Annotated in this window: 43 protein-coding genes (1 of these 43 cut by a window edge); 42 read left to right on the forward strand and 1 reads right to left on the reverse strand. The window is 48.7% G+C overall.

From position 1 onward, the window contains the following. The first annotated feature begins 232 nt into the window (after positions 1–232). From BLA28_RS11975 to BLA28_RS12065, 19 genes are all read left to right on the forward strand, one after another. The gene (locus tag BLA28_RS11975) at positions 233–1,714 is read left to right on the forward strand and encodes an LCP family protein (protein ID WP_069158931.1); all 1,482 of its coding nucleotides are present in this window, start codon (positions 233–235) and stop codon (positions 1,712–1,714) included. A gap of 392 nt (positions 1,715–2,106) precedes the next feature. After that, a complete protein-coding gene (gene bglB, locus BLA28_RS11980) occupies positions 2,107–3,201 on the forward strand; it encodes a beta-galactosidase BglB (protein WP_069158932.1) in 1,095 nt (364 codons plus the stop codon). 28 nt (positions 3,202–3,229) lie between these two features. Continuing rightward, complete coding sequence (locus tag BLA28_RS11985) at positions 3,230–4,114, forward strand: ABC transporter permease (protein ID WP_009250859.1); 885 nt, start codon at positions 3,230–3,232, stop codon at positions 4,112–4,114. Further along, a complete protein-coding gene (locus BLA28_RS11990; RefSeq protein ID WP_069158933.1) occupies positions 4,114–4,986 on the forward strand; it encodes a carbohydrate ABC transporter permease in 873 nt (290 codons plus the stop codon). Before BLA28_RS11985 ends, BLA28_RS11990 begins: the two co-directional genes overlap by 1 nt. A gap of 1 nt (position 4,987) precedes the next feature. Then, positions 4,988–7,420, forward strand: a complete 2,433-nt coding sequence (locus BLA28_RS11995) for a hypothetical protein (protein WP_069158934.1) — start codon at positions 4,988–4,990, stop codon at positions 7,418–7,420. Next, on the forward strand, positions 7,413–9,716 hold the full coding sequence (locus tag BLA28_RS12000) for a hypothetical protein (protein ID WP_069158935.1): 2,304 nt from the start codon (positions 7,413–7,415) through the stop codon (positions 9,714–9,716). Before BLA28_RS11995 ends, BLA28_RS12000 begins: the two co-directional genes overlap by 8 nt. Next, the gene (locus tag BLA28_RS12005) at positions 9,713–11,308 is read left to right on the forward strand and encodes an extracellular solute-binding protein (RefSeq protein ID WP_069158936.1); all 1,596 of its coding nucleotides are present in this window, start codon (positions 9,713–9,715) and stop codon (positions 11,306–11,308) included. Before BLA28_RS12000 ends, BLA28_RS12005 begins: the two co-directional genes overlap by 4 nt. A gap of 63 nt (positions 11,309–11,371) precedes the next feature. Further along, a complete protein-coding gene (locus BLA28_RS12010) occupies positions 11,372–12,304 on the forward strand; it encodes a CehA/McbA family metallohydrolase (RefSeq protein ID WP_167578486.1) in 933 nt (310 codons plus the stop codon). Positions 12,305–12,320: 16 nt separating this feature from the next. Continuing rightward, complete coding sequence (locus tag BLA28_RS12015; RefSeq protein ID WP_069153783.1) at positions 12,321–13,352, forward strand: LacI family DNA-binding transcriptional regulator; 1,032 nt, start codon at positions 12,321–12,323, stop codon at positions 13,350–13,352. 16 nt (positions 13,353–13,368) lie between these two features. Beyond that, positions 13,369–14,307 (forward strand): CehA/McbA family metallohydrolase, encoded by a 939-nt coding sequence (locus BLA28_RS12020; RefSeq protein ID WP_069158937.1) that lies wholly within the window; start codon positions 13,369–13,371, stop codon positions 14,305–14,307. An 11-nt stretch (positions 14,308–14,318) separates the two neighbouring features. After that, positions 14,319–16,814 (forward strand): hypothetical protein, encoded by a 2,496-nt coding sequence (locus BLA28_RS12025; protein WP_069158938.1) that lies wholly within the window; start codon positions 14,319–14,321, stop codon positions 16,812–16,814. Continuing rightward, the gene (locus BLA28_RS12030) at positions 16,804–18,192 is read left to right on the forward strand and encodes a hypothetical protein (protein WP_009250849.1); all 1,389 of its coding nucleotides are present in this window, start codon (positions 16,804–16,806) and stop codon (positions 18,190–18,192) included. Before BLA28_RS12025 ends, BLA28_RS12030 begins: the two co-directional genes overlap by 11 nt. Before the next feature lie 181 nt (positions 18,193–18,373). Continuing rightward, a complete protein-coding gene (locus tag BLA28_RS12035) occupies positions 18,374–19,450 on the forward strand; it encodes a LacI family DNA-binding transcriptional regulator (RefSeq protein ID WP_069153787.1) in 1,077 nt (358 codons plus the stop codon). Positions 19,451–19,608: 158 nt separating this feature from the next. After that, positions 19,609–19,971: a molecular chaperone Hsp90 gene (locus BLA28_RS12040; protein ID WP_069158939.1), complete on the forward strand. Its 363-nt coding sequence runs from the start codon at positions 19,609–19,611 to the stop codon at positions 19,969–19,971. Positions 19,972–20,032: 61 nt separating this feature from the next. Then, a complete protein-coding gene (locus tag BLA28_RS12045; RefSeq protein ID WP_069158940.1) occupies positions 20,033–21,814 on the forward strand; it encodes a glycoside hydrolase family 35 protein in 1,782 nt (593 codons plus the stop codon). 204 nt (positions 21,815–22,018) lie between these two features. Then, positions 22,019–23,785 (forward strand): ABC transporter ATP-binding protein, encoded by a 1,767-nt coding sequence (locus tag BLA28_RS12050; RefSeq protein WP_069158941.1) that lies wholly within the window; start codon positions 22,019–22,021, stop codon positions 23,783–23,785. A 513-nt stretch (positions 23,786–24,298) separates the two neighbouring features. Beyond that, positions 24,299–25,900 (forward strand): MBL fold metallo-hydrolase RNA specificity domain-containing protein, encoded by a 1,602-nt coding sequence (locus BLA28_RS12055; RefSeq protein WP_069158942.1) that lies wholly within the window; start codon positions 24,299–24,301, stop codon positions 25,898–25,900. A gap of 91 nt (positions 25,901–25,991) precedes the next feature. Beyond that, positions 25,992–26,840, forward strand: coding sequence for a thymidylate synthase (gene thyA, locus BLA28_RS12060; protein ID WP_069158943.1), 849 nt, complete (start codon positions 25,992–25,994; stop codon positions 26,838–26,840). A gap of 57 nt (positions 26,841–26,897) precedes the next feature. Continuing rightward, entirely contained in the window at positions 26,898–27,389 is a 492-nt protein-coding gene (locus tag BLA28_RS12065) for a dihydrofolate reductase (protein ID WP_044963317.1), read from the forward strand. 64 nt (positions 27,390–27,453) lie between these two features. Here the strand turns inward: BLA28_RS12065 and BLA28_RS12070 are convergent, their stop codons facing one another. Continuing rightward, complete coding sequence (locus BLA28_RS12070; RefSeq protein ID WP_069158944.1) at positions 27,454–28,011, reverse strand: hypothetical protein; 558 nt, start codon at positions 28,009–28,011, stop codon at positions 27,454–27,456. A gap of 322 nt (positions 28,012–28,333) precedes the next feature. Between BLA28_RS12070 and BLA28_RS12075 the strand changes: the two genes are divergently transcribed. From BLA28_RS12075 to BLA28_RS12200, 23 genes are all read left to right on the forward strand, one after another. Next, entirely contained in the window at positions 28,334–29,524 is a 1,191-nt protein-coding gene (locus BLA28_RS12075; RefSeq protein ID WP_069158945.1) for a coenzyme F420-0:L-glutamate ligase, read from the forward strand. Positions 29,525–29,786: 262 nt separating this feature from the next. After that, the gene (locus tag BLA28_RS12085; RefSeq protein ID WP_069158947.1) at positions 29,787–30,728 is read left to right on the forward strand and encodes a hypothetical protein; all 942 of its coding nucleotides are present in this window, start codon (positions 29,787–29,789) and stop codon (positions 30,726–30,728) included. A 332-nt stretch (positions 30,729–31,060) separates the two neighbouring features. Further along, a complete protein-coding gene (locus tag BLA28_RS12095) occupies positions 31,061–33,415 on the forward strand; it encodes a helix-turn-helix transcriptional regulator (RefSeq protein ID WP_044963321.1) in 2,355 nt (784 codons plus the stop codon). Between the two features lie 269 nt (positions 33,416–33,684). After that, complete coding sequence (locus tag BLA28_RS12105) at positions 33,685–34,662, forward strand: ABC transporter permease (RefSeq protein WP_009250827.1); 978 nt, start codon at positions 33,685–33,687, stop codon at positions 34,660–34,662. Positions 34,663–34,674: 12 nt separating this feature from the next. Beyond that, positions 34,675–35,580: a carbohydrate ABC transporter permease gene (locus tag BLA28_RS12110; protein WP_009250826.1), complete on the forward strand. Its 906-nt coding sequence runs from the start codon at positions 34,675–34,677 to the stop codon at positions 35,578–35,580. Between the two features lie 47 nt (positions 35,581–35,627). Beyond that, positions 35,628–37,247 (forward strand): extracellular solute-binding protein, encoded by a 1,620-nt coding sequence (locus tag BLA28_RS12115; RefSeq protein WP_016359880.1) that lies wholly within the window; start codon positions 35,628–35,630, stop codon positions 37,245–37,247. 74 nt (positions 37,248–37,321) lie between these two features. Continuing rightward, entirely contained in the window at positions 37,322–39,775 is a 2,454-nt protein-coding gene (locus BLA28_RS12120; protein WP_069158949.1) for a rhamnogalacturonan lyase, read from the forward strand. A gap of 99 nt (positions 39,776–39,874) precedes the next feature. Further along, a complete protein-coding gene (locus BLA28_RS12125) occupies positions 39,875–41,122 on the forward strand; it encodes an FG-GAP-like repeat-containing protein (protein WP_069158950.1) in 1,248 nt (415 codons plus the stop codon). Positions 41,123–41,175: 53 nt separating this feature from the next. Further along, positions 41,176–42,360: an oligogalacturonate lyase family protein gene (locus tag BLA28_RS12130; protein ID WP_069158951.1), complete on the forward strand. Its 1,185-nt coding sequence runs from the start codon at positions 41,176–41,178 to the stop codon at positions 42,358–42,360. A 68-nt stretch (positions 42,361–42,428) separates the two neighbouring features. Continuing rightward, entirely contained in the window at positions 42,429–43,211 is a 783-nt protein-coding gene (locus BLA28_RS12135) for an SDR family NAD(P)-dependent oxidoreductase (protein WP_069158952.1), read from the forward strand. Between the two features lie 166 nt (positions 43,212–43,377). Next, complete coding sequence (locus BLA28_RS12140) at positions 43,378–44,319, forward strand: magnesium transporter CorA family protein (RefSeq protein WP_009250820.1); 942 nt, start codon at positions 43,378–43,380, stop codon at positions 44,317–44,319. Positions 44,320–44,520: 201 nt separating this feature from the next. Continuing rightward, positions 44,521–45,330: a GNAT family N-acetyltransferase gene (locus BLA28_RS12145; RefSeq protein ID WP_169897240.1), complete on the forward strand. Its 810-nt coding sequence runs from the start codon at positions 44,521–44,523 to the stop codon at positions 45,328–45,330. Between the two features lie 107 nt (positions 45,331–45,437). Then, positions 45,438–45,776, forward strand: coding sequence for a PadR family transcriptional regulator (locus tag BLA28_RS12150; protein ID WP_009250818.1), 339 nt, complete (start codon positions 45,438–45,440; stop codon positions 45,774–45,776). Then, a complete protein-coding gene (locus BLA28_RS12155; protein ID WP_069158954.1) occupies positions 45,776–47,107 on the forward strand; it encodes an FtsW/RodA/SpoVE family cell cycle protein in 1,332 nt (443 codons plus the stop codon). The genes BLA28_RS12150 and BLA28_RS12155 overlap by 1 nt, the downstream gene beginning before the upstream one ends. A 53-nt stretch (positions 47,108–47,160) precedes the next feature. Beyond that, a complete protein-coding gene (locus tag BLA28_RS12160) occupies positions 47,161–47,625 on the forward strand; it encodes a GNAT family N-acetyltransferase (protein WP_069158955.1) in 465 nt (154 codons plus the stop codon). A 62-nt stretch (positions 47,626–47,687) separates the two neighbouring features. Beyond that, positions 47,688–48,548, forward strand: coding sequence for an AraC family transcriptional regulator (locus tag BLA28_RS12165; protein ID WP_044963338.1), 861 nt, complete (start codon positions 47,688–47,690; stop codon positions 48,546–48,548). Positions 48,549–48,677: 129 nt separating this feature from the next. Continuing rightward, complete coding sequence (locus BLA28_RS12170) at positions 48,678–49,703, forward strand: branched-chain amino acid aminotransferase (RefSeq protein WP_069158956.1); 1,026 nt, start codon at positions 48,678–48,680, stop codon at positions 49,701–49,703. 144 nt (positions 49,704–49,847) lie between these two features. After that, a complete protein-coding gene (locus BLA28_RS12175; protein WP_069158957.1) occupies positions 49,848–50,648 on the forward strand; it encodes a PHP-associated domain-containing protein in 801 nt (266 codons plus the stop codon). Next, the gene (locus BLA28_RS12180) at positions 50,645–51,781 is read left to right on the forward strand and encodes an exonuclease SbcCD subunit D (protein ID WP_069158958.1); all 1,137 of its coding nucleotides are present in this window, start codon (positions 50,645–50,647) and stop codon (positions 51,779–51,781) included. Before BLA28_RS12175 ends, BLA28_RS12180 begins: the two co-directional genes overlap by 4 nt. Beyond that, the gene (locus tag BLA28_RS12185; RefSeq protein ID WP_069158959.1) at positions 51,778–54,378 is read left to right on the forward strand and encodes an AAA family ATPase; all 2,601 of its coding nucleotides are present in this window, start codon (positions 51,778–51,780) and stop codon (positions 54,376–54,378) included. The genes BLA28_RS12180 and BLA28_RS12185 overlap by 4 nt, the downstream gene beginning before the upstream one ends. A gap of 423 nt (positions 54,379–54,801) precedes the next feature. Beyond that, positions 54,802–56,211 carry an NAD(P)/FAD-dependent oxidoreductase gene (locus tag BLA28_RS12190; protein WP_069159148.1) on the forward strand — a complete coding sequence of 470 codons (1,410 nt, stop codon included), beginning with the start codon at positions 54,802–54,804 and terminating at the stop codon, positions 56,209–56,211. Next, positions 56,208–57,266, forward strand: a complete 1,059-nt coding sequence (locus BLA28_RS12195) for a peptidylprolyl isomerase (protein ID WP_242877708.1) — start codon at positions 56,208–56,210, stop codon at positions 57,264–57,266. The genes BLA28_RS12190 and BLA28_RS12195 overlap by 4 nt, the downstream gene beginning before the upstream one ends. A 304-nt stretch (positions 57,267–57,570) precedes the next feature. Then, on the forward strand, positions 57,571–57,671 hold the 5' portion of the coding sequence (locus BLA28_RS12200) for a hypothetical protein (protein WP_009250807.1). 73 nt of this gene lie beyond the right edge of the window; the window shows 101 of its 174 coding nt (coding positions 1–101); the start codon lies at positions 57,571–57,573; the stop codon falls past the right edge of the window.

Genomic DNA, 57,671 nt, shown 5'->3' on the forward strand with positions numbered 1-57,671 from the left:
CCATGGCAGATAAAGGTCCTGTGAACCCCCATACCGGCGCGCGGAGGGCATGGCTGGGGCAGACGGGCTCCATAAACACGCCGCAGGGACTTACCGGTTCATTGTTTTTCAACAGGGAAGGTTTACGAAGAGGGGATTTTATTTTTTTATAAGAATGTGTTATACTAATCCCCATATAAGCTGGAGATGGGCCGTAGGTTGATATATTACCTGGTATGGAAGGAGGCTTTCTATGAGCAGGGAAAACGGGAATGAAATGGAGCAGATTCAGAAAAATCTGGAGCGGTTCCTGGACAGAGAAGTGGAGAAGTACGAAAAAGGGGAAGCCGGTTATCGGGGTGATGTGGATATGGATGAGGCGGAATACGAGGAGGAGTCTTTGTATGAGGACGAGGCTGAGTATGATGAGGAATCGGAGTACGGGGACGAAGAGGAATATGACGGGGAGCCGGAATATGAGGACGAAGAGGAATATGACGAGGAGCCGGAATATGACGACGAGGGGGAGTATGACGGGGAACCGGAATATGAGGATGAGCGGGAAGATGAGGAACCGGAATACGACGAGGAGCTGTATGATGAGGAAGAGGAGCCTTTGTATGAAGAGGAACGGTACGGCGGGAGGCGTCCGGGGCATCGCAGGTATGATGAGCCTGAGCGTGCTGTGAGGAAAGATAAGGGCAGAGAAAAACCAAAGAAGGAAAAACGGAAGCGGGAGGAGGATAAACACGCCGTAATGAGCAGGGATAAGAAGAAAAATGGAAAGAAGAAATCCCGGGGGAAAAAGGTTTTAACGGTTCTGGCGGTGCTTCTGGTACTTTTTGGAGTAGTTTGGTATCTGGCAATCGGAAGTATTTACGGGAAAATGAGATACAGCAGGGTGGAAACGCTTGCCGGGGAGCCTTTGAAGGAAAATGGTGTGGTTAATATTCTGCTGATTGGAAGTGATTCCCGGACGGAGGGGGATGACGGGCGATCAGATGCCATGATTCTTCTTTCTGTCAGCAGTAAGACCAGGACGATCCATATGACTTCCCTGCTGCGGGATATGTATGTGGATATTCCTGGGCGGGACGGCAACAGGCTGAATGCGGCTTATTCCTTTGGAGGGCCGGAGCTTTTGCTGGAAACGGTAAAGCAGAATCTGGGAATTGAGGTAAACAGGTATGCGGTGGTAAATTTCCAGGCTTTTGCAAATCTTGTGGATGCGGTGAACGGAGTGGATCTGGAGCTGACAAATGAAGAAGTGAAATGGGTGAATGCTTATTTGAACGAGTATAACGAGCTTCGGGGAATGCCCATGGAGACGGACTATCTGGATACCTCTTTAAGCGGGATGATACATCTGAACGGGGCGCAGTCTCTGGCATACAGCAGAAACCGTTTTATTGGAACGGATTTCGGCCGGACGGAGAGGCAGAGAAAGGTGCTTTCCGCCGTGATGAAAAAGCTTCCGGCGGCTTTGGTAACTAATCCGAACGGATTGATCAATGGCCTGTTTCCCAATCTGACTACGAATCTGACTCAGACGGAATGTCTGCGGCTGAGCCTGATGGGGGGAAAGCTGCTGACCTATGATATCGTTCAGGAGAGTATTCCTCTGGAAGGGACGTATTCCAGTGTCACAATCAGAGGGATGGATGTCCTTCAGGTGGATTTTGACAGGAACAGGGCTTATCTGCAGGAACAGCTTTATGGTAAAAAGACACAGTAAAAAAATGCAGTAAAAAAGAGGATAACAGGTTATCTGGCTGCAGTAAAAAGATGGCGGATTCCCGGATATGGGGCCGCTGTCTTTTTTTGTAAGGCTGTTTTGGGGGCTGAAAAACTGAGGCAGGATTGTTTGCCGGAATATGAATGAAATCAGGAAATCACAGGTAGACTTTATTCATAAATGTAAAATCCTATAGATTTATTTTACATTTGTGGAGTGATGTAAGCAGAATATTTGTATAATATTTACATCATGTTTATTATCTGCAAAAACTAAAATAAAATATTGACAATTTAACACGTGTATGCTATCTTTGTATTAACAACAAAACACAACGATTAAATCTCTTTTTTTTGAAAGAAAATTTAACACGTGTAAAACAGGAGGAAAAAATGACACAGCAACAATATTTCGAGGTAATTGAAAAAGTCGAAAAAAACCTTAATGATTTTCTTTATTCATCTGACGACCGGTATCGTAAACATTTAGTGGATTCACTCGGCTGGACGCCGGTGCAGGCCAAACGTTTTTCCTGCTGGGACTGGACTCACGGAGTAGGGCTTTATGGAATATATAAGCTGTATCAGTACACGAATGATGAAAAACATCTGGATTACATAGAAGCATGGCTGAAGGACAGAATGGAAATCGGCCTGCCGGAGAAGAATGTAAATACGGTAGCTCCGCTGCTTACAATGGCCTGTGTATATGAGCACCGCCCTAATCAAGAGTATGAAGCGATAATGCGTGAGTGGGCGGAATGGATTATGCATGATATGAAGAGGACGAAGGAGGAAGGTCTTCAGCACTGTCATGCGGAGCTGGAAAACAACCAGGAACTCTGGGATGATACCCTGCTGATGACGGTGCTGTTTCTGGCAAAGGCAGGAAAGGTTTTTGGGCGGCAGGATTATACGGAGGAGGCGATTTACCAGTTCCTGATCCATGTAAAGTATCTGACGAACACAAAGACCGGCCTGTGGTATCATGGCTGGACATTTGAGGAAAGAAACAATTTTGCCGGAGCCCTTTGGGGAAGAGGAAATTGCTGGGTGACTATCTTTATTCCGGAATTCCTGGAGATAGTGGAGCTGCCGCCTTCCATAAGAAAGTACGCTATCTATGTGCTGCAGGGGCAGGTAAAGGCGTTGGAACAGTATCAGGCGTCATCCGGAATGTGGCATACGCTGATTGACGATGACACTTCTTATTTGGAATCATCCTGTACAGCCGGTTTTTGCTACGGAATATTGAAAGGCATCAGAAAAGGCTATATTGACAGGGAATATGAAGAATGCGGCAGGAAGGCTCTGGAAGCGGTGCTGGAGAAAATCAGCCCGGAGGGAGAGCTGATGGAGGTTTCTTATGGAACAAATGTAGGCAGGACATTGGAACATTATAAGGAAATCCCCATGTCTAAGATGCATTATGGACAGGCGCTGGCCATGCTTGTACTGATTGAGGGGCTGGAAGAACATGCGGAGTAAGACCGGTCATGTGGAATAGGAGGAAAAGTTGAAAGGTAAAAAAATTAGTCTCTATATTATGTTGTTTATCCCCATTATTTATTTTATCGTTTTTCATTATCTTCCATTGGGGGGAATTGTCGTTGCCTTTAAACAGTACAATATTTTCCAGGGGATATGGGACAGCCCATGGGTGGGGCTGGCTCACTTTAAGGAAGTGTTTGCATCCGGCGAGTTCCGGACGGCCCTGAAAAATACCATAGTTTTAAATCTGGGTGAGTTGTTTATCACTTTCCCGTTCCCGATTGTCCTGGCCGTGCTTTTGAATGAAATGAGCAACCAGAGGATGAAAAAACTGACACAGACCGTTCTTTATCTTCCCCACTTCCTGTCTATGGTTGTAATTGCCGGTATTGTATACCAGGTATTCGGAACCAGCGGAATAGTCAATAATGTACTTTCTTCTTTTCATATAGGGCCTGTTAACTTCGTGGGGGATTCTTCGAAGTGGCGTGCGATTTACTGGGGGACCGGCATCTGGATGGGAGCCGGATATGGAATGATTGTTTATCTGGCCGCCATGGCGGGAATCAACGTCGAGCTTTACGATGCGGCTTATATGGACGGGGCCGGACGGTGGAAACGTATCTGGCATGTGACGCTTCCACAGATCAGGCCGACGGTTGTCACCATGACCATAATGAATGTGGGAAAAATCCTGTCCATCAGTTTTGAACGCCCGTACCTGATGGGAAATGTGCTTGTCCAGGATGTTTCTTCCGTTATCAGCACCTACGTGTATTCCGTGGGTCTGCAGGCGGGAAGATATGATTTTGCAACCGCGGTCGGATTGTTCCAGTCGATTGTCGCGGTATGTATGGTGGTGGCGGCCAATCAGGTTGCCAAGAGACTCGGAGAGGAGGGAATCATGTAATGAATTCAGTTTATGATAAAAAATGGAGCCCGTATCAGATAGTAATAACGATTGCCTGTATTCTTATGATTATTGTGACATTGCTCCCCGTATTGAATATCGTGGCGATTTCCCTCAGCGGCAAAAATGCGATTGCGAAGGGGCTTGTGGGTGTCTGGCCAAAGGAATTTACCCTGGAAGCTTATAAAATGGTATTTCAGAACAACAACATTGTACATTCTTTATTTTATTCCGTTTTCCTGACACTTGGCTCCGCATTACTGTCCACCTTTATGACGATATTGGCGGCGTATCCTCTTTCCAAATCTGATTTAAAGGGGAGACACGTATTCCTGGTCCTGATTACGATTACCATGTATGTGGGCGCGGGCATTGTGCCGAATTACCTGCTTGTAAAAGAACTGCATCTGATGAATACGGTCTGGGCTCTGGTCCTGCCCGGAATGATCAGTCCGTTCAACCTGATAATCCTGCGCACGTTCTTTTCAGGGATTAATAAGGCACTGTATGAAGCGGCCTATATGGACGGGTGCGGAGAATGGGGATGTCTGTTCCGGATCACGATTCCGCTGTCCCTGCCTTCTATTTTCACCATCATGCTGTTTTATGCGATTTCCAGATGGAACGGCATTACCGACGTATTGTACTACATCAACAAGACGGAGCTGTATACCTTACAGTATCAGCTTAAGCTCCTGCTGGATACGTTGTCGATTACATATAACCCGGAGGAAATGGCGACAGTGCTTGTGGCGCCGGAGAATGTCAAGTCCTCAACCATTGTGTTTGCCATGGTTCCCATGCTGATTGTATATCCCTTTGTGCAGAAGTATTTCACCAAGGGCGTTATGATTGGAGGCGTTAAAGAATAAGGTGGCAGGAAGAAAAGCAGAGGCAGCGGCGATGCAGAGTAAAGGTTTGAATTATACCGTTAAAAAAGGGGAATATGTTTCAAACTGGCTTACCAGTGATGTGATAGAAATCCCTTTCGAGGCCGGAATGGTGCCGACCGTATTTGAAAACTATCACCCGGGCGCCAGTGTGAAAAGGGCGGATGGGAAAGAACGCACTTCACCGGCGAAGGATGAATTTTTGGAACGGGGCGATTTTAAAAAGAGCGGCTATCCGGAAGACATAGCTATGGACAGGCTGTATTACCCCTTTCAGACGAAAAAAGTGGATTTTTCCGATTTCTGGAGCTTCCCCCATGACATTCGTTTTTATGCGAGAGTATATGTGAACTGCAGGACGGACTGTACATGGCGGGTGGAGTTGTCCACCTGCGGCGGGATGAAGGTATGGGTTCAGGGCAGAGAGGAAGCTTCTTTTTTTCCATATGAATCCAATATAGAAGCCAGGCAGGAAACAGAGCTTTTTCTGCGGGCGGGAACGAACGAAATCGTGGTTGGGTGCAGCAATTACGGAGAACGAAATATCATTTTTAACTTTGGAATCAAGAACCTGTCGGAAGAAGAACTGGAATTTTCCCTTCCCGTGTCTGCGGATATCCGTGCCGTACAGTCTGTACATAGAAGTCTTGCCTCCATGTATCTGGATCGGCTGACTTATGAAGAGGGCAGGATTACGATTTGTACGGATTATCCTTTTGAGAAGGACACGGTGATTGAGGTGAAGGCCGGAGACGTGAAAAAGAGAAAGGAGGTGAAGGCCGGGAGCGGTGAAGTGATATGGGGAGATACAGATGAGCTTCCTATTGGTTACTATGAATTTACAGTCTGCAGCGAGGTGGAAGGGGTTTCCCTGAGCACTGCTCTTGGGGCGGAAGTATTTCCGAAACGCCTGGAGTACCGTTTTACACCGGACACTGTGGAGGAACGTAAAAAAGCGGCGCTGGATTTTATTATCAGCAGCACGCCGAAGAGCTTTGAGCAGTATATTGCGCATCTGGCCCGCGGACAGAATCTGTATGAGGAGTACAGGAGCTGCTGTGAAGAGTATGTGGAATTTGTCCGCAGAAGAGGTGACTGTTCGGACTTCCGGGTTGTGAAGCTTTTGTGGGTGCTGATTAAGTTCGGCCATCTGCTTACGGAAGAGCAGAGGGCATACTTCAGGGAGGTATGCATCGGTTTCCGATATTGGTTTGACGAGCCGGGAAATGACGCCATGTGGTTTTTCAGTGAAAACCATGCGCTGTGTTTCCATACGGCGCAGATGCTGGCGGGAGAGCTGTATCCGGAGGAGGTTTTTACCAACAGCGGTTTTACGGGACGGGAGCAGAGCGCGAGAGCCAAGAGGCTTATCGTGGAGTGGCTGCAAAAGCTTTTGGATTTCGGATACAACGAGTGGAATTCTCCCTGTTATATTCCGGTGGATATGTTAAGCTACGTTTCCCTGCTCGTACTTTGCAGGGATGAAGAGGTGAAAGAGCTTGCCGGGCGGGCATTGGACTATACGTATGAAATATTTGCTGAAAACAGTTTTCACGGGCTTTTGGCAGGTGCCTGCGGCAGGATATACACAAAAGAGCTTCTTGCCAATAAGAATCTGGAAACAAACCCGCTTATGTGGCTTGCCTGGGGGGAAGGCTGTCTGAACGGCCGTGTGGATCCTCTTATTTTCCTGGCGCTTTCCGATTATCAGCCGCCGGAAAAGCTGGGAGAGGCGGCATGCTGGAATAAGGAAAAGCCTTTTACCGTACAGAGGCTGCAGGGTACCATGGAGGTACCGACAACTATATATAAGACAAAGAACTATAGTATCGCTTCCTGTGTGACGCCGAGAACGGGAGGGCCGGGATCGCAGGAGCTGCTGATGAACGTATTTTTGAAGGATTACCGTTCCCGTATCTGGATCAATCATCCGGGAGAACGGAAGATATTCGGAATCCGCAGGCCGGGATATTTTAACGGCAACGGTCTCACCCCTTTGGTGAGCCAGCAGAAAAATGTGGTGGTGCTGAGCTATCAGTTCTGTGATAAGCTGCTGGATTACGCAGAAGCGGATTTTACGCATATGTTCTGTGATATGAGTGTCTGCGACGAGACAGAAGTGAGGGAACACTGGGCGTTCCTGCGAAGAGGTGATGCCTATCTGGCGGTATATGCGCAGAACGGGCTGTCTGTGAACCGGAAGCCTCCGCTGACGGAGAAGGAGCTGCTTTCTCCGGGAATCAATACCAATTGGCTTGTGAAAGCGGCTTCCCGTTCGGAGGCTGGGGATTTTAAGAGTTTTATTGCGTGGCATATGGCACATACTCCTGTAAAGGAGAAGGGAAAACTGGTATTCCGGGATATGACTTACGGACAGATGGAGTTTGAAACGATGAAGGAGACTTTTTATGCCTGATATTTTTACTTATGAGATTCATAAAGGGGATCTGATAAGCAGATGGATGCTCAGTCCGTTGAAAGAAGAGCATTATCGAAGCAGACCGGAGCCCTATCCTTCTTCCTATGGTGTGAATATGCCCTGGAGAGAGGCTGTTTCCCCGGTCAGGGTTCAGTATGTGGAGGAGAGGCCGTTTGAAAGGGAAGAGGAGGAGTTCCTGCCATGCAGCGAGGTTTATTTCCCGTTTGAAACCGAAAAGGTGGAACGGAGCGCTTTTTGGAAGCTTCCGACGAAGGTGACATTCGGAGCGCAGCTTGAACTGGAGACGGCAGCAGGGGGATTATATCCGTTCCGCCTTATGACCTGCGGAGGCGCAAAAGTCTTTGTAAACGGGGAGAAGCAGGCAGAGTTTTATTCTTACCTGCGTAATGAGGAAAAGGTAGCAGAATGTTCTGTCACTCTGAAACAGGGGAAAAATACACTGTATATTCTGACAAATGAGCTGGCGGAGCGGGATACGAGTCTTTCCTTTAAACTGAGATATATGGGTGAGGAAGTCCTGAAGGCGTACCTGCCCTGCGCGGCGGATCCGGAGGCTCTGGACAGGACCCGGAAGCTGCTTTCAGGAATATATCTGAAAAGGTTTAACTATCAGGATACGGATATCGAACTTGATTTTACGGAGCCTGCAGGGGATGAGCTGACCGTTTCCGTGGAAATGGTATTTTATGACTCACATGCGGATCCGGTGAGCAAAGAGAAAACGGTGACGATACATCCGGGAGAGAAAGCAATCCCCATTGGAGATCTTGTTTCCAAAAGGGTGGGCATGGTGGCAGTAACAGTCCGTACATGCGTGGGAGATGTAAAGCTGAACCGTGTCCTGAATTTTGAATACTATGACGAAACAGTGATGCCGGACAGCGGTATCGGAACGGCGGCAGAACGGAAACAGGCCGCCATCAGGTTCATGGCGGAGAACGGGCTGGACAATTTGGCGAAGGCGCTGGCTCTCAGGATAATGGGGGGACAGGAGGCGCTGGTTAAAAGGATATGGGAAAAGGAGCTGTCTTGTATCAGGCAGAGGGAGGACTGTGCGGATTTCAGGCTTCCGGCGCTTTTCCATGCATACCATTCCCCTCTTTTTACAGGGGAAGAAAAAGAAAGCATCAAACAGGTATTGTTGGATTTCCGGTACTGGACGGACGAACCGGGCAATGATGTCATGTGGTTTTTCAGTGAAAACCACGCGCTTTTGTTCCATACCGCGGAATACCTTGCGGGTGGGCTGTTTGAGCAGGAAATTTTTACAAACAGCGGGATGACCGGTGCAATGCATAAAAGAAAGGCGGAGCGTCTTCTAAAGATCTGGTTCCGCAATTTCCTGAGCTATGGCTTTAATGAGTGGAATTCGCCGGTGTACATTCCCATCGATATGACAGGATTTTTCGCCTTGTATGACCTGGCTTCGGACGAGGAGATAAGGAAACTGGCCAAAAAAGCGCTGGATAAGGCATTTTCAATATTGGGGATCAATTCCTTTAAAGGAATCGTCGCAGCGAGCTACGGCAGAATTTATTTCAAGAATCTGATTGGACGCAGGACCAGTGAATCCACCGCGCTGAACTTTATAGCGAACGGCGAAGGGTATCTGGGACAGCATACACTTGCCACGCTGATGTTTGCCCTCTCCTCATATGAGCCGCCGGCGGAAGTCATGGAGTCTTATCATGTACCGGCAGAAGGAAGGATAACAGAGAGTGCGGAAGGTGAGGAAAAGGTACATCTTTACAGTTACAGAACGCCGGATTATGTTATGGGCAGCGTACTGGATTATCATCCGGGAGAACCCGGTTCACAGGAACATGTCCTGCAGGTGATGATTAAGGACTGTGATACGCAGATCTGGATCAATCATCCGGGAGAAGCGGTGTATTTCGGAGAAGGACGGCCCGGTTATTTTGCAGGGAACGGCACACTCCCGCTGATAAGGCAGGATAAAAACCTCGCTGTGGCTGAGTTTCATCTGCTGGATCAGGAAGTGCAGTACACCCATGCGTTCTGTCCGCTGGAGCAATTCAGCGAATGGCGCCTGGAAGGCCGCTGGCTTTTTTTGAAAAAAGATAATTTCTGTGCGGCGGTTTATGCAGACAACGGGATTTGGATTACCGATAAAGGTCCGTTGAAAAATTACGAGTTGGTTTCCCCTGGTAAGGATAATGTATGGAAGATCCTTGTGGAAGAGGAATCGGTTTACGGCAGTTTTGAAAAATTTATTCATAAACTACACCAAAATGGAGGTAAAGAGAGATGAGAAAAAGTTTTACTAAGGCATGCGCGCTTGTCATGGCGGCGGCAATGGCAGTGACGGGCTGCGGCAACGCGTCAAAAACGGAGCCTTCGGCAGCAGCGCCGGAGAACACAGCGGGAGAATCAACAGCCGCAGCAACAGAAGCACAGAATGTGAAGCCGGAAGATATCGTAGACATAAACGTAATGGTTTATGACAGAGGATCTGAATTTTCCTCGGGGAATTCCCTGACGGACAATGAACTGACACGCTGGATTAATGAAGCGATGGAACCCCAGGGAGTTCATGTGAATTTCGTTCCTGTCCCGCGTTCCGGCGCCGATGATCAGGTGAACCTGATGCTGACTGCTGGTACTGCGCCTGATATCATCAGGACATATGACAGACAGCGTGTTGCCACTTACGGAAGCCAGGGAGGACTGGTAGATCTGGGGCCTTATCTGGAGCGTATGGATCCGAAGTATGTATCTGAGAATCAGGAAGCGATCGAATTCGCCCAGTTTGACGGAAAGCAGTATGCCCTTCCCGGCGTATACTCCTATCATGGCAAAGGACATGATACTTACATCCGTCAGGATCTTGTGGAGAAGATGGGGATGGAGATGCCCACCGACAGAGAAGAACTGATAGAAGTACTCTATGCAATGAAGGAAAACTACCCTGATATCACACCTTATGCATTTGCAGGTAAGATTACGGACGGAAACTATACAAACTTCCTGCTTTCTTATGTAAGCCGTGAAAATGAAAGAGACAACTATATCTATGAGCCTACCTTTACAACCATTTTGAAGCCGGGCCATAAAGACGGTCTCAGACAGCTGAACCAGTTCGTATTGGATGGAATCATACCTGCTGATTTTGCTGTAGATGTGGATTCCACAAAGTATAAACAGGATATTGCCAACGGTAAGGTTGGATTTGTATTAGACGGAGGCTCAGACTGCATCAAAGCATATGCTACCGCAGAGGATCCGGATTACCATATGGTTGAATTTGATGTCCTGAAAAATGCGGATGGTTCCTATGAAGTGCCTTCCCAGGATGCTTTGTCCCACTATGTATATGTACCCAAGACCGCTGAAAAGAAGATTGACGCAGTAGTGAAATATCTGTCATGGCTGTCCAATGAAGAGAATGCGATGAATGTGGCATATGGTATTGTTGGTTTAGGCAGTGATATGGTAGACGGCGTTCCTGTGAGAAAAACTTCTGAGGAAATGACAAAGCTGGGCCTGAACCCGAGCCCTGGCGATTCCAACTTCTTAATTGCCAACTTTGATTTTGAGAAAGACAGGCTGGTAGAAAACTTCATGAGCGGCAATCCCGGTGTACCGCAGGAGGTTGTAGAGGAGAAAATAAAAGTCCAGTACAGCAACTATTATGATAAGTGTCTGATACCTTCCGCACTGGAAACGGATCAGTATGTGCCGCTGCTGCAGTCCCTGATTGTAGAATTCGTATTTAAGGTAATGTCCGCACCGGAAGGCAAGTTTGATGAAGTATATGATAAAGAATATCAGACACTTGTTGATAATCATTTACAGGATGTTTTGGACGAAAGAGCAGCCTGGTATGACGCAAATATGAAATAATCCTTATACAAATTTATGCGGCGTTTGCCGCGTGCGCGTGAAAGCGTGCGGATGGGAGCAGAAATGAAGTTTACTAATTTTATAGAAGACGGCATATGGCTCAAAGGCAACCTTCATACACATACGACCAACTCCGACGGCGAACTGCCGCCGGAGCGGGTTGTCCGCGCCTACAGAGAGAGGGGCTATCAGTTTCTCTGCCTGTCTGACCACAATATTTTCACAGCTTATCCTCAGTTCAATGAAAAGGATAAATTCGTGATGATACCCGGATTTGAGTTAAGCATCCATAATGACAAGTCACCGGAGAAGGTGATGCATGTGAATGTGATGAGCAGGAACAGCACCTATGATTTTGAACAGGATGAGGAATTCGATATCCCGGATCCGGAAGATGGGCTGGCATTCTTAAGAAACCATGCAAAGAACAACATCCTTATGCTGAACCACCCTTACTGGTCGGCGTTGGAATGGGACGAAATCATTGATCTTCCGGGAATTACCTGTATGGAGGTATATAACCATGCCAGCGAGTGGCTGGATCTTCTTGGGGATGATGCGAGAGAGTGGGATGCCCTTCTGAAAAAAGGCAGAAGACTCTGGGGACTGGCAACGGATGACAGCCATAACGGCTATGTCCACCGCGACGGCTGGCCGTTCCATCTGATTGAAAATGATTCCTTCGGCGGATTTATTGTGGTAAAAGCCAAATCCTTTACGCAGGAAGGCATAATAGAGGCCATTGATACAGGCAGCTTCTATGCCAGCATGGGGCCTGAAATTCATGATTTTTATGTGGAGGATGGGGAAGCGGTTGTGAAATGCTCTCCCTGTGAGCGTATCTGCCTCAGCGGAAACAGAGGCAAGGTCATGCGTGCACTGGGTGTGGACCTGATGGAAGGACGGATTCCTTTAAAGGGTAATGAAACCTTTGTGCGTGTTCAGTGTGTAGACAAGTACGGACATATTGCATATTCCAATCCCATTTTCTTATGAGATGGGGGGAACGCTTATGACAATGGAAGAAATGGCCCGTATCATCGGTATATCACGGATTACCTTATCCAAGGTGATGAATAACAAGGACGGTGTTTCTGAGGAGACAAGGCAAAGGGTAAAGGAATATATTGAGAGATATAATTTTGAACCGAACAGCCAGGCGAGAAGCCTGGTGGGGAAGAAGGAACAGATTATCGGCTTCTTTACCACATACTCCGAAGAGGCCGGAGGAAACACCCACGTCACTTCCCATTTTGCGACAGAGCTTGTAAACCTTGTGGTAAATGCGGCGCAGAAACGGGGATATAAGACGCTGGTGGATATCACGCCGAAGGAAGACGATTTTTCCGAGGTTGAAAAGTATTTGAATTCAGGGCTGATCCGGGGGGCGATTCTTTTCGGTTATGCGAGCGGAAGCCCGAACCTGGAATATCTGTCAAGGAAAGGGGTTCCCCTGGTACTCATCAATCAGGAGGTGACTCTGGATCTGCCTAATATTTCCCTTGTCAATATGGATGATGAAACCTGGGGATATCAGGCAATCGAATGTCTTGTGAAGCTGAACCACAGGCGGCTGTTATACCTTACCTGTTCGAGGAGGAGACTTCCTATTAAAAGAAGGGCTCATGGAGTGAAACGGGCGCTTGAGGCATACAAGGATCAGATTCTTTCGTTTCAGGAATGCAACGGGGAATTCAATGAAGACTTATCTTACGAAATAGTAAAAAAGATTTACACGCAGGAAGGGGAAAAACCTACCGGTATCTTTGCTGCAAATGACCAGATGGCGATCGGCGCGATCAATGCGCTGAAGGATTTGGGGATCAGGGTGCCGGAAGAGGTTTCGGTAATCGGGTTTGATGATATTTCGATTTCCAAATACCTGACGCCCGCACTGACAACGATTCACTGTGATTTCAAGGAAATCGCAGACAGGAGCGTGGAGGCTTTGATCGACAGTATTGAAGGAAAGGTGGAAAAATCCCACCAGGAGCTTCCATTAGAGTTTGTTAAGAGAGAAAGCCTGGCTTTCCATAAAGAATAAAAGAGGATGCGCAATTATGAAAAAGACAATATTTTTACAGGATGAGAATGCAGTCTGGTTAAAGGGGAACATTCACAGCCATACCGTTTTTTCGGACGGCAGCTGGACGCCGGAGCAGATGAAGGATCAGTATAAGAAACACGGCTATGATTTCCTGGCGGTTACCGATCATGATACCTATACGGATACCCGCAGCCTGACGGACGATACCTTTACCATGATCCAGGGCTTTGAATTATGGGGAAACGCGTCAAATGACAAGGATATCCATGTCAATTTCCTCTGGGCGGATGAGGTGGAAGGGATCGCACCCGGACAGAAAATGACGCTTCCCGAACGGACCGGAAAGGTTTCCCTCGGTTTGTGTTATGAACTGCGTGAAAAAGGCTGCTATGTCATGCTGAATCATCCTCACTGGTCTTTGCTTACCAGCCCGGAGATTGAAAATGAGAACCCCTATCATGCGGTTGAAATTATGAATTATGCAACCGAATGGCTGGAAAACATGGGAGACGGAAGCGTTTTCTGGACAGAGATGCTTCTGCGCGGCTGCAGGCTGTGGAACGGGGGCAGTGATGATAATCATAACGGCCATTGTCCCATTGACGGCGATGTGGATTCCATGTACTGTGATTCCTTCGGCGGCTTTACCGTGGTGAAGGCGGCGGACAGATCTCCCCGGGCGATCATTGAGGCTATGAAGGCAGGAAGCTTTTATACTTCAACCGGGCCTTCTATTTATGATTTTTATGTGGAAGACGGGTATGTCCATGTAAAATGTTCTCCCTGTATACGAATTTATATCAATGGGGAAACAAGGCAGTATCAGCGTAAGATGGGAAGGCATGTTACCGAATTCGTGACAAAGCTGAAAGGTACCGAGAAACTGATTCGGGCAGAATGTATGGATGCAGCAGGCCGTTCTGCTTATTCGAATCCTATTTTTCTGGATTAGGCGGATAAATTATGAAATTTTTGGAATATAAGCTGTTTTCGGGCGGGTTTATCAACCGTTTTCTCACTGCCGGAGTATTTACAAAGGAAAACCCGTTCCGGAAAACGGTTCTTCAGGGTAAGGTGAATGAATGGCTGATAAAAGGTTATTCCATTCATGATAATCCCTGCCGTATGGAGGTTTTCAGGGACCGTATTGGGAATATCCCGCCCTATATGGATATCTGCGGCATGCTGCCGGGGGACGAGCTTGAGGTTTTCGGACAGAAAAAGGAGCTGAAGGTATATTTCCCCTTTGGGAATGCCGGCATTGCCGATTCCGGTTTTTATGAGAATCCCGCATACCTGAGAAGCTATGGCTATACCCTTTTAGAGGTGCCTGAGGAAGAGGATGCGGAGTTTGAGATTTCCACCTGCGGCGCCGTGACGGTCTGGCTGAATGAGGAACTGGTGACGGATTTTGTCCCGTTTCAGAGAAACAGCGAACAGCATACGACTGTTTCCGCGGCGCTGCGGAAGGGTACGAATAAACTGGTGGTCTGCCTGGAGGATCTGGCGGAGCGGGATACGGATTACCATTACCAGATCCGGTACCTGGGCGCACAGGATATAATGATCCGGGTTCCGGTAAAGGAGGAAACCGATACCGAAACAATCAGGAGGGCGGAGCAGGCTCTTTCCGACATGTATTTTGACAAAGAAGCGTATATGAGCGAAGCGGTATACCTGAATCTGGAAGCGTTTACATCTGTTCCGGTAAAGATGCTTCTCACCCCGGATCGGGGCTTCGGACAGAGGCAGTATATCATACAGCCGGGACAGAAGGGGATGACGCTGTTCCACGCCGATGAGGTGCCTTCCAATTTCTATTTTTTCAGGCTGGAAATTATGGTATCCGGACTTGTGATGAGCAAGGTAATCGGCACCTATTCGTTCAATATACGGTTCATGAAATATCAGGAAGACAGCTATGAAGAGCGCAAGCAGAGGATCAGGAAGATCATCCGGGATTCGGATGAAATGAGTGATTACCGTGCGATTATCTGTATGGATGAAGGGGAGACTCCGGATAACCTGGAAAAGATTCTGTCCTATCATCTGGGTTGGGTGAATGAAAAAAGGGACTGTTCGGATTTCCGCCTTATCATCCTGGTATATATGTATGTGAGGTTTTCCGGCCGTTTTTCTGAAAAGCTGCGGAAGGATGTGGAGGACGCCATGGCGGGATATCGTTACTGGGCTGATGAGCCCGGCGATGATGTGATGTGGTTTTTCAGTGAAAATCATGCGCTTATGTTCCACATATGCCAGTATTTTGCGGGAAAATCCATGCCGGAACGCATGTTTACATGCAGCGGACTGACAGGGGCACAGGCCGCCCGGAAAGCGGAGGGGCTGCTGGATGCCTGGTTCGAAAGCTTTTTTACGGAATTTGCGACGGAGTGGAATTCCAGTACCTATCTGCCCATTGATGTCATGGGGCTTGCCTACCTGTATGATTTGACTGAAAAAGGCTCCTCCCTTCACGAGAAGGCGAAGAAAGCGCTGGATATGCTGGCATTTTCCCTGGCGGTAAACGAGCATAAGGGCAATATCATGACCAGCTTTGGCAGAACCTATGAGAGAGAGCTTAAGGGGAGCTACAGCACGGGAATGCCGTCCCTACTTTATCTGTTCTACAATGCGGGCCATATGAACGACCATTTCCGGGCATTGGTGCCTGTTGTTGTGGGAGATTATGAACCGCCGGAGGAATATAAGCAATTTGTCAATCTGAGCGGAGAGGAAGAACTGATCCATCAGAATACCCAGGGAATCGGCGGATTCGTTAACCTGTATCTGTATAAGAACTCCAGGGCCCTTCTTTCCACGGCTGTGGGCTTCAGGCCTTATGGCCCGGGGTATCAGGAAAATATTGTCCAGGCAGATCTTGACGGAACGGCACAGGTATTTATCAATCATCCCGGCGAGACTGAAATTTATGGAAACGGCCGTCCCGGCTTCTGGGCGGGCAATGGATGCCTGCCGCTTGCGGTCCAATACAGGAATATCAGTATTCTGGAATATCATATCGGCAGCGGGAGCCGGCTGGATTATACACATGCCTATATACCGTTAAGTGAATTTGAAAGCTTTAAACTGAGCGGACGATCCGCCGCGCTGGAAAAGGACGGCGGCTTTATCGGAGTCAGGGCCTTAAACGGACTTCACAGGCAGACGGTGGGACATTGCCGAAACCGGGAATTCATCAGTCCGGGGCGCGATAATGTCTGGGTACTGAAGGTGGGAGCCTGCGGCGAATACCGGAATGTGGATGAGCTTCTGGATGATATGGAACGAATGGAAATCAGCATGGGCGAAGACGGGAAGGTAACGGTAACAGACGGTACAAGCCGTTATGAAATAGAAAACAATAAGCTGTATGTGAACGGGGAAAGCGTTCATCATTATCCGCTGGATGTGGCAGGGCATCTGGTAATAACAGGAGGAAAAGAAAGTGGAAATTAAGTGTTTGAAGGAGTTTGATCTGGGTATGGAACTGGGACAGGTGCGCTCTGTCCCGGTATCCCTGGGAAAGGATATGCCGGAAGCGGTATTGTTTGTATATTCCAGCCAGGGGAACCTGGATCCCTGGCCGGAGCTGTTTAATTATCCCAAGGACACCCTGAAAATGGCGCTGTATACCCTGGACGGAGTCAGGATGTGGAAGAGGGACCTGGGGAACGGCGTGATCCCCGGCGTATGGTATGCCCCGTTCATTTCTTTTGATCTGGATCAGGATGGTGTGGATGAAATCTGGTTTGTCAATAATCTGAACCCGAATATCCCGTTCAGCTTAAATGCCAGGGTACTTGAGAGAATCGACCCTCTGACCGGAGAGACCACCGGACAGTGGACATGGCCGGATAATACCATTGACGATACTATGTCACATTCCTATCGTTTCTTCATAACCGGAGGCTATGTACACGACAAGCCCGTTCTGGTTACCGCACAGGGAACCTACAGAGACATGTATCTGCAGGGCTATGGCGAGGGGATGGAAAAGCGCTGGGATATCAAGATCCCCTATGACGACGGCGGCGCGCGTTCCAGCCACCTGTGTCCTGTCCTGGATTTCAATGATGACGGAGTGGACGAACTGTTCTGGGGGGAGCGCCTGATCAGCCTGGAGGACGGACATGAGGTATTCTGCGGGGATAAGGGAAAATATCTGGGACATTCCGATATTGTGGTTCCCTTTGAAGATATCAAAACCGGAAAGAAGTATATTTACACCTGCCGTGAGGACTATGAGCAGGAAGGCGAACCGAGAGTTGTTACCTATAACGAAAAAGGGGAAAGAGAATGGACGGCTGTGGACAGCATCGGCCATATGCATAACGGCTGGATTGCCAATATCGGCCCGGATTACCGGAAGGTGGCGATGGCAATGCGCATTACCCGCCGTGTAATTGACAACGCCATTGTGGACACGGAGCCGGAAGATTTTTATTTTGATGCCGTGACGGGCGAACCCCTGGAATCACCCCTTCCTTTTAAGGGAGATGAATTCATGCCGGTAGATTTTGACGGAGACGGCTATCATGAATTTTATGGGGCAGGAGGCGCCAAAAAAGGCTGCGTTGTGGATCGCGAAGGCAAGGTACAGGGCTTTATCGGCGGTGACGGAGTGGTAAGAAGCGGCAAGATCATGCAGTGGCCGGGTGAACTGTTGATGGTATACTACCAGGATGAGGGAAAGGTCCGCATCTGGGGCGATGCCGATGCCGTGGAAAGCGAATACTGCAAAAAGAGATTTGCACACAGCTATCACTGGAGAATGCAGCATTTCATGGGAACCGGATACAACCATGGCAGCAGCCATATTACCTGCGGAATGTAGGAAAATTAGTAATACATAAAAGGAGCGGCGTCAGGATTTTTTGTCCTGGCGCCCTTTTTCTGTAACAGGTAACGGAGCCGTTACGGAATAATAACCGTTCATGCAAAAATCAATGAAAAAACAATTGACTTTCTCAGCCGTCATGGTCAAAATAATAGTATACCGTACATAGCAGAGGGAAATGACTTCGTATGCAAATACTATTTATCTGCAGAAAGGAAAGCAGCTTATGACAATGGAGGAAATGGCCCGTATTATCGGGGTTTCTCGCATTACCTTATCAAAGGTGATGAATGACAAGGAAGGCGTTTCGGAAAAGACAAGAGAACGGGTAAAAGAATACATAAAGAAGTATAATTTTGAACCAAACAGCCAGGCGCGGAGCCTGGTAGGGAAAAAGGAGCCGATTATCGGTTTTTTTACCACCTACTCCGAGGAATCCAGCGGAAGTACACATATTACATCCCATTTTGCTACGGAACTGGTTAATCTTGTGGTCAATGCGGCGCAGAAACGGGATTATAAGACCCTGGTGGATATAACCGGCGGGGATGATGATTTTTCCGATATTGAGAGATATCTCAGTTCAGGCCTGGTTCGCGGGGCTATTCTCCTGGGCTATGCCACCGGGAACAAAAAGCTGGAAAGATTATCTCAGAAAGGGATTCCCCTCGTACTGATTAATCAGGAAGAGGAAACCGATCTGCCGAATATCATGACCGTTAATATGAACGATGAAGTGTGGGCCTTTGAGGCCATCGAGAGACTGGTGAAGCTGCAGCATAAAAGAATTCTCTATATCGGCTGTTCGCGGAACCGGCTTCCGGCCATGCGCCGTGCCCATGGCGTACACCGGGCCTGTGACATGTATAAGGATCAGATTCTTTCTTATCAGGAGCGCAACGGAGATTTTAATGAGGATCTGGCTTATGATATCACCAAGGAGATCTTCTCGGCAGGGGGAGAGACTCCCACCGGGATTTTTGCAGCCAATGATCTGATGGCTATCGGGGCAGTCAACGCTTTGAAGGATATGGGAATCAGGATACCGGAGGAGGTTTCTGTCATAGGGTTTGACGATATTACTTTTTCAAGATACCTGACACCTTCCTTATCAACGGTTCACTGTGATTTCAGGATGATTGCGGAAAAAAGCGTGAAAACGCTGATTGACAGTATAGAAGGGAAAAAAGTACAGCGCCATCAGGAGCTTGATCTGGAATTCATTGAGAGGGAAAGCCTGGGCAGATGCAGATGAGCCCTGTATATGCATGTCGTACATACGGCACAAAGCAGGGGGCTGTAAATGCGCCCAGGGGAATGAAAATATTCGGAATTATGGCAGGAAAAATTGTAACGCCCGGATAAATGTGGTAAAATATGGATATTAAAAAATAGAAAGGGGTAAATTTAGTTATGGGTAAAGAAGTGTTAGAGTATGTAATTGAAAAAACAAACGATCTGATAAATGCAGCTTCATGCAGCAGCGAGGCGAAGGAGGCTGCGCAGGCATGGCTGGATGCGGTCGGAACATCAGAGGAAGCGGAGGAAACCAGGAAATATCTGGCGGAACTGGAAGCGGATATCATACCGATTGACGGTTTGATTGCATTTGCGGAATCGGAACACGGAGCCGAAGTCTTCGGAGCGGAATCAGCTAAAGATGTTGCGGCCCACGCAAGGGAGATCAAGGCGGCCGGAGCGGTATATTGTGACTGTCCGGCCTGTGCGGCGGCGGAAGCGATTCTGGAGAAGAAGGACATGCTGCTTGCTGAGTAAGGGATGGCATTTGTGTGCCGCCGATAATGGAAAGACTACACGATTGAAACAGGAATCTATTATGACGACAAAAACAGGAACCTTTGAGATCAGGGACAAATTTTATTTGAACGGGGAACCGTTCCAAATCATTTCAGGAGGGATCCACTATTTCCGGATCCTTCCTGAATACTGGGAGGACCGGCTGCAGAAGCTCAAAGAGCTGGGCTGCAATACAGTGGAAACGTACATTCCCTGGAACATGCATGAGCCGGTAAAAGGAAAATTTGATTTTTATGGGGAACACGTTCATGGAATGCTGGACGTGGTTTCCTTTGTCAGGACGGCACAAAGGCTGGGGCTGTGGGTAATACTGCGCCCTTCGCCTTATATTTGTGCGGAATGGGATTTCGGAGGCCTGCCTTTCTGGCTTCTGGCCGGGGAAGAAATGGATCTGAGGACCAGCGACGAGCGGTATCTGCGCCATGTAAGGGACTATTATGACCGCCTGATGCCTCTGCTGGCGCCGCTTCAGATCGATCAGGGCGGACCGGTGCTCATGCTCCAGGTGGAAAATGAATACGGTTCTTTCGGTAATGATAAGAAATATCTGGAAAGTCTCAGGGACATGATGCGTGAGAGAGGAATCACTGTGCCGCTTTTCGCTTCGGACGGCCCGGATCACAACATGCTTTCCAATACAAAAACAGAAGGTATCTTTCCAACAGCCAATTTCGGATCCGGAGCCTCAAAAGCATTTTCCATTCTGGAGGAATATACGGATGGCGGCCCATGCATGTGCACGGAATTTTGGATAGGATGGTTCGATGCCTGGCACGATGCGGCTCACCATGAGGGCAATACGGAAACTGCCGTGAAGGAACTGGAAAACATACTTGAAATGGGCAATGTAAACATTTATATGTTTGAAGGCGGCACCAATTTTGGTTTTATGAACGGATCAAATTACAGCGATCATCTGACGGCAGACGTCACCTCTTATGATTACGACGCACTGCTTACGGAAGACGGGCAGATTACGGACAAATACAGACGTTTCCAGAAAGTGATATCCCAATTCAGTAAAGAAGAAACGCTTATCCGTGAGAAAGAACCTTCCTCCGAAAGGGTCGCTTATGGTTCCTGTACCGTTGCCCAGAAGGTGGATTTATTCCATGCGCTGGATTGTCTGTCTGAACCAGTAAAAACGGTCAGCCCCAAATCAATGGAGCAGCTGGGGCAGGGCTATGGCTATATGCTGTATTCTTCCGTGCTTCATACGGAGAGGGAGCTGCGGAGTCTGCGGCTTTACAAAGCGGCGGATCGTGCGATTGCTTTTGCGGATGGGAAGCGGGTTCTCACCGCGATGGACAGGGAACTGCTGGAACGCCATGAGATAGAACCGCCGGCCGCCGGAAATATCAGGCTGGATATTCTTATGGAAAATATGGGAAGAGTAAATTATGGCCCCATGATAAACTGGCAGCGTAAGGGTGTTGACGGCTGTGTGATGATAAATGACCGGTTTGCCAAACATGGCTGGCTGCAGTACAGCCTTCCTTTGGATAATCTGGATAAGCTTGATTATACAAGAGGATATGAAAAGGGAATGCCCGCCTTTTACCGGTTTGTATTTACTGTGAAAAAAATCGGAGATACTTTTCTGTACTGCGAAGGCTGGGGAAAAGGCTGTGCTTTTGTTAATGGTTTTCATCTGGGAAGATTCTGGGAAGTTGGCCCGCAGAAGCGGCTGTATCTGCCGGGAGTGCTTCTGAAAGAAGGGGAGAACGAGATTATTCTGTTTGAAACAGAAGGAAAATGTAGGGAAAGTATTTCCCTTCAGGCGGAGCCGGATCTGGGTTGAAGACCCCTATGAAAATGTGTAAAAAAATAAGAAAGGCATGGCCTGGACAGCCATGTTTTTTTTATGGAAATAATACAGAATTTGTGATACACTAAAAAACGGCACATGGCGCTGTAAGCAGTCAAATACCCCGCCGTAAGCATCGGGACATTTGAACCTCGCGCTGTGGAATGAATAAACATAAAGGATATAAACATAAACGATATGAAAACAAGTACACTGCTTAAAAGATTTGTCCCCTATTACCGGAACTACATAGGAATCATGATAATGGATCTGTTCTGCGCCGCCCTCACAACGGTCTGCGAACTGGTACTGCCGCTGATACTGCGCTACATTACCAACATAGGCATGAATGATCTGGCATCCCTGACCATACGAACCATCGTCATAATCGGCGGCGTATACTTTGCGCTCCGCATCATAGACGGAATGGCAAGCTTTTACATGGCCTATACCGGCCATGTAATGGGAGCCTCCATAGAGACAGACATGCGGGAGGATGCCTTCGCACACCTGCAGAAACTGTCCGATAACTATTTCAACAACACCAAAGTCGGACAGATTATGTCACGCATTACCAGCGATTTATTTGATGTCACAGAATTTGCCCACCACTGCCCCGAAGAATTCTTCATTGCATTCTTAAAAGCCGTGGTATCCTTTGTCATCCTTGCAGGAATCAACCCCTTACTGACTGTCATCATTTTTGTACTCATTCCCGTAATGGCTGTATCCTGCTCCTATTTCAACCTCCAGGTGAGAAAAGCCTTCAAACGCCAGAGAAACCACATCGGCGAACTGAATGCCAGAATCGAAGACAGCCTTCTGGGCAACAAAGTAGTCAGAGCCTTCGCCAACGAAGACGTGGAACTCGGAAAATTCAATAAGGACAATCAGGAATTCCTGAAAATAAAACGTGAAACCTACAAATATATGGCCGCCTTCCAGAACACCATCCGCATCTTCGACGGCCTCATGTACGTGGTAGTGATTGTAGCAGGCGGCATATTCATGATAAAAGGCCTGATTTCCCCCGCGGATCTCGTGGCATATACCATGTACGTAACCACCCTCCTGGCAACCATCCGCCGCATTATCGAATTCGCCGAACAATTCCAGCGCGGAATGACAGGAATCGAACGCTTCACCGAACTCATGGACGCAAACATAGATATCTTTGACGAAGAAGGAGCCGTGCCCCTTCACAACGTAGAAGGAAAAATCACCTTTAAACACGTATCCTTTGAATATCCGGATGACCACACCCCCGTTCTTGCGGATATCGACCTCACCATTAAACCCGGAGAAAAAGTAGCCCTGGTTGGTCCCTCCGGAGGCGGAAAGACAACACTCTGCAACCTGCTCCCCCGTTTTTACGATCCCACCGAGGGTGAAATCCTCCTCGACGACCAGAACATCAAAAAAGTAACGCTCCAAAGCCTGAGAAGCAACGTAGGCGTAGTCCAGCAGGACGTTTACCTCTTCTCCGGCAGTGTCTACGAAAATATTGCATACGGCAAACCCGGCGCATCCAAAGAAGAAGTCATCAAAGCCGCCAAACTGGCAGGCGCCCATGATTTTATCCAGGAACTCAAAGACGGCTACGAAACCTACGTAGGAGAACGAGGAGTCAAACTGTCAGGCGGACAAAAACAAAGAATCAGCATCGCCCGCGTCTTCCTCAAATCCCCCAAAGTCCTCCTCCTTGACGAAGCCACCGCCGCCCTGGACAACGAAAGCGAACACCTGGTATCAGAATCCCTAGATAAACTGGCCGCCGGCAGAACCACCCTCACAATAGCCCACCGCCTGACCACAATCCACGGCGCCGACCGCATCCTTGTCCTCTCCGGAAGCCGCATCGTAGAAGAAGGAAACCACGAAACCCTAATGAAAAAGAAGGGAATCTACTACCAACTCTACACCTCAGCCAACATAGTAGATCACCCTATTGCAGATCAACCATAAACATCCCTCCTACATTCTGCCAAAGAACTACCCGGCCCAAACAGTCTCTCCCTCGCGCCCTGCTATCTGCCCTGAGGAGCCCGGCTGTGTGTCTTGTGTCTCTTCAGGGACATCTCAAAAAAAGGGAGCTGTTTCTTACCGTTTTGCTTCTCTAATCCACTGCCCGCCCTTAGCGGCGCTGTCTGACGACCAGCGGGAGGAGTTTAAGCCGCGTTGGCAGCGGATTAGAGAAGCAAAATGGTTAGAAACAGCCCCTTTTTTTGTCTGACACTGAAGAGACACAAGACACACAGCCGGGCTCCTCAGGGCAGATAGCAGGGCGTGAGGGAGAGACTGTTTGGGCCCCCACTCCACCACCAGAAATAAAATTGCCCGGGACTGCATATCATGTTATACTAAAGATCAGCAGGCCGGTGATAAAAAAGGCCTGACAGGACACACCTCTGTCGGGCCTTTTCCGGCGTCCGGTTTTCAAACAGGCTAACGTGCCGAAGGCACAGAACAGGAGTATGCATGAAATTAATGTTTATCGGAGCAGACCATGAAGTGACCGGCAGCTGCCATTATCTGGAGGCTGCAGGAAAGCACATACTGGTTGACAGAGGTATGGAACAGGGTATCAATCCCTTTGAAAATGCAGAACTTCCGGTACAGGAAGCGATGATTGATTATGTGTTTCTGACACATGCCCATGTGGATCATTCGGGCATGCTTCCCCAGCTGTTCGCCAGGGGATTCCGGGGGAAGATATATGCTACAAGGGCAACCGCAGAGCTTTGCGACATCATGCTGCGTGACTGCGCGCATATCCAGCAGCAGGAAGCGGAGTGGAAAAACCGTAAGGCCAGGAGACATTCCGGTACGGAAAAGCATGAGCCGCCCTATACGATGGAGGATGCGCAGGGAACAATCGGCCTTTTAGTACCCTGTGAGTATGGGGAGCTTATAGAGGTCTGCGATGGAATACAGATCCGTTTTACGGATATCGGGCACCTTCTGGGTTCCTCCAGCATTGAAGTGTGGGCGGAGGAAAAGGGCTTTAAGCGGAAACTGTGTTTTTCGGGAGATATCGGAAATAAGCATCAGCCGTTGATAAGGGATCCCCAGCCGACGGCGCAGGCAGATTATGTTATTATGGAATCCACCTACGGCGACAGGCTGCACAGCACGGAACGGCCGGATTATATCGCCGGTCTTGCGGAGGTGATCCAGGAGACCTTTGACAAAGGCGGGAATGTGGTAATCCCTTCTTTTGCGGTGGGCAGAACCCAGGAAATTCTTTATTTTCTGCGTAAAATAAAGGAAGACGGCCTGGTGGTAAATCATGGAAGATTCCCGGTTTATGTGGATAGCCCTCTGGCAGTGGAGGCTACGGGAATCTTTGAGAAGAATATTTATGAATGCTTTGATGCGGAAGCTCTGGAACTGGTGCACAGGGGCATCAATCCCATATCCTTTCCCGGACTGCATCTGTCCATTACGAGTGATGAATCCAAGGCAATCAACTTTGATGATACGCCGAAGGTTATCATTTCCGCTTCCGGTATGTGTGATGCGGGGCGTATTAAACACCATCTGAAGCATAATCTGTGGCGGGAAGAATGTACGATTCTGTTTGTGGGCTATCAGTCGGTGGGCACATTGGGCAGGACGATACTGGAAGGAGCCTCGGAGGTGAAGCTTTTCGGGGAAACTGTGGATGTGCGGGCCCGGATCATGGCGTTCCAGGGGCTGAGCGGACACGCGGATAAGAATGGGCTGATTGAATGGCTGAAGGGCTTTCAGGAAAAGCCCCGCAAGGTTTTTATTGTACACGGGGAAGATACGGTCTGCACCTCCTTTGCGGAATGCCTGAAATATGAGCATGGTTATGATACCTATGCACCCTTCAGCGGCACCCGGTTTGACCTGATTAACAATGTCTTTGAATTGGAAGCGGCGCCGAAGGCAAAGGAAAAGAAGGCGAAGGCGGCCGTGGTTAACAGTGTTTATGCCCGTCTGGAGGCAGCGGGACAGAGACTGCTGGCAATTATCCGCAACGGAAAAGGTATGGCCAATAAGGATATGGGCAAGTTTGCGGATCAGATAAACGCTTTGTGTGATAAGTGGCAGTAGGGAACGGTCTGTGACAGTAAGAAACAGTCGGTGACAGTAATAAACTGTCGGTGACAGTTCCTGAGAAAAAGAACAGGAGAGAAAAAGCAATATGAGTTTGGCTGATATGACATTTATTCAGATGTGTAAGGATATTTTGGAAAATGGAACGAGTACGGAAGGGGAGAAGGTGCGCCCGAAATGGCCGGACGGAACCCCTGCCTATACGGTAAAGAAATTCGGTGTGGTTAACAGATATGATCTTTCCAAAGAGTTTCCCCTGTTAACCCTGCGCCGTACGGCCCTGAAATCCGCTACGGACGAGATTCTCTGGATATGGCAGCAAAAATCCAATAATATCCATGACCTGCACAGCCATATATGGGATGAATGGGCGGACGAGGACGGTTCCATAGGAAAAGCCTATGGCTATCAGCTGGGAGTCAAGCATCAGTATAAAGAAGGCATGATGGATCAGGTGGACAGAGTTATCTACGATCTGAAAAATAATCCCTTCAGCAGGCGGATTATGACGAATATTTATGTTCATCAGGATCTGCATGAAATGAACCTGTATCCCTGTGCCTACAGCATGACCTTTAATGTGACCCAGAAAAAGGGAGAAGAGAAGCTGACACTGAATGCGGTGCTCAATCAGCGTTCCCAGGACGTGCTGGCGGCGAATAACTGGAATGTGGTACAGTATTCGGTTCTGGTTCATATGCTGGCCCAGGTGTGCGATATGCAGGTGGGCGAACTGGTGCATGTGATTGCGGATGCCCATATTTATGACAGGCATATTCCCATCATTCAGGAGCTGATTGCAAGACAGCCGTATCCGGCGCCCAAATTCAGCCTGAATCCGGAGGTGAAGGATTTCTATCAGTTTACCAGAAATGATGTTTCGGTGGAGGATTACATTACCGGAGAACAGATAAAGGATATTCCCATTGCTATCTGACGGAAGAAGGATACCTTTAGAAGAGATGGAAATGAGGATATGGAGAGGAGCGGTATTATGAATATTATTGTTGCTGTGGATGAAAACTGGGCTATCGGATGCAGGGGGGACCTGCTTGTACGGATACCGGCGGACCATAAAATGTTCCGGAATGAGACTTTGGGAAAGGTAGTGGTACTGGGAAGGAAGACTATGGATACCTTTCCCGGCGGACTGCCTCTTCAGGGCAGGACAAACATTGTCCTCACAAGGAATCCGGAGTACCAGGTGAAGGATGCAGTGGCAGTGCATTCCGTGGAAGAGCTTCTTGAGGAAGTAAAAAAGTATGATTCCCGGGATGTCTATGTTATCGGAGGGGACAGCGTTTACCGTCTGCTGCTTCCTTACTGCGATACGGCCCATGTGACCAAAATAGACAGGGCCTACGAGGCGGATGCGTATTTCCCCAACCTTGATGAAGACGGGGAATGGGAAATAACGGCCGACAGCGAGGAGCAGACCTATTTTGATACCACCTATCATTTTGTTAAATATGAAAGAAAAAGATAAGAATATAGCAGGCCTGCGCATTTACTGCGCAGGCCGTAAGAAAAAGTATGATTGTCCCCATCTTTTACTCATCAATTTCAATAATCACTTTCTCTGCGATGAACTCATTCCCATCAAAACAGCCCAGTGCCTCCAGAACGGTTCCTTCCTGAATCTCTGAAAAAGCGGCTTCCTCTTGTACTATATCTGCACCGCCGCCCTTGATTGTCCAGCGTTCAAACATTGTCGAATCCGTATACCGGACAGTTACCAGCTCTTTTTCAGGGCTTTCAGACTCCGGCATCACAACAATACCTCCATGTCCAATTGAAGATTCTTCCAACAGCGTGCGGCTGATTACAAATGAATTCTGCGAAGTGCTTTTTACTGTTCCGCCTATAAAAATCATTTCCTGGCTTCCCGTCTCCTTATTTTCTGTTTCCTCATTCGCTATATCCTCCTCTTTTTCAGATACATCGCCATCCTGATCTTGCAGAGGTGAATACCCGGACTCAGCTTCGGTTGTCTGTTCCGTCGGTAAAATGGCAGGGCTGCCGCTCTCTGCCTCCGGTTTGCTGCCGCATCCTGCGGCTGCCATGGTTAATGACAGTACCACTGCTGCCAACATGTATTTTTTGTTCATTTCCAATTACCTCTCTTTACTGTTTTTCCCCCCGAAGGACTGCCTCCTGCAGGCCTGTCCTGGCGTAGTAGTAATTATACGAAAGCAGTCTCTAATCTATCTCTAAGAAGGGCGGCATAACTGCGTCGGGTATCGGCGGCAGCCGTAAAAGTATATTAAATATCCAAATTATCCAAAAAGGAAAATTAACGCTTCCCTAACCGCTTTCTTTATATTATAATATTTTTGTGCGTCTGCACAAAGAGTACAGGCCGGGACGAGGCAGGTGGAATGCCCCTTCCGGACAAGAGAAAAAAGTGGAAACAGCAAAAGAGGGATATGTATGGAAAGAAAAGTAGGTACCGTATCAAGAGGAATCCGTTGTCCTATCATCCGCGAAGGAGATAATCTGGCTGACATTGTGGTGGCAAGTGTGCTGGAGGCGGCGGAAAGTGAAGGCTTTGAACTGAGAGACCGGGATGTGATTTCCGTAACGGAATCCATTGTTGCAAGAGCGCAGGGAAATTATGCGCCTGTTGCCGCAATCGCTGAGGACGTGAAAGAAAAGCTGGGCGGAGAAACGGTTGGCGTGATATTCCCCATTCTTTCCAGAAACCGTTTTGCCATCTGCCTGCGCGGTATAGCCATGGGGGCGAAGAAGGTGGTTCTGATGCTGAGCTATCCCAGCGATGAAGTGGGAAATGAACTGGTTTCCCTGGATCAGCTGGACGAAGCGGGAGTGAATCCTTACAGTGATGTACTGACACTGGAAAAATACAGGGAGCTGTTCGGAGAGAATAAGCATCCTTTTACCGGAGTGGATTATGTGGCTTATTACAGTGAAATAATCCGGGGGTCCGGAGCTGACGTGGAAGTGATTTTTGCAAACAATCCGAGAGAAATCCTGAAATATACAAAGAATGTGCTCACCTGTGATATCCACAGCAGAGCCCGCACCAAGAGGATACTGAAGGAGAGCGGGGCACAGACCGTATGTGGTCTGGACGATATTCTTAATGCACCGGTAAACGGAAGCGGCTGCAACGAGAAATATGGCCTGCTGGGTTCCAATAAATCCACGGAGGACACGATTAAGCTGTTCCCCAGGGACTGTACGGATCTGGTATTGGATATCCAGGCTAAGGTTCTGCAGAAAACAGGAAAGCACGTGGAAGTCATGGTTTATGGTGACGGTGCTTTCAAGGATCCGGTTGGAAAGATTTGGGAGCTGGCCGACCCCTGTGTCGCTGTGGCGAATACGGAAGGGCTGGAAGGAACTCCTAACGAAGTGAAGCTGAAGTATCTGGCGGACAATGATTTCAGGGATTTGTCCGGCGAAGCGTTGAAGGAAGCGATATCCTCCAGGATTAAAGGAAAGAAGGACAACCTGGTGGGAGACATGGCATCCCAGGGAACGACACCCAGAAGGCTTACCGATTTGATCGGATCCCTGTGTGATCTGACCAGCGGTTCAGGAGACAAGGGTACTCCTGTTATTCTGGTGCAGGGTTATTTTGATAACTTTACGGATTAATACATAAGGAACTGAAGATTATCTAAGGTTTCATCCGCTTTTTTAGCAGGGCGGAATAAAAAGAAAGGCGCTGACTTGCGGTTTGAAGTCAGCGCTTTTTATGCTGATGAAGATTTCATATTTCTGTTCCGGCCGTGCCGTGTATATCCGCAGGGCATGAACAGCAGCGATTTTATCGGAATAATTTACTGTTTATGTATGGCAGAATGGCCGGAATTTTATTATACTGGTAATAATGGAAGGCTATTGTGGGGAGGGTAAAATGCGGAAATCTAAAAGTACAGCGGTTTTTTGGTTATGTGCGGTTCTGATCGGATCCGTTTTCATTACCGGATGCAGTTCTGAATCTACGAATAACAGAAAAGCGGTTACGCTGAAGTGGAATCAGGAAACGGAAGAGACAGAAAGTGCGGTTGAAAGCACGGAAGAAGAAGACAACAGCGCATTTAATTGGGAAATCCTTCAGAAAATGAAAGAACTAAATGAGAACGGAGAATATCTGGACGCCGTAAAGGCAGCGCAGGATATGGACAAAATGTCAGATTACTCGCCCGAAATAGCGGCATTAAGAAACCAGATTATAAGGGAGAACAGGGAGTACTTTGAAACACAGATAGATCCCGCTTTTGAAAACGGTGATTATTATTTGATAGGAGCCTTGTCAAATTTATTTTTATTTGATAAAGAAAAAAAAATAGAATATGATTTCGTGAAAAAACTACAGGGAGAGTACGTATTATCGGCAGAACCCGATGGCGTAATCTGTGTGATTATCAGCGGGTATGAAATTCAGATAAATGGCAGGAAAAGCAAGTTTTCTTATAAAAGAATAAAACCCTTTGAGCAAATCGACTATTATGAAAACAGGCTGTTTCTGGAAGATGGGACAAAAGTGGAAGAAGTGAACGTCGGAGTAATCGCTGTCACTTATAAAAATAAAATGTGCATTAAATACACAATTGCCGGAGAAAAGGAAAATACGGACAAAACAGAGAAAGAGAGTGAAGTGGAAAAAGAAAAAGAATATTCGGAAAACGAACCCTGTATCGGTATGACCAAGGGAGAAGTTTTAAACTCAGATTGGGGAATGCCGACAGAGATAAATAAAACCACTTATGAATGGGGTGTATCCGAACAATGGGTCTATCCTGATAACAAATACATTTATATTGAAGAAGATGTGGTCGTCGCCATTACGGAGTAGAATGTTACAGATCACCTTCCTTCCGCGCCGGCCGTCTTCTCCATGCCGCGTGCCAGGCCTGCCTCATCGGCCTATCCGAACGGGTCTCTGCGCTGTAAGGTTCCTTACAGGACACGCTTTCGCTCGGATAATCACGCAGCGGTACTAAGGCTGTAAAGGACACAGCCTTAGTACCGGCGTGCTTATAACGGTCCTTACAGGAATCCTTACAGCGCAGAGACCCGTTCGGATAGGCCGATGAGGCAGGCCTGGCACGCGGCATGGAGAAGACGGCCGGCGCGGAAGGAAGGTGATCTGTCCTCAGCATATATAAAAGAAAGGAAAGGATGTATATGAAAATCTCTTTCAGAGAACGCCGTAGCAGCAAATATCAGAACCGGATATTCGTCCTTTTATTGCTGATGGCGGCGGTACCATTGCTGATAGCGGGGGCGATATCCTATAAGATATATATGGATGAGGTGACGAAGCAGACGGATCTGTCCATGGAAGCAATAGAAACCCAGATTTATAATGATGTGGAGGTAGTCCTTTCCTCTATTCGTCAGTATTATCTGGAAAATTCCTCATCAGATGAAATAGGGTGGCTGATTCAGACGGACAGCATCCCCTACAGGGAATACAGCAATCTGTTCGATGCGCAGAAGCTTTTGAAGGGGCCCACGTATATTGATGATTATGTGGGGAAATATGCTTTTATTAATCTGGAAAAAGGGTGGATACTTACCAATAACGGTATGTACCGCCTGGATTCGGTAAGAAATAAAACCCAGATGGAGGAATTCCTGGATGAGATCCGGGATAATTATTCAAGCCTGTTCTGGAGCAATAACATCGAGAAGCCGTCTCCTTACAGCAATGGGGTTTATCAGAGCAATACTCTGGACTTATCAGGATTTTTCCTGGTGATGAAGCTGCCGGGAAGTATCCAGCGTATGGATCAGGCGGTGCTTGTGGGGCTGAATCTGACAAAGCTGCAGCAGCAGCTGGATAAAAATCTGGCTGGATATGAGTTATGTGTGCTCAATTATGACGGGACGCCTCTTTTTGCTTCGGATGAAGGCCTGCAGGCTTATTGTTCCGCTAACCTGGAACAGCTGCAGAACGGAAACGATATCCGGAGTATACAGCTGGATAAAAATGTGGATTACCGTATCCGGGTGAGGGAGGCCTCACCGAACGGCCTGATTTATGTCCTGGGCTATGATTTGGGAAATGTGAGGGAAGGGGCAGGAAGGATATTATCGGTGTCCCTCATCATAACCGGAATACTGGTGGTGCTTTTTCTTATCAGCCGGATCTTCACGGCTATTTTATACAGACCTGTAAAGAACCTGAAGGATTATGTCTCCCAGGTGACGGGGAGCGGAGAGCAGGAGCAGGATGAATTCACGGCGATCCGGGAAAACGTGGTTCATCTGGTGGATACCAGGGAAAGCCTGCAGCTGATGGTCCGGCAGCAGGAAAAAATGCTTGTGGAGCAGTTTATGCTGCGGGCGATCCGGGGAGGCCTGACGCCGGAAGCGATGAACAGCCTGCAGGAACAGTTCCGTCTTCCGAAAGCGAAAGGATACCGCCTGCTGACCGTTATGTGTATGCTGGAGGGCGAAACAAATGAGGAAAGCGAGCTGGAAACAGAGGCTTTGAGCATGACGGCGGCCAGGAAAATACCGGAAAGGATAAGTGAACTGCTGATATGTTCTCCTTTCAGTATGAACGGGCAGATATTTCTGGTTATCGGGGCGGATACCGACGAGGAGCTTCAGGAGCGGACGAAGGAGATACATAGCAGCCTGACTGCTTTTTTTGAAAAGGAATTTGGCTGTTCTGTTATTTCCGGGGTCAGCCAGCCCTTCCCGAGGCTGAAATATCTGAGGACTGCTTATAACGAATGTATGGAGACCTTGAGAAATACGGGAAGGCTGCATGCGGCACACAGCGATATCACCTTTTATGAAGATATCACCCGGAATGACGGTATTATAGGCGGATATGATTTTGTGATTGAAAATTCCATGATGAAAGCGGTTAATGACGGAAATGGGGAAGAAGCCGCCCAGCTGGTGGATAAATTTGTAAACAGCCTGTATAACAGGGAAATCGCCAGCCATGACAGAAGCTTTTTCCTCCACAGGCTGGTGGTATCCGTGCTGTCGGTGCTGTCTGATGCGGGGCTTTCCGCCAATCAGATATTTAAGGAGCGTTCGGAGGATGTTTTTTCCAAGCTGAATGACTTTTTTGAACGGGATAAGTTAAAGTCTTATCTGAACCGGTGTATCATACAGCCGGCCGTGGAAGCGCTCAGGCAGTACCGTTATAATGCTTCGTCGGATATCCTGCGCAGTATTATGGAAATAGTGAGGGAGAAAAGGGGAGATATCACGCTTACGGAATGTGCGGAGCGGCTGAATTATCATCCAAGCTATATTTGGAAGGTACTGAAGGCTGAACGGAATATGACCTTTACGGATTTAGTCAATCTGGAAAAGCTGGATGCGGCGAAGGAGCTGCTGCTCAATTCCGATTGTTCCATTTCAGAAATCGCGGAGCAGCTTAACTATGCGAACACGCAGAATTTCATCCGGTTTTTCAGCAAGTATGAAAATACCACGCCCGGCCGTTACCGGAAGGAGCATAAGAAGGAGGACAGCGCCTCCGAAAGTGATAATAAGCAGGATCCGGAATAATCATTTTCTGTCTGACGGGCGGAAAGAAATGGATTATTTCGGAAAAAACCGCGTAAAGATAATGATTATTGACAGGATAAGGAGCACGGAATATCCCGGAAAAAGGGAGTTCCGGCTCTTTTTTTGTGCTCCGGGAAAAGGGAAGATATTCCTCATTGAAAACGCTTACATTTTGTTTTATGATTGCAGCAGCAGGCAGAGGCAAGCAAAAAAACGTATGGAAGCATTTCTTTGCAGCGCTGCCGAAATAAGAAAAAGGAGGACTTTTCGTGAGCGGACTAAGAGGTAAGACAGCCGTTCCCGCCGTCAGGAATAAGAAAGAATCTTTATGGCATTTTGTGATGGCGCATAAGTGGCTGTACATTTTATTGATACCAGGCGTGCTTTATATGCTGATATTTAATTATCTTCCGATGTTTGGTATTGTGATTGCATTTCAGGATTTCAGGCCCTTCAGTGCGGACAGCGCCATCGGTGCTTATCTGTCGAGTGAATGGGTGGGACTGGCGAACTTCAGGAAATTTTTTACAGGCTATGATTTCTTTATGCTTCTGAAAAATACGCTTTCCATTTCCATACTGAGTCTGCTGTTCTTTTTCCCCGCACCTATCCTGCTGGCGCTTCTTTTGAATGAAATCAGGAGCCAGGGCTACAAGCGGGCGACACAGACACTGGTATACATTCCCCACTTTATATCGCTGGTTATTGTGGCAACACTGACTCAGCAGCTGTTCAGCACTACGGACGGTATTATCTATAAGATAATGGAAAATATTATGGGACGGGGAAATGCACCGGACATCCTTGCGACGCCCAAGTATTTTTACGGACTTATCGTAGGGCAGAATGTGTGGAAGGAAACGGGATATGGTACCATCATTTTCCTGGCGGCGCTGGCCGGAGTGGATATGGAGCTGTATGAGGCGGCAAGGATTGACGGCGCCGGACGCTGGAGGCTGATGTGGCATATCACGCTGCCGGCCATACGGGGAACCATTGTCATCATGCTGATACTGAAGGTCGGTTCCATATTAAATACGGGTTATGAACAGATTTTCCTGATGCAGAACGATTTGAACTATACGGCGTCGGAGGTATTTGACACCTATATTTACAACAAGGGAATTAAGCTTGCCCAGTATTCCATGGCGACGGCCGCAGGTGTATTCAAATCCGTGGTAAGCCTGATTATGGTGCTGGCGGCTAATAAAATCGCTAAAATGTGCGGTGAATCCGGATTTTATTAAGAGGAGGTTAACATGTCTAAGGTGCGTGAAGGTTCCAAGATAAAGAGAAGTCCTGGTGATCAGGCCGTACAGGTTTTGATATACATATTCGTGGGCGTGTGCGCGGTGGTCACGGTTCTGCCTTTCCTTTATGTACTGGCCGGTTCCTTTGCTACGGAGAGGGAACTGACGGAAAGGGCTTTTTTCATTATTCCCACAGAGTTTTCGCTGAATGCCTATAAATATATAATCCGGACAGGCGATGTATTTAAGGGGCTGAAAAATTCAGTTATTGTTACGGTGATCGGTACGGCGATTAATATGCTGTTTACCACAACCCTGGCCTATCCCCTTTCCCGGTCTTATCTGAGGGGGCGTAACTTTTTCATCAATATGGTTATCATTACCATGCTTTTTTCCGGGGGTATGGTTCCCAGCTATCTGGTGGTAAGCAGCCTGAAGCTGACCAATACCTACTGGTCCCTGTGGCTGCCCGGTGCGATAAGCGCCTTTAATATGATAATCATAAAAAATTATTTCCAGGGCATTCCCAAAGAACTGGAAGAGGCGGCCAGGGTGGACGGCTGCTCGGATTTGGGGATTTTCCTGAAAATCATTCTGCCTTTGTCCAAACCCACGATAGCCTCTGTGTCTCTGTTCTACGCGGTAGGACACTGGAATTCCTATTTCAGCGCCATGCTGTATATCAGTGACAGAAGCAAGGAAGTGGTTCAGATTGCGCTGCGAAGAATCATTTTCCTCGCAGGGGGCATCAACACGGACGGAACCCCCATTGACTGGGGTGCTATGGGACAGCCGCCGGAAAAAGCGGTGAAAATGGCCACTACGGTGGTGGCTACCGTCCCCATACTGATCATTTATCCGTTTGTCCAGAAGTATTTTACCCAAGGTGTTATGGTCGGCGCTGTAAAGGGCTGATTTGACATAAACCATCTAATGTATTTTCATATAAGGGAGGAAAAAATATGAAGCGTAAAAAAATGATGTCTTTACTGCTGTCAGCCGTTGCCGCTGTCAGTATGATCGCCGGCTGCGGAAATCAGGCTGCAGGGACCAGCGGGGAAGGAAACGCGCCGACGAGTGAGAGCCGGGAGGCGGGGACGGATGCCGCTGCAGCCGAAGAAACGGGCGAAAGACCGACTATCAGCATCATGTGTATCGATATCTATGGCTCGGCGATGGGAAATGTGGGCTCAGAAGACGTGCTGAAGGCGGCCGAGGACTATACGGGTGTCAATGTGGATTTCAACTGGGTAGCCAACGATTCTTATAACGATATATTGGGCGTGACCCTGATGGATAAGGCGAATATGCCCATGGTAATTACCTACGGCAGCGACCTGCAGGCAAATCTTGTCCAGGCAGCAAAGGACGGGGCGTTCTGGGATTTGAATGATTTTGTGTGGGATAAAGAAAAATACCCCAATCTTTCCCAGATGAATGAAAATGTTATCAAAGGGTTTACCGTGGACGGCCAGCTGGTAGGAATTTACCGTTCCAGGCCCATCGGACGTAATGGCCTTGGCTACCGGGCAGACTGGGCGGAAAAGCTCGGGCTGGATGAGCCCAAGACAATCGAAGACGTATACAATATGATGTATCAGTTCACCTATGGGGATCCGGACGGAAACGGCAAAGATGATACCTACGGCCTGTGCCTTTGCAAATATACAGGTCCGCTGGATATCATACAGGCCTGGTTCGGCGCCGGAAACCAGTGGAAGGAAGTGGACGGAAAGCTGATTCCCATCCATCAGACAGAGGAATATATGGAGGCCCTGAGATGGATGAAAAAGATGTATGACGACGGACTGGTATACCGGGATTGGGCAACAAGAGAAACCAATACCTGGACGGACGGCGTAAAGAACGGGGAATGCGGTATGTTCCTGGACGTTCTGGATAATTCCCGCAGAATCTGGGATTACCTCGTAACGGAAAATATCCCTTCCGCAACAGGAGAAGGCGTTGCCAGCATGAAGCTTATCGGCGGCATTGCTGCGGAAGAAGGAGGAGAACCTCATACTCTGGCAACCTCCGGCGCCAGTGGCTGTCTGCTTATCACAAAAGCAGGGGCCAAGACGGAGCAGGATGTGGAAAACTGTCTTACCTATCTGGATAAGATGTGCGATAATGAAATGAGGATACTTGCTGATTACGGCCTGGAAGGAAGAGATTACGAGCTTGATGAAGAAGGATATATTGTGGATTTGCTGGTAGATAAAGAAATCCAGGAGAAGCCTCAGATAGGCCTGAACCAGTCCGTGCCTTATGTGCCGGAGGTTCTTCCCAATGCGACGACAGTTAAGAAGAGCGACAGGCTTGTGGAAGAGGAAGCTATTAAAGAGGCCAATGCGGATATCGCCGTATTTAACCCGGCTATCGGTTATCTGGTGAGCTCCAAGGTGAATGCTGAGGTGGGAACCGATCTGAAGGATATCCTGGACAGGGCGAGAACACAGTACATCTGCGGGCAGATTGATGAAAAGGGCCTGCAGGATCAGTTTAAGGTATGGGAACAGAGGGGCGGCGCCGATTTGATTGCGGAAGTGAACGAAATGTATCAGGCGGATACGTCCAAATAAGAGAATCAGCTATGCAGATAAGAGGCTGCGAAGGTACGAATGGCCTTCGCAGCCTCTTTTGAAAGGAGTGCAGGATGCGTATAACATGGGAACAGGTGACGGACAGCAGCATCGGTATTTCCTGGGAGCCGGTACAAAAAGCTGACTGTTACCGCGTATATTGGGCGGACAGTGCGGGCAGTACCGTACGGTACCGCCTCATGGCGGAGACGAAAGCCTGCCGTTATACCCTGGAAAAGGCCACGCATGTCCCCCATTATCTCCGGGTGGCGGCGGTGAGGAACGGAGAAGAAACGGAGTGCAGTGATACCCTGCGGACGCCGGTGAAAAAGGTGTTCTGGGAACAGCTGGAACGGCTGAACAGAGGGCTTGTGGCCGTGAAGACGGGAAACGGAATTTTCCTGAGCTGGCGGCTGTTTTTGGAGGAAGTGAGCGGATATTCCGACACAGGCATGACCGGGACGGATTTCGCGGTATACCGGAACGGAGAACGGATCGGGACGGTGATGGAGAGCACGAATTATCTGGATGCCCGGGGAACGGAAAAAGACAGGTATGCAGTGGCTCCCATAAAGGACGGCAGGGAAGGGGAGCCGTGCGGCGAGGTGAAGGTCTGGGAAAAGGAGTACCTGGATATCCCCCTTCATAAACCTGAGGGAGGCGTGACGCCCGCAGGAGAGGCTTATGAATATCATGCCAACGATATGAGCATCGGGGATGTGGACGGAGACGGCGAATATGAATACATCGTAAAATGGGATCCTTCCAATTCCCATGATGTTTCCATTAAGGGATATACGGGAAAATGCTATCTGGACTGTATGAAGCTGGACGGCACTCTTTTGTGGCGTCTGGATATGGGGGTGAATATCCGGGCGGGAGCCCATTATACCCAGTTTATGGTCTATGATTTCAACGGTGACGGGAAAGCGGAAATGGCGGTAAAAACAGCGCCCGGAACCAAAATGATCCGGTACGGGGTGGACGGAACGGCAAAAGAGGAACGGTATATCACGCTCCTGCCCGAGGATATTGCGGCGGGAGTGGGGCATGAGGATAACTATGTCTGTTCGGCAGAAGATTACAGGCGGCATATGGCGGAGGTATTTATGCATTGGCAGGATTGTCCGCAGGTGAAATCAGGACAGTGGCCGGAAACATTGGAGGAATGCTTTAAAATGGAGGGGATTGCTCCCCCGAGGAGCTGTTCCTATCCGCTGAAGGAACAGGATGCCCTGGATCTTGCCGATTATTTCATCCATGTATATGCGCCGGCGAGGAGTGAAAAAAATGAACTGGATAAATTCGAAGGCTTTATTTATGAAGGGCCGGAATATCTGACCATGTTCGCCGGCGACGGAAGGGAGCTGCAGACGGTACGTTTCCCGGTGGGCCGTGAGGATGACGGGCTTCTCTGGGGGGATTATGCCCTGCCGCGTATAGAGCCCTGCAACCGGGTGGATCGTTTCCTTTCCGGTGTGGCTTATCTGGACGGGGAACGTCCCTATCTGATTATGGCAAGAGGCTACTATACCAGAACGACAGTGACCGCTTATGATTTCTTTGATAATTGTTTCCGGGAGAAATTCCGGGTTGACAGCGGGCATGTGCCTATGGCTAATCCGTTTAGGGCGGAAGGGATACATGAGGTGGAAGGGCCGGATCCGGTATATGGCGCTCTTGCCGGACAGGGCAACCACAGCCTTGCCGCTGCGGATGTGGACGGCGACGGCTGTATGGAAATCATATACGGCGCCGCGGTAATTGATCATGACGGTTCCCTGCTTTACAGCAGCTATGACTACAGGCCGGACGGCGTGCGTGCCAAGCTCGGACATGGAGACGCCATGCATGTGGCTAAGATCGATCCGGATCGTCCGGGGTACCAGATTTTCAATGTGTTCGAAGGAGGGGAAGCGGTTCCCTATGGATTTGCCCTGCGCGATGCACAGACCGGGGAGGTTCTGTTCGGTGAGTATGCCGCGGAGGATTTGGGAAGATGCATGATCGGCAAAATCGACCCCGGCACAAGAGGGTTTCAGGTATGGGTAAATGAGGTGTTTGACTGCAGGGGACGGAAGCTGGAGGTGCCTGTGCCGGGAACGAATCAGAGTATCCGCTGGGCGGGGGACATGAGCACGCAGATCATAGACAGGGCGCAGTATATCGGTACGGTTCAGACGGGAGTCATCAATGATAATACCCACGGTACGATGCTTGTGCCGGAGGATACCATGACCAACAACGGGACAAAAGGGAATCCCTGCCTGGTAGCGGATATTTTCGGGGATTTCAGGGAAGAACTCCTTCTGCGTAAAAAGGATGACAGTGCCATTCGTATTTATACGAATACGGAGCTTACGGGGCATAAGCTTTTTACATTGATGCATGATTCCATGTACCGCTGCGGTGTGGCCTGGCAGAACAATTGTTATAACCAGCCCTGCTATACCAAATTTTATTATGGAAATGACTGCGATTTCAGGGATGTCCTTCCCTGGCTGGCGGCGGAGGACGGAGAAGAGTAATCAGACAGAAGCTTGTAAGAAGTCAGAGGCTTGTAAGCAGGCAGATGCGTGTAAGAAAACAGATGGGGATTCCCGGAAAAAGAAAGGGAGGCTGGTTTTATGGAAGCAAAACTGATAGGAAAATTTGACATTGCAGCGGCCGGCGGGGGAAAAGGGCTGCTGGGGGATATTGACGGAGACGGGCGGATGGAGGTAGTATTTGTACAGGCGGACAGCGGCATTGACGATCGCTATGTCCCTCATCAGATTACCTGTGTGACCGCTTACCGGCTGACCGGTGAACTGCTGTGGCAGAGAGGTGACAGCTCCGGCAGGCCCGGCAGTTTCGGCTCGGATTTTCCCGCACAGATTTATGATATTGACGGGGACGGATGCCTGGAAATCCTGTGTGTGATGGACAAAAGGTTTCTCATACTCGAAGGAGCCACAGGAAGGGTGAAGGAGGAGCATGCGCTTCCGTCAGAAGAGGCCCATGACTGTATTATCATAGCAAACCTCAGCGGGAAAGACAGGCCGGAGGACATTATCCTGAAGGATCGGTATTTCCACATGTGGGCGCTGAACAGGCAGTTTGAACTGCTTTGGACCCATGAGGGGAACCTGGGACACTTCCCCTGGTGCAGTGATGTGAACGGGGACGGCTATGACGAGGTGATGGCTGGCTACGATCTGCTGGATCATAATGGACAGGTGCTTTGGTCCTGCCGGGATCTGGAGGATCATGCGGACTGCCTCTGGGTGGGGGATGTGAATGGAGACGGAAAACCGGAAATCGCCGTGGGAGGCAGTGTGACCTGCCTGTACAGCGCGGAAGGAGAAGAGCTTTGGCGTTATGACGGATCCGTGGAATCCCAGCATATTGCTCTGGGGAAATTCCTGCCCGGGCGGCCGGGGCTGCAGGTGGCGGGGCTTGACCGGATACGCAGGGGAGACGGCTACAAAGGGCAGTGGGACGGAAAGGACGGCATGTTTATGCTGGACGGTGAAGGGAAGGAGCTTTGGAAGGAAGACAGGCAGACCAAGGGCTGGCTGACGATTGTGGACGGACTTTACAACTGGAACGGCGAAGGGAAGGATTATATTCTTGCCTACCGGCGCGGGGGCGGCGTAAAACCGGCCTTGTATGACGGCTGGGGAAATACGGCGGTGTCCTTCCCGGAGGATGGCTATGTCCTCCATGGGGATTTGTTCGGACGGGATAAAGAGGATGTAATTATTTATTCCGAAGATACGGCCTGGGTATTCAGCGGGACGCCCGCAGACCTGGCGGAGAAGCCTTCCGGAAAGCCGGTTCCCCAGGTGAAAAGGCTTTACAGGTCAACGCTGTATCCCGGAGGGGAACGGTAAAAAAGGCACGGGCTTGAGAACAGTCCGGCTTAAGAAAGAAAAGGAGAGGGAACATGGCAGCAGGAAGAATTATCAGGAACAATTTTAAGGAATTTACGGATGAACTGACGGGTACGAAGGTTACGCGTCTCACGGAGCCGGATCATGTGAGCCATCATATGTATTTTTATAACCGGATGACTACGGCTGACGGATCCAGGCTTTTATACTGTGCGGAGCTTGAAGGAGAGAGGCAGCTGTATCTTATGGATCTGCATACCGGGGATGCCGTGCAGCTTACGGAGGGAGACGGGCTGGAAGATTACGGCGGTTTGATTTCCGCGGAGGATACCCATATTTTTTATCAGCAGAAGGATGGCATCTGGAAGCTTTGTCTGGAAACACTGGAAAAGGAATGCGTTTACCGCATACCGGAGGGCTGGAACGGAGGCAACTGGGGGATGAGCCAGGACAACCGTTTTATGGCGATTGTGGAAACCTTGAAGTCTTCCCTTCCGGAGAGGAAGAAAGGGGACAACTGGGACTTTTTCGCTTTGACCTGTAAGGCAAAGCCCCATTGCCGGATCGTATATGTGGATCTGCAGACGGGCAGCAGCCATACGGTGCTGGAGGATGACTGCTGGTTCGGGCATGCCCAGATCCGTCCGGGGGATCCGGATACCATCATGTTCTGCCATGAGGGCCCCTATGATTTGATAGATGCCAGACTGTGGCTGGTACAGAGTGACGGAAGCAATTACCGCTGCTGCAGGGAGCAGCCGTCGGATTTGATACTGACACATGAATTCTGGCTTCCCGACGGTTCGAAGCTGGCCTTCGTTTATCGGGAGACGACAGGCAGCAAGGAGGAAAACATCCGTATGATCAACCCGGATACTATGGAAGAAGAGATTTTCATGCCCTGTTCTCCTTATGCTCATTTTATCTGTGACAAGAGGAACCGTTATATGGTTGGGGATTCCCAGGGAAGCGATGTCCCCATCCATCTGCTGGAGGAAACGGACGAGGAAGAAAACGGCGAAATCAAGAACGATTTTATTTACCTTGTAGACGTGGAAAAGAGAGAAGAGAGGAAGCTGTGCTACCATGGAACCTCCTGGAGGGCGGTGCACGGAAATCCGCAGGATTCCCATCCCCACCCCTGCTTTACGGAAGATAACAGGTATGTTATATTTGTATCAGACAAAGAGGGAAAGCCCTGCATTTACAGAGTGGATTTGGAACAGTTTAATAAGTAGAAGGCCGTGCGGCAAAGAAAGCTGATATCCGGAAAGACAGAAGGGCGCCGCCGGCGGAAGGAGGCATTATGAAGGTTTGTGCAGTGACCGGCGGAGCCATGGGTATCGGTAAGGAAATCGTGAAGACCTTTGCCGGGGCGGGATACCGGGTGGTTTTTATCGACAAGGATGAGACTGCGGCGAGGAAGACGGAAGAGGAGCTGCAGGCGGAAAACCGGAATGTGAGTGCCATGGTGGGTGACATCGGGGACGAGGTGGCGGTAAAAGCTTTTGCGGATTATGTTATAAAAGAATGCGGAAGTGTAAATGCTTTGATTAATAATGCATGTATCAGCAGAAGAGGGCTGCTTTCCGGCTGCGGCGCAGAGGATTTTAATTACGTCCTGCGTGTCGGAGTGACGGCCCCCTACCTGCTCACCCTTTATCTGAAAGAGCATTTTGCAAAACAGGCAGCCATCGTGAATATTTCCTCTACAAGGGCGTTTATGTCCCAGCAGGATACAGAAAGCTATACGGCCGCCAAAGGCGGAATTACGGCGCTGACCCATGCGCTGGCGGTGAGCCTTTCCGGAAAAGTGCGGGTTAATTCCATCGCTCCGGGCTGGATTGATACCTGGGAATCCCATGGATTGCCGGAGCCGGTTTACTCAGCGCCGGACAGGGAACAGCATCCCTCCGGCAGAGTGGGGAATCCGGCCGATATTGCCCGGGCAGCCCTCTTTTTGTGCGATGAGAGGAATTCCTTTATCAACGGGGAAAATATCAATATTGACGGAGGAATGAGCCATTTGATGGTGTACCACGACGACTGCGGGTGGAGGTATGAAGGGGACAGCTCCGGAAATCCGTGAATGAGAAAGATATTCCCAAAGACCTGGTAAAATCAGAATAAAGTTTATTGGAAAATGAATTCTCTTATGATATGATAAATCTGCTGTTCCATTCTTCCTGTGAATATTGTGACACAGTTACTGCGACGCAGACGGGAGCAAAATTTTAAGAAGCGGAGAGCGGATTATGGTAAGAAGATATATCACGGATAGCAATATCCTTCGCGAAATTAATGACTTCAGACCGGGAATCTGGGTGAATATGGTGAACCCTACTCTGGAAGAATGCACTCTGGTCGCCAACGAATTTCAGGTGGATATCACAGATATCAGGGCGGCGCTGGATGACGAGGAAAGTTCCCGTGTGGATGTAAGCAATGATTATACGATGATTCTGTTTGATATCCCGTCTATTGAATACCGTCATAAAAGAGAAGCTTATACGACCCTCCCCCTGGGACTTATTTTTGCGGCAGATACATTGATAACCATATGCGCGGAGGAAACGCCGGTGCTGAAGTATTTTACAGAAAATGCGGTGAAGGAATTCAGCACCAAAAAGCAGATACGCTTCATTTATCAGATAATTCTGCGAACCTGTATGCTGTATCAGTCCTATCTGCGCATTGTGGATCGCAGGCGCAAGGAAATTGAAGAGCATATCGGCGGGGATACAGAGGATGTGGATCTCATTGATCTTCATGAGCTGGAATCCAACCTGGTATATTTCGACACTTCCCTTCGGGCCAATAAGATGGTTCTGGAAAGACTTGTCCGTTACAGTAAGATAAAAAAATATCCGGAGGATCAGGAGCTTCTGGAGGATGTGGTGGTAGAAAACCAGCAGGCTATCGAAATGACCCAGATATACCGGGACATTATCAAAGGTACCAGGGAGCTGCTCTCTTCCGTGATTGACAACCGTCTGAATACGGCGATGAAATATCTGGCTTCCATTACTATTGTAATGGCAATCCCCACGATTATTTCCGGTATTTATGGAATGAATGTGGATGAAAAATGGATGCCGCTGGCAAACACTCCTTTTGGGTTCGGCATTATTTGTATGCTTACCCTGCTGCTGTGCATTCTGGTGATTCGGATTCTGCGGAAACGGAAAATGCTTTAAAGAAATTTATAAAAACAGATAACTGCCAAATGGAGGGAGAGAGTGCCCTGCGTTTGGCAGTTTACTTTTATTTTTGGACCGCAGGCGAGGAATTGCCTGTTTAATGAAATCCAATCGTGTAATAAAGAGAAAAAGTGCGGCAGCCGTTTTAAAAGAAGGGGAATAGAACGGTTGACATATTTACAAAGAGAGGGTATGAACGTGATTAAGATTGATAAAGGAAATATTTCTCTGGCCAAAAAATTAGCTTTGGAATCTTCCTGTCCAAGTTTTACGAGTATTCTGGCTGGAATAGCGAAGGGTGATTTGTGGATTGATGACAGGGAGAATCCAACGCTCGCATTGGTATATTCCGCACCTGTAGGAGGATACCGAATTATGGGGGAAATTAAGAATAAAAACAAATTGGGGGAATTTACAAGATTTCTTGAGGAGGAACTTTTTCTTCAGCTAAAAGAAGCAAAGATAGATGAATTTGAGTTTGCCGCAGAAAGCATTGAAGTTGAAAAAATGATATTAATGCATTTTCGCGGATACAAAATTATTGAAGATAAAGAGTTGGCATTTATCAGGAAACCGGATCAGGAGAGACCAGTGGTATCTGGAATAAGCGGATACGATTTTCTGGAAATTAATGAAGAGTGTTTACAGAACAATTATCAAAATAAAGACTATATAGTAACGCGAATAATTGAAGCATGGGGAACCATAGAAAAATATCTGAATTACGGGATCGGATTTATTGCGGTTGAAGGCGATCGGATAGCAGGAATGATTTTAGGAACAGCGAATTATGAGAATATTTTGCCTATTGATATAGAAACGTTAAAGGATCATAGAAAAAAAGGGATTGCAACTGAACTGACCAGACGGTTTTTAGCTTACTGTTATGATAACAAATTAACTGCGTATTGGAATTGCATTATTTCTAATGCTGAATCGCGAAATATCGCAGAAAAAGCTGGTTTTCAATTTATTGGATCTAAAGATTATTATTATTTCAATATTTAATTGCCAAGAGAATCAGATTTATAACCATGGGAGTTAATTATATCATTGACATATATAGATTCCCGATATATATTATATGTAGATAATCTATATAAGGAGGAAATAAGATGTCAGTTGATAAAACACTGTTATCCGGCAGTACATCCATGCTGTTGTTAAAACTTCTGGAAGAGAAGGATCTATATGGCTATGAAATGATAGAATCTCTTCGCGCACGTTCCAATAATGTTTTTGAATTAAAGGCGGGAACTCTGTATCCTCTGCTGCACTCCCTGGAAGAAAAGGGCTTTTTGACAAGCTACGAAAAAGAGATTGGCGGCAAAACCCGAAAATACTATTCCATTACGGAGGCAGGAAAAAAACACTTAATTCAAAAAAAGAAAGAATGGAATGAGTATTCTCAGGCAGTTGCGGGAATTCTCACTTTTTCGGCGGAGGGTGTGTGATGGATAAAAGGCAGTTTCTTGAAGCAGTTACGGAGCAGATTCGGTTCGAAAAAGCGAGGGAAATGATTTCGGATGAATTGGAAAATCATATTGAAGATCAAAAAGAAGCATTTATGTCTGAAGGAATCAGTGAGACGGAAAGCTATCAAAAAGCAATCGAAGACATGGGAGACCCTGTCGAGGTCGGCATTTCTTTAGATCGAATACACAGGCCTAAAATGGAATGGAAAATGATTCTGCTGGTATTGGGCTTAAGCATTTTGGGATTATTTTTCCAATATGTAATGTTTAAGGATATGGGCTCTGAAACTTATCCGTATAATATTAATTCCCAATGCGTGTATATTATGATCGGGCTGGCAGTCATGATGTTTTTCTGCTTTTTTGATTATACGAGAATAGGCTTTTGGGGAAAGACAGGGGCGGCGGTATTGCTGCTGCTTTTACTATATAGTTATTTCGGCGGTCTGTCAGTATTCGGACAGCGGGGGTATCTGCGTGTCGGAGGATTGTCTGTCAGTCTGCGTCAGTTAATATATTTGTATATTCCTTTTTATGGAGGAATTTTATACTCCTACAAAAATCAGGGCAGAAAAGGATTTACAAAAAGTATGGTGTGGAGCGTGCTCCCTGTCGTTCTTGTCTTAAAATTGCCGGACTTATCCACAGCAGGCTCATTGATGTTAATTATGCTGATTCAGGTTTGTTTCATTACCAGAAAAGGATGGTTTGGTGAATGGAAGAAAAAACTGGCATTTGTTGTTTCAGCAGTGATCGGACTGCCTGTTTTCCTGATTCTGTATTTTGTTTTCTTTGGGGCAGAATATCAAAAAGCCCGTTTGTTTTCTGTTTTTAGCACAGCAGGGGATCAGAGCTATCAGATAAATATGGCAAGAAACCTGATAAGCGGCAGCAAATGGATAGGGGAAGGCAGGCTGAATGCAAAAGGTTTTCTTCCGGCGGCAGCAAGTGATTATATTGTGACTTATGTTATGTCTTATTATGGAATACTGGCTGTAATAGTACTGCTGGCAGTTTTGGGACTTTTCGTCTTTAAAACCTTCAAGATCAGCGTTCATCAGAAAAACCAGTTGGGAACCGTGATCGGAGTCGGATGCAGTCTGGTATTTATGATACAGATTGTTTTATATGTCATGGTAAATCTTACGATTTTCCCTTCCACCGCAGTATTCCTTCCCTTATTTACCTACGGCGGGACCGGTACCATTGTTTCCTTTGCTTTAATTGGAATTCTGCTCAGCATCTATCGATATCAGAATGTGCTGCCGGTTCATATGGTGAGAAAACAGAAAGTGAAACTGGGATTGTAACTGATTAAGGACAGGGGATTCATTTATCCTTTGAGTATCAGGAGGAGCAAAAATTGGAAATCAGGGAATACCGGCCGGAGGACTGCAGTGAGATGGCCTCACTTTTTTATGATACCGTACATACGGTAAATGCGGCCGATTATACAAAGGAACAGCTGGATGCCTGGGCGGATGGGGCAGTGGATTGTGAGGCATGGGATCATTCCTTCCGGGAGCATTATACGCTGGTGGCTATAGAGGATGGTAAGCTGGCAGGGTTTGGCGACATGGATGAGAGTGGATATCTTGACCGGCTTTATATACATAAGGACTTTCAGAAAAGAGGAATAGCCGCCGCCTTGTGTGACCGGCTGGAGAAGCGGTTTGCCGTGCCTGAGATCATAACCCATGCGTCCATTACGGCAAGGCCCTTTTTTGAAAAAAGAGGGTACCGTGTGCGGAAGGCACAGCAGGTGGAGAGGAAGGGAGTCCTTCTAACCAATTATGTAATGGCGCTTTCGAAGGCCGGACAAAAATGAGCAAGGCAGTCAGGGACAGCCATATAAAAAAGCCTTACAATGGGAACACGAGGTGAGAGAAAATGGATTGTATTCAGAGCATACAGAAAGCAATAGACTATATGGAAGCCAATATGCTGGAAAACATCAGCTATGAAGATGCGGCACGGCATCTGCATATGTCAAATTATCATTTTCATCGGTTGTTCAGCATGCTGACAGGGATGACGGCGAATGAGTATATCCGCAGCCGGAGACTGTCCATGGCAGGGCAGGAACTGATTATGTCCGATGCGAAGATTATTGATATCGCTTTGAAGTACGGCTATGATTCACCGGACGGTTTTGCCAAGGCTTTTTACAGGTTTCACGGAGTGACACCTAATATGGCAAAGCAGCCGGGGGCCGGATTACAGCTGTTTAACCGCCTCGTAATAAATATTACATGGAAAGGCGGTATGGTTATGGAGTACAGGATTGTAGAAAGAGAAAAATTTAAGGTTCTTGCAAAGGTTGAGCAATTTCGCAACAGCTCTATTGATGAGGAAGGGAATACGGAGATTCCGGATTTCTGGAAGAAGTGCGGTGAGGAGGGCGTGTTTGACACGCTGACAGCCTGCACCGGCAAAGGGGATATTTACGGGGTCTGCGGGCCAGTCTCCAAGGAATGTGATTTCTTTAGCTATGGGATAGGTAAGGAGTATGAAGGCGGCGATGTTCCGGACGGATTTTGTGTATGGGAGATTAACCCTACCCTCTGGGCGGTCTTTTCCTGTATCGGAAAGGACGGGGACTGTATTGGTGAAACCTGGGATCGGATTTTTAAGGAGTTTTTGCCGGGTTCCGACTATAATATGAAAGATGACGATGATTTTGAACTATATTTGGAAAATCCCGCTCCGGGCTGCTTCTGTGAAATATGGATCCCGGTGGAGAAGAAATAGTCCGGATATTGTGCGCATTCGCAGCTTATTTCTTATAAACAAAAAAATCTTTGACGGATAAGGATTTAGTGATATAATAAGTTTCAATGGATTAAATCAGTAAAGTTTATAACGAAGGAGTGAGCTGCGATGGAAAAGAAAAATATTGATTGGGCCAATCTGGGATTTGGTTATCGTGTGACTGATGTACGTTACGTTTCCAATTTCAGGAATGGCGCATGGGATGAAGGAGTGCTGACAGAGGATGCCACGATCCAGCTGAATGAATGTGCGGGAATCCTGCAGTACTGCCAGGAAATATTTGAAGGACTGAAGGCATATACCACAGAGGACGGACATATTGTTACTTTCCGCCCTGACCTGAATGCAGAACGTATGATAGACAGTGCCAGACGTCTGGAAATGCCGGCTTTCCCCAAGGAAAGATTCCTGGATGCCATCGATAAGGTCGTAACAGCCAACGCAGCATGGGTTCCCCCTTATGGAAGCGGGGCCACTCTTTATATCCGTCCTTATATGTTCGCAAGCTCACCGGTTATCGGGGTTAAGCCTGCGGAGGAATATCAGTTCCGTGTATTCGTTACGCCGGTAGGCCCTTATTTTAAGGGAGGCGCAAAGCCCTTAACTCTGTGTGTCAGCGATTTTGACAGAGCGGCGCCCCATGGTACAGGCCATATCAAGGCAGGCCTGAATTATGCCATGAGCTTACATGCAGGTGTTACCGCCCATGCCAACGGATTTGATGAAAACCTGTTCCTGGATCCTGCTACGAGAACCTACGTGGAGGAAACAGGCGGGGCCAACTTCCTGTTTGTAGACAAGAACGGGACAATCATCACTCCCAAATCCGAAAGCATCCTTCCTTCCATAACAAGGCGTTCCCTTGTAACGGTAGCAAGAGATATCCTGGGGCTGGAAGTACAGGAACGTCCTGTGAAGCTGGAAGAACTGAAGGATTTTGCGGAATGCGGCCTCTGCGGTACGGCGGCGGTTATCAGCCCTGTAGGAAAAGTTGTGGATCACGGCAAAGATATCTGTTTTGCCAGCGGTATGGAGGAGATGGGGCCGGTTATCAAGAAGCTGTATGATACCCTCACCGGAATCCAGATGGGAAGAATTGAAGGGCCGGAAGGCTGGGTAAGAACGATTCTGTAAAATAAATAGTTCCGTATATTTAACACTGCCTGTCTTGTAAAAAGAAGGCAGTGTTTTTTTGCTGATGGAAAAAAAGCGGGAGTATGATATACTGAAACAGGTGAGAAATGCATCGGTAACTACAGAAAAAGGAGAATTACAATCATGTCAAAATGGACGGTAGAATCAATAAAGGAAGCCTATTCTTATTTATATGAAACACATCTTCATACCTCTCAGGGCAGCCTCTGCGGCAGGGCGGAGGGACGGGAGATGGCGGATGCCTGCAAAAAGGCGGGCTATACCGGTATCTTTGTGACGGATCACAACTGGGGAGGAAATACGGCGGCGGACAGCTCGCTTCCCTGGGAAACATGGGTGTCGGAATTTGCAAAAGGCTTCCTGGATGCAAAGGAAGAAGGGGAACGGATTGGCCTGGATGTTTTCTTTGGCTGGGAGGCCGGCTTTCAGGGAACCGAGTTCCTTATTTTCGGCCTGTCCCCGGAGTGGCTGGCCGCCCATCCGGAAATCCGGGAAGCGGGAGTTGAGGAGCAGTACCGTCTTGTGAAGGCAGACGGAGGGATGGTGATCCATGCCCATCCGTTCCGTGAGGAAGCGTATATTCCCGAAATCAGGCTTTTTCCGGAATTCGTGGACGGAGCGGAGGGAATGAATGCGACGCATACAAGCCCTCTTAGCGCATCCCACAAGAGCGGAGATTATGACAGAAAGGCCCGGACTTATGCAAAGGAACATGGGCTGGTGATGACGGCAGGATCAGACGTGCACAGCACCAATATTTTCGGGGGAGGCACCGCCTTCGCGCGAAAGCTGTCGGACGATAAAGATTTTATACAGGCAATTCAGGGCGGCGAGGATTATGTGCTGACGGACGGATTCAGCTGGTATTCCAGAGAAGGGGAGCTGCTGTGCACCGCTGCCCGGGAGGAAGGAGAGAAGGAATGAAGCTGATACACACAGGGGATCTCCATATTGGAAAAACGATGAGTGATTTTTCCCTGATACCGGATCAGCGTTTTATTCTGGATCAGCTGCTGGCGGCAGCGAGGGAAGAAAAAGCGGATGCCTTCGTCATTGCGGGCGACGTATATGACCGGGCGGTGCCCCCCGGAGAGGCGGTACAGCTTCTGGACAGCTTCCTGACCTCCCTGCTGGAGGAAGGAATTCCCGTGCTGTTAATCAGCGGCAATCATGATTCGCCGGAACGGCTTGGCTTCGGGGAGGAAATCCTGCAGAAGCAGGGGCTTTATATTGCAGGTTCCTTCCGGACTCCGTTAAAAAAAGTGACGCTGCAGGATGCCTTCGGGCCGGTAAATTTTTTCCTCTTTCCATTTGTCCGCCCTGCCGTGGCAGGAGCCAGGACGGCGGATGAAGCGGTGGGAGCGGTACTGGAAGAGGAAGGGAAAGAGGGCAGGATCGATCCCGGGGAACGCAATGTCCTGATCAGCCATTTTTTTGTGACCTTTCAGGATAAGGAACCGGAGCTTTCCGATGCGGAGACTACGATTCATGTGGGCGGAATCGACAACGTGGACGCCGGTCATTTTGCCCCCTTTGACTACGTCGCTTTGGGGCATATCCATAAGCCCCAGAAAATAGGGCAGGATAATGTCTGGTATGCGGGAGCGCCTCTGGCTTACAGCTTTTCGGAATGCGCCCATGTGAAAAGCATAAATGTGGTGGAGCTGGGGGAAAAGGGGAAGGTAACCGTGAACCAGCGTCCTTTGCTTCCCCTGCATGCCCTCAGGAAGGCGGAGGGAACGCTGGAAGAGCTGCTGAAAAAGGGCGGTGAGGAAGGCAGCCGGGCGGAGGATTATATCCAGGCGATCCTGACAAACGAAGAGGAACTGGTAGATCCAATAGGCACACTGCGCAGCGTCTATCCAAACATCTGTCAGATCATACTTGCCAAAAGGGAAAAGGAAGCGCGGCAGACGGTTAAGGAACGGCATGCCATACGCCGGAAAAGCACGGCGGAGCTGTTCGCGGATTTTTACGGGCTGGTGCGGGGAATCGAAATGGATGAAGCCAGGAAAAAGGTGACGGAAGAAACGGTGAAAAAGGTGGAGCAGGAATGAAACCAATAACGTTGACATTATGCGGCTGGGGTCCTTTCCGGGACAAGCAGACCGTTGACTTTACGAAGGTGTCGGAAAAAGGGATCTTTCTGATAACAGGCCAGACCGGTGCGGGAAAGACCACAATTTTTGACGGGATCACCTATGCCCTGTACGGCAGCATGAGCGGGGAGATCCGGGAGAAAAACAGTGTGCGGAGCGATTTTGCGGATGCGGATACTCCCACCTATGCGGAGCTTACTATGATGCATAACGGCCTCCTTTATCAGATTTACCGGAATCCGGAGTACATGCGTCCCAAGAAACGGAAAAACGGGGGACAGGCCATGACCAAGGAACGGGAAAAGGCGGTGCTGACGCTTCCGGACGGTTCCGTTATGGAAGGCAGCGGAGAGGTGACCCGTAAAATCCAGGAAATACTGCGGCTGGATTATCGTCAGTTTAAACAGATTTCCATGATTGCCCAGGGAGAATTCGCCCGCCTTCTTACCGCATCGCCGGGAGAAAAGACAAGGATTTTCCGGGAAATCTTTGACACCGCCCTTTATGACCGGTTTGCGTCGGTGCTCAGGGATGAGGCCAACACCCTGTATAAAGAGGTTATGGAATACCGTCATCGTATGGATGAGGATGTCCGCCAGTTCCATACGGAGGATGAAATATGGAAGGAACTCACCTCAGGGGAAGCTCATCCCTATGAACAGCTTATGGACAGGCTGGAGGCGCTGGAAAAGGACTGCCGCAGGGAAGAAAAAGAAGCGGCCCGAAGGCTGGAAAAGCTGGATCAGGAAATGGTGGAGCTTGAAAAAAGAATCCAGCAGGCCGAAACGGATCAGAAGGCATTTCAAAAGCTGAGGGAAACAAAAGCAAGGCTTGAGGCGCTTAAAGGCCAGTCCGGGGATATGGCACAGAAGGAAGAGCGGCTGAAAAGAGGAGAGCATGCGGCTGAAATCCGCGCGGAATACCAGCAGGTAAACGGAGTGGAAAAACAGCTTTATGCGCTGGAAAGGCAGGAAAAGGAAGAAGAAGAGGCAATCAGGCGGGAAGTCGCTCTTGTTCAGGAATGCAGCGGTATCTATGAAAAAAGGGATCTTCTTCTGGCTTATTATGATCTCAGCCAGTCCATGGAGGAACTGGAAAAAAGGAAGGCGGCAGGGCTTAACAGACAGAAGCAGCTGGAGAAGAAGCTGCTTTGCCACCAGCAGGATTATCTGGAACAGGAGAAACGGACCGCAGACAGGCAGCATGAGCTGACGGAGGCCCAGAGCCGTTACCGCCGGGCAGTTATCGGACTTGCGGCCCGGCTGGTGGAAGAGGGAAAGCCCTGCCCGGTCTGCGGTTCGCTGGAGCATCCGCATGTGGCAGGCACCGGTGAGGATGTGCCGGATGAAGAACAGCTGAACAGGCTTCAGGAGGCGTATGATCAGAGCGCAGCCAGACTTACCGCCCTTCACGGACAGGCGGCGGCAGCCAGGGCGGAGGCGGAAGGACAGGCGGAACAGAACCGCCAACTGGCCGATGAGGAAAATGCCCTGTTGGAGAAGAGGGGATCCTTTTCCGAAGAACTGGTTTCCTTTGCTTCTATCCATAACAGAGAGGAAGTCCGGGAACAGGCGGAACTCTATACCGGTCTGATAAAGGGACTTGAGGTACGCAGGCAGAACAAAGAACGCCTGTCCGCAGATAAGGCAAGGCTGGAAAAGGAGCTTGCGGCCGCCAGGGAAAGCTGGGAAAAAGCCCTTGAAAAGGGCGGTTTTGCAGGGCCGGAGGCTTATCAGGAGGCGGTCCTGGAGGAAACGGACAGAAAAAATCTTTCGGAGGCAATCGCCCGGTACCGGCTGGAACTGGGAGCGGCGGCAGAACTGTGCTCGCATATGGAAGAGGAACTGAAGGGAAAGGAAGAAACGGATACCGCCCCCTTCCTGGACAAAAGGAACAGTCTTCTGGAAGAAAAGAAAAGGGAAGAAAGCATGCGCACCCGCTGGAGTATCGGCGCGTCCGATGCCGCCCGCACCTATGGCCTTCTTAAGGAAAAGAAAAAGGACATGGAAAAGAAGGAGAAGGCCTACGGAATTATAAGGGATCTGGATAATATGGCATCCGGAAACAATGCCAAGAAACTGGTGTTTGAACAGTACGTGCTGGCCGGTTACTTTGAAGATATCCTGGAAGCGGCCAATCTGCGCCTGCGCCGTATGACGGGCGGCAGATATGAGCTGTCCAGAGTGGAAGAGGCGGGTGACGGCCGCAGCAAGGACAGCCTGGAAATACGGGTGATGGATTACTATACCGGAAAGTACCGCTCGGTGAAGACCCTTTCAGGCGGAGAGAGCTTTAAGGCATCGCTGGCCCTGGCGCTGGGAATGAGCGATGTGATCCAGGCGGAAAGCGGAGGCATCCGGGTGGAAGCGCTGTTCATTGACGAAGGTTTCGGCGCGCTGGATACGGAGTCGCTGGATCAGGCCTGCGGAGCGCTGATGGGCTTAGTGGAAAGCGACCGTATGATAGGAATCATTTCCCATGTGCCCGAGCTTCAGGAAAGGATTGCCAGCCAGATTTATATTGAAAAGAAAAATACAGGCAGCCATGTCCGGTAGGTAAAAAAGTGCTTGCCGCCTGAGGCAGCGGATTCATTCCTGCGGGTGCGTTTTCCTTGCCGCCGCCATGGTCCTTCCCGGAAGCCATCCCCGAACAGTCAGTGTTCCTTGCAGGGGACGTTCTCACTCGGCTGAAAACGCAGCAGTACTAACGCTGCAGAAGACGCAGCGTAAGGACTGGCGTTTTCAGACGCCCCTTTCAGGAATCACTGACTGTTCGGGGATGGCTTCCGGGAAGGACCATGGCGGCGGCAAGGAAAACGCACCCGCAGGAATGAATCCGCTGCCTCAGGCGGCAAGCACTTTTTTATTTGTATCCGGATATGTCCGGCAGAATTGACTTTAGCCTGTAAAATGGGTATAATGAACCCGGCAAAGACAGTGTGCCGGAACAGGGTTTTCCGGGACGGAACAGGGGGTTTTATGGAACAAAAATATGATGTGATTATAATCGGTGCAGGGCCGGGAGGTATTTTCTGTGCTTATGAGCTGATGGAGAAAAATAAAGATTTAAAGGTGCTGATGGTGGAAAAGGGCCGTCCCATTGAGAAGAGGACCTGCCCGAAACGGAAAACAAAGGTGTGTGTGGGCTGTAAGCCTTGCTCCATCACTACAGGGTTTGCAGGTGCGGGGGCATTTTCCGACGGTAAGCTTTCCCTGTCACCCGATGTGGGAGGAAATCTGCCGGAAATCCTTGGCTATGAACAGACAAAAGAACTGATTAAGGAATCCGATAACATCTATTTAAAATATGGAGCCGACACCAGGGTTTATGGTATGGATAAGGAAAAGGAAATCCGTGAAATCCGCAGAGAGGCCATTAATGCCAACCTGAAGCTGGTGGAATGTCCCATAAGGCATCTGGGGACGGAAGAAGGCTATAAGATCTATTCCCGCCTGCAGGACGCGCTTGCGGAAAAAGGCGTGGAGATGATGTTTCACACAATGGTGGAGGAAATCCTGGTGGAAGGCGGCCGCGCGGCAGGCATTGTCACGGATAAGGGTGACACCTATCTGGCGGATGAAATCGTATCTGCGGTAGGACGGGAGGGCGCCGACTGGTTTAAAGACAAATGTGCCCAGATCGGTATTGCCACCACGCCTGGTACGGTGGATATCGGCGTGCGTGTGGAAGTGCGGGATGAAGTGATGCAGTTCCTGAATGAAAATCTGTATGAGGCGAAGCTGATTTTCTATACGCCTACCTTTGATGATAAGGTGCGTACCTTCTGTACCAATCCTTCCGGGGAAGTGGCTACGGAATACTATGAGGGAGGCCTGGCGGTGGTAAACGGCCATGCATACAAATCCCAGGATTATAAAACAAGCAATACCAATTTCGCCCTTCTGGTATCCAAGAATTTTACAAAGCCCTTCAGCACGCCCATTGAATACGGACGTAAAATTGCGGAGCTTTCCAATATGCTCTGCGGAGGAAAGATCCTGGTACAGACCTTCGGTGATTTCAGGCGGGGGAGAAGGACAACGGAAGAACGGCTTTGCAGAAACAATCTGATCCCCACCCTGAAGGATGCGGTGCCGGGTGACCTTTCGCTCGTATTCCCTCACAGGATCATGGTGGATATCGCGGAAATGATAGAAGCCCTGGATAAGGTAACACCGGGCATTGCAAGTGATGAAACTCTGCTTTACGGGGTGGAGGTAAAGTTCTATTCCAATAAAGTAGTGGTGGATAAGGATTTTGAAACCAGTATAAAGGGGCTTCGTGCTATCGGCGACGGCGCGGGCGTTACAAGAGGCCTGCAGCAGGCCTCCGCCAACGGCATCAGCGTGGCAAGAAGCATTTTGCAGAGTATGGGAAATAAGGAATGAATAAAATGAAAGTAAAACTGGCTGCCTGTCTTCTGGCAGTCAGCCTGGCGCTGCCGCTGTCCGGCTGCAGTGAACAGGAACCGGTGAAGCTGGTTCTGACTACCGGTTTCCGGCATAATGAAATATTCCGGCTGGAGGACGCTTCCTGCACCCTCCCGGAGCTGATGGTCTATCTGACGACGGAGCAGAATACCTATGAAGGGGTATACGGCCCCCGGATCTGGGAAGTGAAGGAGGGAGAGGAAGGGCTTTCGGATAAGCTCAAGAACAAGGTCCTTGCGGAAATCTCTCAGATCAAGGCTATGACCCTTCTTGCGGACAGAAGAGGAATTCAGCTGACCCCTCAGGAGGAGGAGATGGTTGCAGCAGCAGCAGAGGAGTATTATGCTTCGCTGAACGACCGTGAACGGGAAGCCATGGAAGTGAACCGGCAGCTGATCGAAAGCATGTACCGGGATTATGCCCTGGCGGATAAGGTGTACCGGCAGATTATCAGTGACATCAATCCGGAGATCAGTGATGACGAAGCCAGAACGATCACCGTACAGCATATTCTCATAAAGACAGTGACCGAAAATGCGGACGGGACCATTTCTCCTTACTCGGATAAGGAAAAGACCAAATGCTATCAAAAGGCACAGGAGGTCTTAAGCGCCGCTCAGGAGGGAGAGGCGTTTGAAGCGCTGATTGAGAAATACAGCGATGATTCCCAGGGAACACTGTCCTTCGGCAAAGGAGAACAGGAGCAGGCCTTCGCCAACGCCGCCTTTAATCTGGGAAATGATGAGATCAGCGGCATTGTGGAAACCTCCAGAGGATATGAAATCATCAAATGCATCAGCACCTTTAACCGGGAAGAAACGGACCGGAACAAGCTGAAAATAGTGGAAAAGCGCAAAGATGAGGTATTCGGACAGGAATACGACAGCTTCGTGAATTCCCTGGCTAAAAACCTGAATGAACCCTTATGGGAATCCGTTGCCCTGATCCATGATGACCAGGTGACAACCAGCAGCTTTTTTGATATCTATAAAGAATATTTCGGACAGCAGTAAAGCCGTCCACGCATCCCTGCGCGGTGCCCGCTTATGCCCTTTTTCCTTCCACAGGCTCTCCGTAATGCCGGCAGCCGGATCAGGCTATGGAAACTGAGCGGGCATGCTCTCGCTCGGCTAACCACGCAGCGGTACTAACGCTGCAAAAAACGCAGCGTAAGGACCGGCGTGTTTAGAACGGCCCTTTCAGTTTTCCATAGCCTGATCCGGCTGCCGGCATTACGGAGAGCCTGCGGAAGGAAAAAGGACATAAGCGGGCACCACGCAGGGATGCATGGACATATTATCAATAAGGAGGCTATAGATGAAAACCTTTGAGTATGTGGTGGAAAGCCTGGATGGTGATTATGCTAATTTAAGGCGGACAGATGAGGAAAGTGATGAGCTCAAGCTGGTGGCCAGGGC

Origin of the sequence: Eisenbergiella tayi (genome assembly GCF_001881565.1) — a bacterium.
In the GTDB taxonomy this organism is placed as follows: domain Bacteria; phylum Bacillota; class Clostridia; order Lachnospirales; family Lachnospiraceae; genus Eisenbergiella; species Eisenbergiella tayi.

Coding starts and splice junctions, on each gene's coding strand:
- BLA28_RS12120 (WP_069158949.1), top strand. CDS start 37,322: ATGCGTATAACATGGGAACAGGTGACGGACAGCAGCATCGGTATTTCC.
- BLA28_RS12040 (WP_069158939.1), top strand. CDS start 19,609: ATGGGTAAAGAAGTGTTAGAGTATGTAATTGAAAAAACAAACGATCTG.
- BLA28_RS12075 (WP_069158945.1), top strand. CDS start 28,334: ATGGAAAGAAAAGTAGGTACCGTATCAAGAGGAATCCGTTGTCCTATC.
- BLA28_RS12015 (WP_069153783.1), top strand. CDS start 12,321: ATGACAATGGAAGAAATGGCCCGTATCATCGGTATATCACGGATTACC.
- BLA28_RS12055 (WP_069158942.1), top strand. CDS start 24,299: ATGAAATTAATGTTTATCGGAGCAGACCATGAAGTGACCGGCAGCTGC.
- BLA28_RS12020 (WP_069158937.1), top strand. CDS start 13,369: ATGAAAAAGACAATATTTTTACAGGATGAGAATGCAGTCTGGTTAAAG.
- BLA28_RS12095 (WP_044963321.1), top strand. CDS start 31,061: ATGAAAATCTCTTTCAGAGAACGCCGTAGCAGCAAATATCAGAACCGG.
- BLA28_RS12045 (WP_069158940.1), top strand. CDS start 20,033: ATGACGACAAAAACAGGAACCTTTGAGATCAGGGACAAATTTTATTTG.
- BLA28_RS12000 (WP_069158935.1), top strand. CDS start 7,413: ATGCCTGATATTTTTACTTATGAGATTCATAAAGGGGATCTGATAAGC.
- BLA28_RS12130 (WP_069158951.1), top strand. CDS start 41,176: ATGGCAGCAGGAAGAATTATCAGGAACAATTTTAAGGAATTTACGGAT.
- BLA28_RS12010 (WP_167578486.1), top strand. CDS start 11,372: ATGAAGTTTACTAATTTTATAGAAGACGGCATATGGCTCAAAGGCAAC.
- BLA28_RS12025 (WP_069158938.1), top strand. CDS start 14,319: ATGAAATTTTTGGAATATAAGCTGTTTTCGGGCGGGTTTATCAACCGT.
- BLA28_RS12135 (WP_069158952.1), top strand. CDS start 42,429: ATGAAGGTTTGTGCAGTGACCGGCGGAGCCATGGGTATCGGTAAGGAA.
- BLA28_RS12085 (WP_069158947.1), top strand. CDS start 29,787: ATGCGGAAATCTAAAAGTACAGCGGTTTTTTGGTTATGTGCGGTTCTG.
- BLA28_RS12140 (WP_009250820.1), top strand. CDS start 43,378: ATGGTAAGAAGATATATCACGGATAGCAATATCCTTCGCGAAATTAAT.
- BLA28_RS11975 (WP_069158931.1), top strand. CDS start 233: ATGAGCAGGGAAAACGGGAATGAAATGGAGCAGATTCAGAAAAATCTG.
- BLA28_RS12005 (WP_069158936.1), top strand. CDS start 9,713: ATGAGAAAAAGTTTTACTAAGGCATGCGCGCTTGTCATGGCGGCGGCA.
- BLA28_RS12035 (WP_069153787.1), top strand. CDS start 18,374: ATGACTTCGTATGCAAATACTATTTATCTGCAGAAAGGAAAGCAGCTT.
- BLA28_RS12185 (WP_069158959.1), top strand. CDS start 51,778: ATGAAACCAATAACGTTGACATTATGCGGCTGGGGTCCTTTCCGGGAC.
- thyA (WP_069158943.1), top strand. CDS start 25,992: ATGAGTTTGGCTGATATGACATTTATTCAGATGTGTAAGGATATTTTG.
- BLA28_RS12115 (WP_016359880.1), top strand. CDS start 35,628: ATGAAGCGTAAAAAAATGATGTCTTTACTGCTGTCAGCCGTTGCCGCT.
- bglB (WP_069158932.1), top strand. CDS start 2,107: ATGACACAGCAACAATATTTCGAGGTAATTGAAAAAGTCGAAAAAAAC.
- BLA28_RS11990 (WP_069158933.1), top strand. CDS start 4,114: ATGAATTCAGTTTATGATAAAAAATGGAGCCCGTATCAGATAGTAATA.
- BLA28_RS12190 (WP_069159148.1), top strand. CDS start 54,802: ATGGAACAAAAATATGATGTGATTATAATCGGTGCAGGGCCGGGAGGT.
- BLA28_RS12065 (WP_044963317.1), top strand. CDS start 26,898: ATGAATATTATTGTTGCTGTGGATGAAAACTGGGCTATCGGATGCAGG.
- BLA28_RS12165 (WP_044963338.1), top strand. CDS start 47,688: ATGGATTGTATTCAGAGCATACAGAAAGCAATAGACTATATGGAAGCC.
- BLA28_RS12110 (WP_009250826.1), top strand. CDS start 34,675: ATGTCTAAGGTGCGTGAAGGTTCCAAGATAAAGAGAAGTCCTGGTGAT.
- BLA28_RS12180 (WP_069158958.1), top strand. CDS start 50,645: ATGAAGCTGATACACACAGGGGATCTCCATATTGGAAAAACGATGAGT.
- BLA28_RS12070 (WP_069158944.1), bottom strand. CDS start 28,011: ATGAACAAAAAATACATGTTGGCAGCAGTGGTACTGTCATTAACCATG.
- BLA28_RS12170 (WP_069158956.1), top strand. CDS start 48,678: ATGGAAAAGAAAAATATTGATTGGGCCAATCTGGGATTTGGTTATCGT.
- BLA28_RS12175 (WP_069158957.1), top strand. CDS start 49,848: ATGTCAAAATGGACGGTAGAATCAATAAAGGAAGCCTATTCTTATTTA.
- BLA28_RS12155 (WP_069158954.1), top strand. CDS start 45,776: ATGGATAAAAGGCAGTTTCTTGAAGCAGTTACGGAGCAGATTCGGTTC.
- BLA28_RS12150 (WP_009250818.1), top strand. CDS start 45,438: ATGTCAGTTGATAAAACACTGTTATCCGGCAGTACATCCATGCTGTTG.
- BLA28_RS12125 (WP_069158950.1), top strand. CDS start 39,875: ATGGAAGCAAAACTGATAGGAAAATTTGACATTGCAGCGGCCGGCGGG.
- BLA28_RS12050 (WP_069158941.1), top strand. CDS start 22,019: ATGAAAACAAGTACACTGCTTAAAAGATTTGTCCCCTATTACCGGAAC.
- BLA28_RS12195 (WP_242877708.1), top strand. CDS start 56,208: ATGAATAAAATGAAAGTAAAACTGGCTGCCTGTCTTCTGGCAGTCAGC.